The sequence below is a fragment of the Erwinia psidii genome (assembly GCF_003846135.1).
Lineage (GTDB): Bacteria > Pseudomonadota > Gammaproteobacteria > Enterobacterales > Enterobacteriaceae > Erwinia > Erwinia psidii.
The window spans coordinates 57672-114570 of the sequence record NZ_RHHM01000012.1 but is presented as its reverse complement, the minus strand read 5'-3'; the positions used below and the strand labels follow the sequence as shown (position 1 = coordinate 114570).

The 56899-nt window shown below is 50.4% G+C and carries 59 protein-coding genes and 2 tRNA genes (1 of these 61 running past the window's edge); 27 read left to right on the top strand and 34 right to left on the bottom strand.

The genetic code is table 11. From position 1 onward, the window contains the following. From pyrB to treC, 4 genes are all read left to right on the top strand, one after another. Window positions 1-501, top strand: partial view of an aspartate carbamoyltransferase gene (gene pyrB / locus EB241_RS15270; RefSeq protein ID WP_124233972.1) — the 3' portion only. 435 nt of this gene lie to the left of the window's left edge; 501 of the gene's 936 nt are visible here — the last part of the coding sequence; its start codon lies beyond the left edge, outside the window; its stop codon occupies window positions 499-501. 9 nt (window positions 502-510) lie between these two features. Beyond that, window positions 511-975, top strand: a complete 465-nt coding sequence (pyrI, locus tag EB241_RS15265) for an aspartate carbamoyltransferase regulatory subunit (protein WP_124233971.1) — start codon at window positions 511-513, stop codon at window positions 973-975. Window positions 976-1093: 118 nt separating this feature from the next. After that, a complete protein-coding gene (gene ridA, locus EB241_RS15260) occupies window positions 1094-1480 on the top strand; it encodes a 2-iminobutanoate/2-iminopropanoate deaminase (RefSeq protein ID WP_124233970.1) in 387 nt (128 codons plus the stop codon). Between the two features lie 212 nt (window positions 1481-1692). After that, window positions 1693-3351 (top strand): alpha,alpha-phosphotrehalase, encoded by a 1659-nt coding sequence (treC, locus tag EB241_RS15255; protein WP_124233969.1) that lies wholly within the window; start codon window positions 1693-1695, stop codon window positions 3349-3351. Window positions 3352-3358: 7 nt separating this feature from the next. Here the strand turns inward: treC and EB241_RS15250 are convergent, their stop codons facing one another. Beyond that, on the bottom strand, window positions 3359-5935 hold the full coding sequence (locus EB241_RS15250) for a DEAD/DEAH box helicase (RefSeq protein ID WP_124233968.1): 2577 nt from the start codon (window positions 5933-5935) through the stop codon (window positions 3359-3361). Window positions 5936-6200: 265 nt separating this feature from the next. Here EB241_RS15250 and nrdD point away from each other — a divergent pair, with 265 nt between their 5' ends. Both nrdD and nrdG read left to right on the top strand, forming a co-directional pair. Then, window positions 6201-8330, top strand: coding sequence for an anaerobic ribonucleoside-triphosphate reductase (gene nrdD / locus EB241_RS15245; protein ID WP_124233967.1), 2130 nt, complete (start codon window positions 6201-6203; stop codon window positions 8328-8330). Window positions 8331-8335: 5 nt separating this feature from the next. After that, the gene (gene nrdG, locus EB241_RS15240; RefSeq protein WP_124233966.1) at window positions 8336-8812 is read left to right on the top strand and encodes an anaerobic ribonucleoside-triphosphate reductase-activating protein; all 477 of its coding nucleotides are present in this window, start codon (window positions 8336-8338) and stop codon (window positions 8810-8812) included. 178 nt (window positions 8813-8990) lie between these two features. Here the strand turns inward: nrdG and EB241_RS15235 are convergent, their stop codons facing one another. After that, window positions 8991-9992, bottom strand: a complete 1002-nt coding sequence (locus tag EB241_RS15235) for a hypothetical protein (protein ID WP_124233965.1) — start codon at window positions 9990-9992, stop codon at window positions 8991-8993. A gap of 443 nt (window positions 9993-10435) precedes the next feature. After that, window positions 10436-10867, bottom strand: coding sequence for a YhbP family protein (locus tag EB241_RS15230; RefSeq protein ID WP_124233964.1), 432 nt, complete (start codon window positions 10865-10867; stop codon window positions 10436-10438). Window positions 10868-10985: 118 nt separating this feature from the next. Here EB241_RS15230 and EB241_RS15225 point away from each other — a divergent pair, with 118 nt between their 5' ends. After that, a complete protein-coding gene (locus EB241_RS15225) occupies window positions 10986-11291 on the top strand; it encodes a GIY-YIG nuclease family protein (protein ID WP_124233963.1) in 306 nt (101 codons plus the stop codon). On the opposite strand, the gene EB241_RS15220 is transcribed toward EB241_RS15225, so the two are convergent. Both EB241_RS15220 and ubiT read right to left on the bottom strand, forming a co-directional pair. Next, entirely contained in the window at window positions 11278-11781 is a 504-nt protein-coding gene (locus EB241_RS15220; RefSeq protein ID WP_124233962.1) for a GNAT family N-acetyltransferase, read from the bottom strand. The two genes, EB241_RS15225 and EB241_RS15220, sit on opposite strands and share 14 nt — an antisense overlap. After that, window positions 11775-12299, bottom strand: a complete 525-nt coding sequence (gene ubiT, locus EB241_RS15215; protein WP_124234006.1) for a ubiquinone anaerobic biosynthesis accessory factor UbiT — start codon at window positions 12297-12299, stop codon at window positions 11775-11777. The genes EB241_RS15220 and ubiT overlap by 7 nt, the downstream gene beginning before the upstream one ends. Before the next feature lie 207 nt (window positions 12300-12506). Here ubiT and ubiU point away from each other — a divergent pair, with 207 nt between their 5' ends. The 3 genes from ubiU (at window position 12507) to EB241_RS15200 (ending at window position 15537) form a co-directional block, all read left to right on the top strand. Next, complete coding sequence (gene ubiU, locus EB241_RS15210) at window positions 12507-13502, top strand: ubiquinone anaerobic biosynthesis protein UbiU (protein WP_124233961.1); 996 nt, start codon at window positions 12507-12509, stop codon at window positions 13500-13502. A 7-nt stretch (window positions 13503-13509) separates the two neighbouring features. Further along, window positions 13510-14388 carry a U32 family peptidase gene (locus EB241_RS15205; RefSeq protein ID WP_124233960.1) on the top strand — a complete coding sequence of 293 codons (879 nt, stop codon included), beginning with the start codon at window positions 13510-13512 and terminating at the stop codon, window positions 14386-14388. Window positions 14389-14529: 141 nt separating this feature from the next. Next, complete coding sequence (locus EB241_RS15200) at window positions 14530-15537, top strand: luciferase-like monooxygenase (RefSeq protein ID WP_124233959.1); 1008 nt, start codon at window positions 14530-14532, stop codon at window positions 15535-15537. 162 nt (window positions 15538-15699) lie between these two features. Here EB241_RS15200 and EB241_RS15195 read toward each other — a convergent pair whose 3' ends face one another. From EB241_RS15195 to rlmE, 17 genes are all read right to left on the bottom strand, one after another. Beyond that, entirely contained in the window at window positions 15700-17604 is a 1905-nt protein-coding gene (locus tag EB241_RS15195; RefSeq protein WP_124233958.1) for a DEAD/DEAH family ATP-dependent RNA helicase, read from the bottom strand. Between the two features lie 16 nt (window positions 17605-17620). Continuing rightward, window positions 17621-17677, bottom strand: a complete 57-nt coding sequence (gene yrbN / locus EB241_RS22010; RefSeq protein WP_124234005.1) for a protein YrbN — start codon at window positions 17675-17677, stop codon at window positions 17621-17623. Between the two features lie 104 nt (window positions 17678-17781). After that, window positions 17782-18666, bottom strand: a complete 885-nt coding sequence (gene nlpI, locus EB241_RS15185; protein ID WP_124233957.1) for a lipoprotein NlpI — start codon at window positions 18664-18666, stop codon at window positions 17782-17784. A gap of 139 nt (window positions 18667-18805) precedes the next feature. After that, entirely contained in the window at window positions 18806-20935 is a 2130-nt protein-coding gene (pnp, locus tag EB241_RS15180; protein WP_124233956.1) for a polyribonucleotide nucleotidyltransferase, read from the bottom strand. Between the two features lie 302 nt (window positions 20936-21237). Next, on the bottom strand, window positions 21238-21507 hold the full coding sequence (rpsO, locus tag EB241_RS15175) for a 30S ribosomal protein S15 (RefSeq protein ID WP_124233955.1): 270 nt from the start codon (window positions 21505-21507) through the stop codon (window positions 21238-21240). A gap of 108 nt (window positions 21508-21615) precedes the next feature. Beyond that, window positions 21616-22560, bottom strand: coding sequence for a tRNA pseudouridine(55) synthase TruB (truB, locus tag EB241_RS15170; RefSeq protein ID WP_124233954.1), 945 nt, complete (start codon window positions 22558-22560; stop codon window positions 21616-21618). After that, window positions 22560-22967, bottom strand: coding sequence for a 30S ribosome-binding factor RbfA (gene rbfA / locus EB241_RS15165; protein WP_124233953.1), 408 nt, complete (start codon window positions 22965-22967; stop codon window positions 22560-22562). The genes truB and rbfA overlap by 1 nt, the downstream gene beginning before the upstream one ends. A gap of 332 nt (window positions 22968-23299) precedes the next feature. Further along, window positions 23300-25990 carry a translation initiation factor IF-2 gene (gene infB / locus EB241_RS15160; protein WP_124233952.1) on the bottom strand — a complete coding sequence of 897 codons (2691 nt, stop codon included), beginning with the start codon at window positions 25988-25990 and terminating at the stop codon, window positions 23300-23302. 24 nt (window positions 25991-26014) lie between these two features. Then, window positions 26015-27520, bottom strand: a complete 1506-nt coding sequence (gene nusA, locus EB241_RS15155; RefSeq protein ID WP_124233951.1) for a transcription termination factor NusA — start codon at window positions 27518-27520, stop codon at window positions 26015-26017. Between the two features lie 24 nt (window positions 27521-27544). Next, window positions 27545-27997 (bottom strand): ribosome maturation factor RimP, encoded by a 453-nt coding sequence (gene rimP, locus EB241_RS15150; protein ID WP_148089650.1) that lies wholly within the window; start codon window positions 27995-27997, stop codon window positions 27545-27547. Window positions 27998-28208: 211 nt separating this feature from the next. After that, a tRNA-Met gene (locus EB241_RS15145) sits at window positions 28209-28285 on the bottom strand. A 59-nt stretch (window positions 28286-28344) separates the two neighbouring features. Further along, window positions 28345-28431 (bottom strand) — tRNA-Leu (locus EB241_RS15140). 56 nt (window positions 28432-28487) lie between these two features. Then, on the bottom strand, window positions 28488-28823 hold the full coding sequence (gene secG, locus EB241_RS15135; RefSeq protein WP_124233950.1) for a preprotein translocase subunit SecG: 336 nt from the start codon (window positions 28821-28823) through the stop codon (window positions 28488-28490). Between the two features lie 293 nt (window positions 28824-29116). Further along, complete coding sequence (gene glmM, locus EB241_RS15130) at window positions 29117-30451, bottom strand: phosphoglucosamine mutase (RefSeq protein ID WP_124233949.1); 1335 nt, start codon at window positions 30449-30451, stop codon at window positions 29117-29119. A gap of 4 nt (window positions 30452-30455) precedes the next feature. Further along, window positions 30456-31292, bottom strand: a complete 837-nt coding sequence (gene folP, locus EB241_RS15125) for a dihydropteroate synthase (RefSeq protein WP_124233948.1) — start codon at window positions 31290-31292, stop codon at window positions 30456-30458. 101 nt (window positions 31293-31393) lie between these two features. Beyond that, complete coding sequence (gene ftsH / locus EB241_RS15120; protein WP_124233947.1) at window positions 31394-33325, bottom strand: ATP-dependent zinc metalloprotease FtsH; 1932 nt, start codon at window positions 33323-33325, stop codon at window positions 31394-31396. A gap of 55 nt (window positions 33326-33380) precedes the next feature. Then, complete coding sequence (gene rlmE / locus EB241_RS15115; RefSeq protein ID WP_124233946.1) at window positions 33381-34010, bottom strand: 23S rRNA (uridine(2552)-2'-O)-methyltransferase RlmE; 630 nt, start codon at window positions 34008-34010, stop codon at window positions 33381-33383. Between the two features lie 127 nt (window positions 34011-34137). Between rlmE and yhbY the strand changes: the two genes are divergently transcribed. Further along, window positions 34138-34431: a ribosome assembly RNA-binding protein YhbY gene (gene yhbY / locus EB241_RS15110; protein WP_124233945.1), complete on the top strand. Its 294-nt coding sequence runs from the start codon at window positions 34138-34140 to the stop codon at window positions 34429-34431. Between the two features lie 120 nt (window positions 34432-34551). Here yhbY and greA read toward each other — a convergent pair whose 3' ends face one another. Beyond that, window positions 34552-35028, bottom strand: a complete 477-nt coding sequence (gene greA, locus EB241_RS15105) for a transcription elongation factor GreA (protein ID WP_124233944.1) — start codon at window positions 35026-35028, stop codon at window positions 34552-34554. A gap of 248 nt (window positions 35029-35276) precedes the next feature. On the opposite strand from greA, the gene dacB reads away from it, so the two are divergent. From dacB to pmrB, 3 genes are read left to right on the top strand one after another with little or no spacing between them, the layout of a single operon-like run. Next, the gene (gene dacB / locus EB241_RS15100) at window positions 35277-36710 is read left to right on the top strand and encodes a serine-type D-Ala-D-Ala carboxypeptidase (RefSeq protein ID WP_124234003.1); all 1434 of its coding nucleotides are present in this window, start codon (window positions 35277-35279) and stop codon (window positions 36708-36710) included. A 5-nt stretch (window positions 36711-36715) separates the two neighbouring features. Then, window positions 36716-37378: a two-component system response regulator PmrA gene (pmrA, locus tag EB241_RS15095; RefSeq protein WP_124233943.1), complete on the top strand. Its 663-nt coding sequence runs from the start codon at window positions 36716-36718 to the stop codon at window positions 37376-37378. Further along, window positions 37375-38430, top strand: coding sequence for a two-component system sensor histidine kinase PmrB (gene pmrB / locus EB241_RS15090; RefSeq protein ID WP_124233942.1), 1056 nt, complete (start codon window positions 37375-37377; stop codon window positions 38428-38430). Before pmrA ends, pmrB begins: the two co-directional genes overlap by 4 nt. Window positions 38431-38589: 159 nt before the next feature. Here the strand turns inward: pmrB and cgtA are convergent, their stop codons facing one another. The 3 genes from cgtA to rplU form a co-directional block, all read right to left on the bottom strand. Then, window positions 38590-39768 (bottom strand): Obg family GTPase CgtA, encoded by a 1179-nt coding sequence (gene cgtA / locus EB241_RS15085; protein ID WP_124233941.1) that lies wholly within the window; start codon window positions 39766-39768, stop codon window positions 38590-38592. A gap of 319 nt (window positions 39769-40087) precedes the next feature. Continuing rightward, window positions 40088-40345, bottom strand: coding sequence for a 50S ribosomal protein L27 (gene rpmA, locus EB241_RS15080; protein ID WP_016190554.1), 258 nt, complete (start codon window positions 40343-40345; stop codon window positions 40088-40090). Between the two features lie 15 nt (window positions 40346-40360). After that, on the bottom strand, window positions 40361-40672 hold the full coding sequence (gene rplU / locus EB241_RS15075; RefSeq protein WP_034936744.1) for a 50S ribosomal protein L21: 312 nt from the start codon (window positions 40670-40672) through the stop codon (window positions 40361-40363). Between the two features lie 257 nt (window positions 40673-40929). Between rplU and ispB the strand changes: the two genes are divergently transcribed. Further along, a complete protein-coding gene (ispB, locus tag EB241_RS15070) occupies window positions 40930-41901 on the top strand; it encodes an octaprenyl diphosphate synthase (RefSeq protein WP_124233940.1) in 972 nt (323 codons plus the stop codon). A 220-nt stretch (window positions 41902-42121) separates the two neighbouring features. Continuing rightward, window positions 42122-42382: a helix-turn-helix domain-containing protein gene (locus EB241_RS15065; RefSeq protein ID WP_124233939.1), complete on the top strand. Its 261-nt coding sequence runs from the start codon at window positions 42122-42124 to the stop codon at window positions 42380-42382. A gap of 50 nt (window positions 42383-42432) precedes the next feature. Here EB241_RS15065 and murA read toward each other — a convergent pair whose 3' ends face one another. The 7 genes from murA to mlaF all read right to left on the bottom strand — a co-directional run bounded on the left by murA (window position 42433) and on the right by mlaF (window position 47247). Continuing rightward, window positions 42433-43695: a UDP-N-acetylglucosamine 1-carboxyvinyltransferase gene (gene murA / locus EB241_RS15060; protein WP_124233938.1), complete on the bottom strand. Its 1263-nt coding sequence runs from the start codon at window positions 43693-43695 to the stop codon at window positions 42433-42435. A 74-nt stretch (window positions 43696-43769) separates the two neighbouring features. Then, window positions 43770-44024: a BolA family iron metabolism protein IbaG gene (ibaG, locus tag EB241_RS15055; protein WP_124234002.1), complete on the bottom strand. Its 255-nt coding sequence runs from the start codon at window positions 44022-44024 to the stop codon at window positions 43770-43772. A 124-nt stretch (window positions 44025-44148) separates the two neighbouring features. Then, a complete protein-coding gene (gene mlaB / locus EB241_RS15050; protein ID WP_124233937.1) occupies window positions 44149-44445 on the bottom strand; it encodes a lipid asymmetry maintenance protein MlaB in 297 nt (98 codons plus the stop codon). Next, on the bottom strand, window positions 44442-45080 hold the full coding sequence (gene mlaC, locus EB241_RS15045; RefSeq protein ID WP_124234001.1) for a phospholipid-binding protein MlaC: 639 nt from the start codon (window positions 45078-45080) through the stop codon (window positions 44442-44444). Before mlaC ends, mlaB begins: the two co-directional genes overlap by 4 nt. Further along, window positions 45080-45640: an outer membrane lipid asymmetry maintenance protein MlaD gene (gene mlaD / locus EB241_RS15040; protein ID WP_124233936.1), complete on the bottom strand. Its 561-nt coding sequence runs from the start codon at window positions 45638-45640 to the stop codon at window positions 45080-45082. Before mlaD ends, mlaC begins: the two co-directional genes overlap by 1 nt. Window positions 45641-45644: 4 nt before the next feature. Continuing rightward, on the bottom strand, window positions 45645-46427 hold the full coding sequence (gene mlaE / locus EB241_RS15035) for a lipid asymmetry maintenance ABC transporter permease subunit MlaE (protein WP_124233935.1): 783 nt from the start codon (window positions 46425-46427) through the stop codon (window positions 45645-45647). A gap of 7 nt (window positions 46428-46434) precedes the next feature. Next, window positions 46435-47247 (bottom strand): phospholipid ABC transporter ATP-binding protein MlaF, encoded by an 813-nt coding sequence (gene mlaF, locus EB241_RS15030; protein ID WP_124233934.1) that lies wholly within the window; start codon window positions 47245-47247, stop codon window positions 46435-46437. A gap of 225 nt (window positions 47248-47472) precedes the next feature. Between mlaF and EB241_RS15025 the strand changes: the two genes are divergently transcribed. The 11 genes from EB241_RS15025 to npr all read left to right on the top strand — a co-directional run bounded on the left by EB241_RS15025 (window position 47473) and on the right by npr (window position 55549). Next, complete coding sequence (locus EB241_RS15025) at window positions 47473-48462, top strand: calcium/sodium antiporter (RefSeq protein WP_124233933.1); 990 nt, start codon at window positions 47473-47475, stop codon at window positions 48460-48462. A 5-nt stretch (window positions 48463-48467) separates the two neighbouring features. Next, the gene (kdsD, locus tag EB241_RS15020; protein WP_124234000.1) at window positions 48468-49454 is read left to right on the top strand and encodes an arabinose-5-phosphate isomerase KdsD; all 987 of its coding nucleotides are present in this window, start codon (window positions 48468-48470) and stop codon (window positions 49452-49454) included. A 15-nt stretch (window positions 49455-49469) separates the two neighbouring features. Beyond that, on the top strand, window positions 49470-50036 hold the full coding sequence (kdsC, locus tag EB241_RS15015) for a 3-deoxy-manno-octulosonate-8-phosphatase KdsC (RefSeq protein WP_124233932.1): 567 nt from the start codon (window positions 49470-49472) through the stop codon (window positions 50034-50036). Next, a complete protein-coding gene (gene lptC / locus EB241_RS15010; protein ID WP_124233931.1) occupies window positions 50033-50608 on the top strand; it encodes an LPS export ABC transporter periplasmic protein LptC in 576 nt (191 codons plus the stop codon). The genes kdsC and lptC overlap by 4 nt, the downstream gene beginning before the upstream one ends. Beyond that, window positions 50580-51128, top strand: a complete 549-nt coding sequence (lptA, locus tag EB241_RS15005) for a lipopolysaccharide ABC transporter substrate-binding protein LptA (RefSeq protein ID WP_124233930.1) — start codon at window positions 50580-50582, stop codon at window positions 51126-51128. Before lptC ends, lptA begins: the two co-directional genes overlap by 29 nt. 6 nt (window positions 51129-51134) lie before the next feature. Continuing rightward, window positions 51135-51860 (top strand): LPS export ABC transporter ATP-binding protein, encoded by a 726-nt coding sequence (gene lptB / locus EB241_RS15000; RefSeq protein ID WP_124233929.1) that lies wholly within the window; start codon window positions 51135-51137, stop codon window positions 51858-51860. A gap of 47 nt (window positions 51861-51907) precedes the next feature. After that, complete coding sequence (gene rpoN / locus EB241_RS14995; RefSeq protein WP_124233928.1) at window positions 51908-53341, top strand: RNA polymerase factor sigma-54; 1434 nt, start codon at window positions 51908-51910, stop codon at window positions 53339-53341. Window positions 53342-53362: 21 nt separating this feature from the next. Further along, the gene (hpf, locus tag EB241_RS14990; RefSeq protein ID WP_124233927.1) at window positions 53363-53650 is read left to right on the top strand and encodes a ribosome hibernation promoting factor; all 288 of its coding nucleotides are present in this window, start codon (window positions 53363-53365) and stop codon (window positions 53648-53650) included. A 203-nt stretch (window positions 53651-53853) separates the two neighbouring features. After that, complete coding sequence (gene ptsN / locus EB241_RS14985) at window positions 53854-54354, top strand: PTS IIA-like nitrogen regulatory protein PtsN (protein WP_199737373.1); 501 nt, start codon at window positions 53854-53856, stop codon at window positions 54352-54354. 71 nt (window positions 54355-54425) lie between these two features. Then, entirely contained in the window at window positions 54426-55280 is an 855-nt protein-coding gene (gene rapZ / locus EB241_RS14980; RefSeq protein ID WP_124233925.1) for an RNase adapter RapZ, read from the top strand. Beyond that, window positions 55277-55549 (top strand): PTS phosphocarrier protein NPr, encoded by a 273-nt coding sequence (gene npr, locus EB241_RS14975; RefSeq protein WP_124233924.1) that lies wholly within the window; start codon window positions 55277-55279, stop codon window positions 55547-55549. Before rapZ ends, npr begins: the two co-directional genes overlap by 4 nt. Window positions 55550-55594: 45 nt before the next feature. On the opposite strand, the gene mtgA is transcribed toward npr, so the two are convergent. Beyond that, complete coding sequence (gene mtgA, locus EB241_RS14970; RefSeq protein ID WP_124233923.1) at window positions 55595-56314, bottom strand: monofunctional biosynthetic peptidoglycan transglycosylase; 720 nt, start codon at window positions 56312-56314, stop codon at window positions 55595-55597. Window positions 56315-56899: the final 585 nt, after the last annotated feature.

Below are 56899 nucleotides of genomic sequence, written 5' to 3'. Positions count from 1 at the left end.
ATCCTGGAAACTCAGGGACGTCTGAGCAATCTGAATATCGCCATGGTGGGCGATCTGAAATACGGGCGCACCGTTCATTCTCTGGCCCAGGCGCTGGCTAAATTTGATGGCAACCGCTTTATGTTTATCGCGCCGGATGCGCTGGCGATGCCGTCCTACATTACCGATATGCTGGACGAGAAAGGGATTAGCTGGAGCCGCCATGACAGTATTGAAGAGGTGATCCCTCAGGTGGATATTCTGTATATGACCCGCGTGCAGAAAGAGCGCCTTGACCCGTCGGAATATGCCAACGTTAAGGCACAGTTTATTCTGCGCGCGGCTGACCTTACCGGCGCACGCCAACAGATGAAGGTGCTGCACCCCCTGCCACGTATAGATGAGATAACCCCTGACGTTGATAAAACACCTTACGCCTGGTATTTCCAGCAGGCGGGTAACGGTATTTATGCACGCCAGGCACTGTTGGCCCTGGTATTGTCCCGCGAACTGACACTGTAAGGAGGAATCATGACACAGGATAATAAATTGCAGGTTGAAGCGATTAAGCGCGGCACGGTGATTGATCATATCCCGGCACAGATCGGCTTTAAGCTACTGTCGCTGTTCCGCCTGACCGAAACGGATCAACGTATTACGATCGGGCTGAATCTGCCTTCCGGCGAGATGGGACGCAAGGATCTGATCAAGATCGAAAACACGTTTCTGACCGACGATCAGATCAATCAACTGGCGGTGTATGCGCCCCATGCCACGGTGAACCGCATTGATAATTATGATGTGGTCGGCAAAATTGCGCCGACGCTGCCCGATCGCATTGACCGCGTACTGACCTGCCCTAACAGCAACTGTATCAGCCGCAGCGAACCGGTAAATTCCAGCTTCAGCGTAAAAAAGCGCAACGAAGATGTGCAGTTAACGTGCAAATACTGTGAGAAAGAGTTTGCCCACCATGTGGTACTGGCAAACTGGTAATCAGGCGTCAGCGGCTTATAATGAGCCGGTTTCGGGCAATGCTTTCTCTTATACCAGCATAAACCGGCTGTTATAACGAACATGCCTGCGCCACTTTCCCTGTTAATCTGGAGAAATTATGTCTCGCGAAATCAGCACTGAAAATGCCCCTGCTGCTATTGGTCCCTACGTACAGGGCGTTGATCTGGGCAGCATGATTATTACGTCCGGTCAAATTCCGGTCGATCCTGCAACCGGTGCGGTTGCCGACGACGTGACCGCTCAGGCCCGCCAGTCACTTGCCAATGTGAAAGCCATTGTCGAAGCTGCCGGACTGAAAGTCAGCGATATCGTCAAAACCACCGTTTTTGTGAAGGATTTAAACGATTTCGCTACCGTCAATGCCGCCTATGAAGCCTTTTTCACCGAACATAACGCCAGCTTCCCGGCCCGCTCCTGTGTGGAAGTGGCTCGTCTGCCAAAAGACGTAAAAATCGAAATCGAGGCGATCGCCGTTCGTCGCTAACATCGTCACCTCTCCCGTTCGGGAGAGGTGCGCAATGTGCCGGTTCACTGCCCGAACATCCGTTTTATCCCATCCCCCTGGAAAATTTTTTCACCTTTCCTGTCGCTCAGACCATTTCACCCTGCCCGTTAATGGCTAATCTTATACAAGAAGAAAAAAGCCAGCCTTAATTCAATACCTATATCTTTTCACCTGATAACCAGGACTGAGCAATGACCAAACTTCCCCCGTGGTGGCAAAACGGCGTTATCTATCAAATTTATCCCAAGAGCTTTCAGGACACGACCGGAAGCGGTAGCGGCGATCTGGCGGGGGTCATCCAACATCTGGACTACCTTAAAGAGCTGGGTGTGGACGCCCTCTGGCTGACACCATTTTATCTTTCGCCCCAGGTGGATAATGGCTACGACGTAGCGAACTATACCGCCATTGACCCGCAGTTCGGCACCCTTACCGACTTCGATAATCTGGTGGCAGAAACGCATAAACGCGGGATGCGGCTGATTCTGGATATGGTGTTCAATCACAGTTCAACGCAGCATCACTGGTTTCATGAGGCGCTGGATCCCGACAGCCCTTACCGTTCTTACTATATCTGGCGCGATGCAACGCCAGCCGGTCCGCCGAATAACTGGCTGTCGAAATTTGGTGGTAGCGCCTGGCGTTGGCATCCCGAGAGCAGTCAGTACTATATGCATCTGTGGGCACCGGAACAGGCCGATCTCAACTGGGAGAATGAGAACCTGCGTGCAGAGCTAAAGCAGATCGTTAACTTCTGGGCAGATCGGGGGATCGACGGGCTGCGACTGGATGTGGTTAATCTGGTCTCTAAACGGCAGGATTTTCCTGACGATCCCGGCGGCGACGGATTACGACTCTACACCGATGGGCCGCGGATCCATGAATATATGCAGGAGATGAGCCGCGATGTCTTTCGCCCGCGTGGACTGATGACGGTAGGTGAAATGTCCTCCGCAACGCTTGAACACTGCCAGCGTTACGGCAATCTGAATGGCGAAGAACTGTCGATGGTCTTTAGTTTCGACCATGTTGAAGTGGATTTTTATAACGGTCAGAAATGGACACTGACCCCGCTTGATCTGGTCGCCCAGAAAGCGATTTTCACCCACTGGCAGCGGGGAATGCACAATCAGGCATGGAATGCGCTGTTCTGGTGTAATCACGACCAACCAAGGGTGGTATCCCGCTGGGGCGATGAAGGGGAATATCGGGTGCCATCGGCCAAAATGCTGGCGATGGTGCTGCACGGAATGCAGGGGACGCCTTATATTTTTCAGGGCGAGGAGCTGGGAATGACCAATCCCCACTTTACCCGCATCATTGATTACCGGGATATTGAGAGCCACAACATGTTTGCAGAGCTACGCTCGCAGGGACACAACAGCGATAATTTGCTGGTGATCCTTGCCAGCAAGTCGCGAGACAATGGCCGAACACCCATGCCATGGCATGATGGAGAAAACGGTGGTTTTACCACCGGCACACCGTGGATCGGTATGTGCGACAACCTGGAAACCATCAATGCACAGGCGGCTCTGGCAGATAAGCACTCGGTGTTTTATGCCTACCAACGGCTAATACAGCTGCGTAAGCATTATCCGATACTGACGTGGGGCGATTATCTCGATCTGTTGCCAGAACACACTCATTTGTGGTGCTACTGTCGCCGCTATCAGCAGGAAACTTTAGTGGTTGCTGCCAATTTCAGCCCGGAAACCCAGGTGTGGCATCCGTCGGCATACCACGGCGAGTGGGAAGTGCTGATAAGTAACTATCAGGACGCCCACGTTACGCCAGGAGAAGTGATGCTTCGCCCCTGGGAAGCTGTCTGGTGGTATCAGAAGCAATAAAGGGGCGTTACAGCGGATCGAATAACATCGCAAGTTCATCACTGCTGAACAGGGTGGTATCACTCAGTTCATCCTGCAAAATACCCTCTGCCAGCTCGGCTTTCTGCTGTTGTAGCGCCACGATTTTTTCTTCAATCGTGCCTGCTGCAATCAGTTTGTAAACAAAGACCGGCTTATCCTGCCCCAGTCGCCAGGCGCGGTCGGTTGCCTGATTTTCTGCGGCCGGATTCCACCAGGGATCGTAGTGGATCACCGTATCCGCTGCCGTCAGATTCAGGCCGACGCCGCCTGCTTTCAGACTAATCAAAAATACCGGCACTTCCCCATTCTGAAAACGCTGCACCGGTGCCGTTCGATCGCGGGTGCTACCGGTTAAGGTGACAAAGGGGATGCCTGCTTTTCGCAACTCGTCGGCAATCAGCGTCAGCATGGTGGTGAACTGCGAGAAAATCAGAATATGGCGATCGTCGGCCAGCAGATCGTTGAGCATCTCACGCAGCAACGTCAGTTTGGCTGACGGTGTTGCACCCAGTACGTTATCGGTTTTAATCAACCGGGGATCGCAGCATATTTGCCGTAGCTTCAGCAGCGCATCCAGTACCAGCAGATGACTGCGGCCAGCGCCCTGCTGTTCCACCGCCAGTTTTACCCGGTCCTGCATGGCACTGCGAACCGATTCATACAGCGCAAGCTGAGTATCTTCCAGCCGTACAGAACGGATGATGGTGTTTTTTGGCGGCAGCTCTTTCGCCACATCCTGCTTACGCCGACGCAACATAAATGGCCGTATCCGGCGCGAGAGCAACTCACGCCGCACCAGGTCACCGTTGCGCTCAATCGGAATACGCCACTCCTGAGTAAACTGTTTTTCATTTCCCAGGAAGCCCGGCAGCAGGAAGTCGAACTGCGACCACAGCTCACCAAGATGATTTTCCAGCGGCGTTCCGGTCAGACAGAGCCGGTGACGTGACTTGAGCGCCCGGATCACTGAAGAGGCGCGGGAAGCGCTGTTTTTAACATATTGCGCTTCATCAAGGATCAGTAAATGGTAGCTGTGGCTGAGCAACTGGGGCTGGTCGCGCCACAATAAAGAATAGGTGGTCAGCACCACATCGTACTGCCCGATATGGTGATAAAAATCTTTACGCTGTGGGCCGGTCAGGGCCAGCACGCTCAGGGTCGGCGCAAAATGACCAGCTTCCTGCATCCAGTTATAGACCAGCGTGGTGGGCACCACGATCAGCACCGGACGATCAAGTCGCCCCGCTTCCTTTTCAAGCAAAAGGTGGGCCAGCGTCTGAACCGTTTTACCCAATCCCATATCATCAGCCAGCACACCGGACAGATTCTGCGCCCGTAAAAACTGCATCCAGTTCAGGCCCAGCCGCTGGTAGTCCCGCAGCTCGGCCTGCAAACCTTTCGGAGGTTTTACCGCAGCGATCCCTTCGCCTGAACGTAAGCAACTGACGAGCTGACAGGCACCGCCCTCTCCCTGAAACTGCCAGTCACCGGTATCGCTGAGGGCAATTAATCTGCCCACTTCATAAGGCGCAATCATTAGCGGTGCCCTGACATCCCCGGCAAAAATATCGGCCAGGTTCGCGACGACGGCCTTCAGACGATCGGCAGTGATGTGAAATCGCTCGTTACGCTCGCTGCGCAATTCGATGACCTCCCCATCAGGAATGACAGAAAGATTGCCGGACTGCCAGCGATGATCTTTCTGCAACAACCCGGCCAACAGCGGCTGGAGTGCAACCTGGCGACGGCCAACGCGAGCATCCATCTCAAGCGTAAACCAGCCGTCGCTGCCCTGCGTTACGCGTCCGTCGATACTGTCCAGCCCGACAACGTTCCAGGTGAAGTCATCATCGGTACTCACCTTCCAGCCGCGCCTGCCAAGTTCAGGCAACGTCAGTCGCATGAAATCACGCCATTGCGCGGGGGATTCCGGGGCAAAGATAACGGGCGGCAGCGGAGATGACGCTGGGGTATAGATGTGGCCTGACGAGACGCTTCGCAAACCGGCTTCGTTAAGCTCACGTAGCCAGTTCTGCTCCAACTCCAACCGCCGTTCAATATGAAACAGCGTGCCCTGCCGGTCGGCAAAACGCTCGCCGCTGCTACCGGCCGCCACGCTGACGCTGCCATAGTCAAAATGGACGGATGCAAAGTCTAACCGTTTCTGCCGATGGCCATAGCGCCCAAAGCCACTGACAAACTTTGCGCGGGATTCCAGCCGTAAGGTGGGAACCGGTTTAACACCGGGGAGTTTTGCAACGTGTTTTTCCGCCAGGCTTACCGAATGCCGTTGCAAATAAGCCAGCATAACGGCCGCAACGTGGCGACAATTATTTCTGACCGGGCAGGTACATTCGCCACTGGCGTGCAACTTCCCCTGTGGCAGGCTGAAATGCACCATAACCTGAAAAGGTTCAATTTGTCTTCCAGGAACCTCACCGGTCAACAGATTATTTTGCCACTGAATATTCTGCGCTTTTGCCACCAGCTCTTGTGCTCTGGCGACGGTACGCGTACCAATCCAGCGATTGATCTGTTTTTCATTGTACGTCACAGAAGGCATCAGACAGTATCCTGAGATAGCCAGAGCACAGGCGTAAGCGCTCTGCGTAACAGGCCATAATAGGGAACCCACAACAGGGAATGCAACCTCGCCGCGCCCAATAGCAGACAAAAAAATTACTGCCAGTATGGGTGACTAATTTTACACCATCGTTTTTCAATCTTTGCTTCAGGTCAATAAAGCTGCGGTTATACCAGGAATAAACACAACATATAGCGTTTAATATAAAAATAAATTCTACATATAGTAATCCGGGATGGCGATAATGGTGTCAATGGTAATAAAGCGAGACGGCTGTAAGGTCGCCTTTAATGAAACACGAATTCTGGACGCGATTAAAGGCGCATCCCGCGCGGCGGGTACTGAGGACGATGATTACTGCACTGAGGTGACCCGTCAGATTTGCCAGCGGTTGCAAATGCAGGAACGGCTTGATATCCACGATATTCAAAAAACCGTGGAGAATGCACTGATGGCAGGGCCCTACCCTGAGCTGGCACGAACTTACATAGAATACCGCCATGACCGGGACGTGGCTCGCGAACTGCGTGGCAAGCTGAATAAAGAGATCCAGGGGCTGGTCGAACAGACCAATCCGGCGCTGTTGAACGAGAATGCCAACAAAGACAGCAAAGTTATTCCCACTCAACGTGATCTGCTGGCTGGGATTGTCGCCAGACATTACGCCACCCGGCATATTTTACCGCGTGATGTCGTTAAAGCGCACGAACGCGGCGAAATTCACTATCACGATCTCGACTATTCTCCGTTTTTCCCGATGTTCAACTGCATGTTGATCGACCTGAAAGGCATGCTGACGCGTGGTTTCAAAATGGGTAATGCGGAAATCGAACCGCCAAAGTCAATTTTAACCGCCACGGCGGTAACGGCTCAGATTATTGCCCAGGTCGCCAGCCATATTTATGGCGGCACCACGATTAACCGCATTGATGAAGTGCTGTCGCCGTTTGTTGAGGCCAGTCTGGAAAAACACCGCCAGACCGCACTGAAATGGCACATTACCGAGGCTGAAGCCTATGCCCGTAGCTGTACTGAGAAAGAGTGTTTTGATGCATTCCAGTCGCTGGAATATGAGGTGAATACGCTGCACACCGCCAACGGGCAAACCCCCTTTGTTACCTTTGGCTTTGGTCTGGGCACCAGTTGGGCTGCACGTCTGGTACAGCAATCCATTCTGCGCAACCGTATTGTGGGCCTTGGAAAAAATCATAAAACGGCAGTGTTTCCAAAACTGGTGTTTGCCATTAAAGAAGGGCTGAATCGCTCACCAGCCGACGCCAATTACGACATTAAACAACTGGCGCTGGAGTGTGCCAGCAAAAGGATGTATCCCGATATCCTCAACTATGAACAGGTGGTGAAAGTCACCGGGTCATTCAAGACACCTATGGGTTGCCGTAGCTTTCTTGGCCCATGGGAAGAAAATGGCAGGCTGGTGCATGAGGGACGCAATAATATTGGCGTTATCAGTATCAATCTGCCGCGTATCGCACTGGAGGCAAAAGGCGATGAGGCCGCATTCTGGGATCGGCTCGATCAACGTCTGTTGCTGGCAAAGAAAGCACTGATGACCCGCATCGCCCGACTGGAAAATATTAAAGCCCGCGTCGCACCTATCCTGTATATGGAAGGTGCCTGCGGTGTACGTCTGCAGGCGGATGACAAGGTCGCGGATATTTTCCGCAACGGTCGTGCCTCTGTTTCACTGGGCTACATCGGTATTCACGAAACCATCAATGCCCTGAGCGGTGGAAAAACACACCTTTATGATGATGAAAAGCTGCGGGAGAAGGCACTGGCGATTGTTGCACGCCTGCGTGAGGCAGTGGATACATGGAAAGAAGAAACCGGTTATGGTTTCAGTCTTTACAGCACACCAAGCGAAAACCTGTGCGACCGCTTTTGCCGGCTGGATACCGCCGAGTTTGGTATCGTCAGTGGCGTGACGGACAAAAGCTACTACACCAACAGCTTCCACCTTGATGTGGAGAAGAAGGTTAACCCTTATGACAAAATCGACTTTGAGGCGGCCTATCCCACCATCGCCAATGGCGGCTTTATTTGCTACGGCGAATATCCAAATATCCAGCACAACCTGAAAGCACTGGAGGATGTCTGGGATTACAGCTACAGCCGCGTGCCTTATTACGGCACCAACACGCCGATTGATGAGTGCTACGATTGCGGCTTCACCGGCGAATTCTCCTGTACCAGCAAAGGGTTTACCTGCCCGAAATGCGGCAACCATGAGCCATCGCAGGTATCGGTAACACGCAGGGTGTGCGGCTATCTGGGTAGTCCTGATGCACGCCCCTTCAACGCGGGTAAACAGGAAGAAGTGAAGCGCCGCGTCAAACATATGGCAGCAGGGTAACCGGGGTGAACATTCACCAGTACTATCCGGTCGATATCGTTAATGGCCCCGGCACACGCTGTACTCTGTTTGTCGCAGGTTGTGAACATCAGTGTGTTGGGTGCTATAACAAAAGCACCTGGCGGCTGTCATCAGGCCACCCCTTCACTGTACAGCAGGAAGAGCAGCTGATTGCCGATCTCAACGACACACGTATCCCCCGTCAGGGCCTGTCGCTATCGGGAGGCGATCCATTGCATCCTGCCAACGTGGCAGACGTGCTGAGACTGGTGAAGCGTGTGCGGCATGACTGTCCGGGAAAGGATATCTGGCTATGGACAGGCTACCGGCTGGAAGAGCTTAGCGCGCCACAACAGTCGGTGGTGGCACAAATTAATGTCCTGGTGGATGGCCGGTTCGTTCAGGCGCTGAAGGATCCCTCGCTGCCCTGGCGAGGAAGTAGCAATCAGACTATTCACTACCTACGCCAGATATCCGGTTAAGCTACCAACCGGATATCCCACATGCCGGCCAACTGAGTCTGAATATCAGAGAACACTCATCAGTGCAGGAGACATTAACCACGCTGGTAAGACGGTGTACAGCAAAGGCGATGACCAAAGCACAGTTAAAACAACATCGCTAACACTTACTGTACACCAGGTTATTTAATTTATCCCATCAGCCAGGCAAAGGAGGGGGAAGCGGGATACCGTTATCATCGCGCTTCGTATTCGCTACAACCTGGCTAATTCTTTCAGCTTCTGCTTTTTCTGCCGCCGCTTTTTTTTCTTTTTCTGCTGCTTCAGCTGCAAACGCATTGGCGACTCTTGCTTCTTCCTTTTTCTCTGCCGCTTCCCGCTCTGGCCTGGTCTCTTCATGTCGCTTCACCGCCTTAACAAGGTCATGCTGCCATGGTTTCAGACCCTTTCCAGAGAAGACAGGTGGAGCGAAAGATCTTTTATTCAGTTTCAATTTCAGCTCTTCAATCACGGCATTTTGACGCTCTTTTGAGACCGATGCGTCTTTTGAGCGAGACGTTGCTTTCGGATCAGCTGAACGTTTTTCCTGCCATGAAGATGTTGTATTTGTTAAAGGCGGCGGTGGCGGCGGAATCGGAATACCTTTTTCGTCCCGTTTCGTGTTTGCAATGATCATGCTGATTTTTTCAGCTTCTGCCTGTTCTGCTAACGCTATCTTTTCCTTTTCTTTTTTTTCGGCGGCAAGTGCCATGTCAATTCTTATTTCTTCTTTTTTTTCTAAAGCTATTCGCTCTGTTTTCGCCTGTGCGTATGTTACTTTAGACTTGATAAGCTCCTGAAACCATGTTGGTTTGAAATGATCTTCAAGAATTAAGTTAATGTCTTCTGAAGAATTTCTTCTTGAAAATAACCTTTCTTTCAGTTCATTAAAATAACCATTAGGATTACAGCCTTTCGCAGAGATTGTTGCATATTTTTTTTGATTTGATAACTTTGAACTGCCAGGCTCATGCGTTTTATTTTTCTTATCCGATATATCCCCCCTGTTTTGTTGCAATGAATTCGGAGACTTCTTTATTAAAGAAGCCGATTCGCTTACATTTATTATATTTTGAACAACATGAGATAACTTTTTCTTTACCTGGTGAGATACTTTATCCTGAAGGATATAGCAGACAGCATTATTATTTATTTTTGGCACAAGAATTACCCTACTTATGAAAATAAAATTCAAATAAATATAAATGTTAATCGTATTTTTTTTGCAGGCATCTGCATTCCTAAAAATTGCCTACCCACCTCCTTAATTACTCCAAACGATAATTTAGACCCTCTGTAAAATGGTCTTATTTCACTACTCCGATCTAAAACAGTCCCGCCCCACATCGTAATAGACTTAATACCGCGTCAAATTTGTAACTACGCATATTTGTTAGAAAAATGATTTTCACTTTTTTCATTCAGCCCCAACAGACCTGGGATTTTTTACATCAGGGGATTAATCAGCTTTGATATCACCAATACGCTATTGCCTGGGTGATAATACAGGTGCAAGTAAATATCAATACGGTAACATTACAGGTTGATGACTATCCTGAGAATTGATCTTAATCACTGGCTAATATTCTCAGGGGAGAAATCATCTTAAGTTTGTCTTTTCCAGGTTATTTTCTTTCCGAATCCCAGCGTATTATCGGTCATTTTGAGTTCATCCAGCTGGATCTGCCATAACGGCGCGGCAGATTTTATCGCCACCGGAAAACGTTTTATATAGGCTCTACGGGCCTGCACCTGCGCCTGTCCTTCCAGAAGCGTGATCCTGCCAGAATACTGTACGCCCTTAATCAGCATAATGCTCTTAGGCTGACCATTGACCGTGCCAGCAACCTGAGGATGACGACTGAACTGTGCACCATGACGGGTGTTTTGTTCAGTCATGATCCAGAAAATCACCGTTTGCGGATCAAAAATGTAATAGCAGTTAGCGCACCAGACAGGCTCTCCACCACAGACAGAAAGCACGTGCTGTTTTTGCAAATAACGAGAAATCGCTTCCAACGGCTGAGGATCAAACATTCGGATCATCCTGTAAAATAATGGTCTGTGCCGGGACTCAGGACATGGCAACATGCACAGTAGCAATAGATACAGCACAGGTAAAAACATCAGGTAATCTTACAGGCGGGCAGCATCAATGAACAATGGCAAGGAGACGCAGTGGCGTCTTTATATTCTTCGCACAGCCAGCGGGCTGCTCTACACTGGCATCACCAACGATGTCGCACGCCGCTTTGCTCAGCATCAGAGCGGAAAAGGTGCCAAAGCGCTGCGTGGAAAAGGTCCGCTTGAGCTGCTGTTTTACTGTGAAGCAGGCGATCGCTCCAGCGCATCGAAGCTTGAATATCAGGTCAAACAGCTTAAGCGACAGGATAAGATTAGGCTGGTTGCTCACCAGCCAGTTTGTCTCAGACTGTGGCTAAACGCACTTAAAAACGGTTAAATGGCGAAGAGTACTCAATATTGCCTTGCGCACCAGCAAATGCATTATCAGACAGCCTGTAGACCTGTAATGGTTTCCCGGTCCCTGACCTGCTACAGCAAAGCTGGTAATCTGCCGCCAGAACAAATCCGTACCGACAGTAGAATGCCGCATCCCCCACAACCACCACCGCTGCGTATCCAAACTCATTCAGCGTATCCAGACCCTCGTAAATCAGTTGCTTACCCAGTTCCTGCCCCCGTACACGCTGATCTACCGCCAGAGGTGCCAGCGCTATCCATTGGTTATCTTCACCGTTCAGGGTCACCGGGCTGAATGCTGCATAGCCCAGGACCTGGCCTTCGTCATCGGTAGCAACAACGCCCAGCGTCAGCAACCCATCCTCACGCAGCTGCTGGACCAGTTCAGCTTCTGCCGTGGTTGAAAAGCAGCGACGTAACAAGCTGTCGATACTGGCAGCATCAACACCGATTTCCGTCCGAATTAACATGAAGCACCTGCGCGATCCACCTGGGAAGTCGCGTCCTCAGTTAGTCCTGCCTCAATGAGGTCAGCAAATTGCATAAGTCCGGTACGCATCAGCACCGGAATAAATTCAACATCAATAGCATCCATCAGATTTTTCACTTCGAGGCCGAGTTCAGTATCGCCTTCAATGACCAGACGGCGCTGAAAAAACAAGGTATCAGGATCGAGCCTGCGGGCAGCTACCAGCAAGAAATCATTAGCATCACCCCGAAACCACACATCTGCTTCTTTCCTCGCTTCAACCCGCAACCTTCCCTGTTCGACAGTCGTTGCCCAGCATAATCCAAGGTCACGAATTTCTATGCCTAACCACCGTCCCTCAAGGAAGTGTAATTCACCTTCAGCCAGAACATGATGAAAATGCCAGCTCAAAAGTTGTTGCAGGCCATATCGCTTTACGGCAAAAGGGGTACAGCTGAGAGGAAAGCGCAAAAAAAACGGGCCTTTACGGACTAGCTGAGCACGTAACTGGTTCAACACTGTTTTCACTCCTTCTGAAAAATTTTCAGCTATTTTGCCATAACGATCTGGCGCATCAGCGGGCTGGATCAACAAAGTGTCTAAACCCCGACATTTTCATAGCAAATTCTTTTCCATCAATATGTTAATAACTGCCTTAAATCAAAACTTGTCATCGTCATCCTGACTACACTGAATAGCACTTTTGTCTATGCGGATTATCGTTCTATGGAACTGCTCTGCCCTGCTGGCAGCCTGCCAGCGCTGAAAGTGGCGATTGAAAATGGTGCGGACGCCGTATACATCGGTCTGAAAGATGACACCAATGCCCGCCACTTTGCCGGACTGAATTTTACCCAGAAGCGTCTGGAAGAAGCCGCCCAGTATGTTCATCAGCATAGACGCAAACTGCATGTTGCGATCAATACTTTTGCTCATCCTGATGGTTACTCGCGCTGGGAAAGGGCGGTCGATATGGCTGCTGCTGCCAACGTGGACGCACTGATCCTTGCCGACATCGCTATGTTGGAATATGCCGCACATCACTATCCACATATTGAGCGGCATGTTTCGGTACAGGCGTCTGCAACCAATGCCGAAGCAGCAAAATTTTATCAGCGCAACTTTGATGTCTCACGGATTGTGCTACCGCGCGTGTTATCAATTCATCAGGTACGTCAGCTTTCGCGCGCAACTACCGTACCACTTGAAGTTTTCGCCTTCGGTAGCCTGTGTATCATGGCTGAAGGACGTTGCTATCTCTCTTCCTATCTGACAGGCCAGTCCCCTAACACCGTGGGAGCCTGTTCCCCCGCACGCTTTGTACGGTGGCAGCAAACCGCAAATGGCCTTGAATCCAGACTGAATGAGGTGCTGATCGACAGGTATGAGCATGCTGAAAACGCCGGTTACCCCACGCTTTGCAAAGGCCGCTATAAAGTGGATGAACAGCGCTATCACGCGCTTGAGGAACCGACCAGTCTGAATACGCTGGCACTCCTGCCGGAACTGATGGCGGCGAATATTGCATCGGTAAAAATTGAGGGCCGCCAACGCAGCCCGGCCTATGTCGGTCAGGTCGCCCGTATCTGGCGACAGGCAATTGACTGCTGCAAAGCCAGTCCTACCGAATTCCTGGCTCAGCAACACTGGATGAATACGCTGAGTGCGTTAAGTGAAGGAACGCAAACCACGTTGGGTGCATACCATCGCAAATGGCAGTAAGACATTGATGAAATATTCCATAGGCCCGGTACTGTGGTACTGGCAGAAAGAAACATTGCAGAGGTTTTACCAGCTTGCAGCAGAGAGTAGCGCTGAGATTATCTATCTTGGAGAAACCGTTTGCAGTAAGCGGCGCGCCACAAAATTTGCAGACTGGATGGCCATGGCAAAAGACCTCAGTGCAGCGGGTAAACAGGTGGTACTGAGTACGCTGGCACTGGTGCAATCACCCTCTGAACTGAGCGAACTTAAGCATTTTGTCGATAACGGTGAATTTCTGATCGAAGCCAATGATATGGGCACGGTTAATATGGCCTCTGAGGCTGGCTTGCCCTTTGTCGCCGGTCATGCGCTTAACTGCTACAACGCTGTGGCGCTGAAAATACTGTTAAGGATGGGCATGATGCGCTGGTGTATGCCAGTGGAGCTATCGCGAGACTGGCTGGCGGATCTGTTGGATCAATGCGAAGCGTTAAACATTCGTGGAATGTTTGAGGTCGAGGTGTTCAGCTACGGCTATTTACCGCTTGCCCTCTCGGCCCGCTGCTTCACGGCAAGAGCGGAAAATCGCAGCAAGGATGAGTGTCAAGGCTGTTGCATCAATTATCCTAACGGCAGAAATCTTCGCACACAGGAAGATCAACAGGTATTTGTATTGAACGGCATTCAGACCATGAGTGGCTATTGCTACAATCTGGGGAATGATCTGATTTCCATGCAGGGGATGGTCGATATTGTGCGTTTCTCGCCGCAGGACGGTGAAACCCTGGCTCTGATTGATGCATTCCGTAAGAATGAAATGGGGCAATCTCCCCTTACGCTGGTTGCTCAACAGCAGTGCAACGGCTACTGGCGCCATATTGCCGGAATGGAGCTGATTAGCTAAACCACAGTGAGCCAGCAGGTTGCCTGGCATCAGGCAAAATTAAATTCAAAAATTGCTGTGAATCGTCAATACCGGTCGCCCGCTATCACTTAGGCTTTGAAGCTACTCTGGCGCAAATGCCCTTCGGATAAGTGAGCAATTATGTCTGATACTTTACACGTCCCTTTGTCGGTGCTCGACCTGGCCCCTGTTCCGCAGGGTGCCAAAGCACGTGATGCATTTCACACGTCACTGGCGCTGGCACAGCAATCCGAAACACTCGGTTTTAACCGTTACTGGCTGGCTGAGCATCATAATATGACCGGCATTGCCAGTGCCGCCACAGCCGTGCTGATAGGCTATCTGGCAGCAAACACCACCACGTTGCGTCTCGGATCTGGTGGCGTGATGTTACCTAACCACTCTCCGCTGGTGATCGCAGAGCAGTTTGGGACGCTGGATTCTCTCTACCCGGGGCGGGTCGATCTGGGTATTGGCCGTGCCCCCGGCTCCGATCAACCAACCATGATGGCATTACGCCGCCATAGGGTGCCACAGAGTGATAACTTTCCCGCTGATATCCGGCAGATAACCGACTGGTTCGATGCTGAACAAAGCTCCGTTCATGTGGTGAAACCCGTACCCGGACTGGGGCTGAAAATACCCGTCTGGTTACTTGGCTCAAGCCTTTACAGTGCGAGGCTGGCCGCGCAACTGGGACTACCGTTTGTCTTTGCGTCGCATTTCGCACCGGATTTACTCTTCGACGCTTTGCACCTTTACCGGCAAGATTTCATTCCTTCGGCGCGACTGCAGAGCCCCTATGCCATGATATGTATCAACGTGGTGGCCGCCGACGATGAGCGTGAAGCGGAATACCTGTTCACCTCAATGCAACAGCAGTTTATTAATCTTCGGCGGGGAATGCCGGGTCCCCTTCCGTCCCCGGTGGAAAATATGGACAGCCTGTGGTCTTCTTCCGAGCGGTATGGCGTACAACAGGCGCTGAGTATGTCTCTGGTTGGCAGCAAGGATAAGATCCGTCATGGGCTGGACGCTTTGATTCGCAAAACAGGGGCAGATGAAATTATGGTCAATGGACAGATTTTTGATCGACAGGCCCGTCTTCACTCTTTTGCGCTGACAATGGCAGCACACCGGTCATTGTAATCAGAGGCCACGTTTCCGTATGGCCAGTTACTTTGTTGCCCACGATTAAATCGGGTGTACCTTTATATTAAAAAACCCCGTCATGCGTTCGCAGGACGGGGTTGTTAATATGATGTAAACGCTCGTTAACTTACTGGCGGACGTTTACCAGCAGCACGGCTATTAAATGTCACGGCGGCGGGGTGTTGCACTACCCTCATCACGACGACGACCACCGCCATCACGGCTGAAGCCAGCGCCACGACGTTCGCCACCGCGATCGCTACTGAAACGACGACCACCCTCACCACGACCTTCAGAACGGCCACCTTCACGACCGCCACCGAAACCACCGCGACCCGCGCCAGCACCGCCACGGCGTTCACCACCACGATCGTTACTGCGAGGTTGCGCATCGCCAATCAGCTGCATATTCATAGGTTTGTTCAGAATACGCGTGCGGGTGAAGTGTTGCAGAATGTCGCCCGGCATACCTTTTGGCAGCTCGATGGTGGAGTGTGTACCGAACAGCTTGATGTTGCCGATATAACGGCTGCTGATATCACCTTCGTTGGCAATGGCACCGACAATATGGCGAACCTCAACACCATCATCACGGCCCACCTCAATACGGTAAACTTCCATGTCACCCACATCACGACGCTCACGGCGTGGACGATCGCCATCACGGCTTTCACGAGAACCACGCTCAGGACGATCGCCACGACGATCATCACGCTCTTTGAATTCACGACGTGGGCGCGGAGCAGGATCAGCCGGAACGATCAGAGGACGTTCACCCTGAGCCATTTTCAGCAGTGCAGCAGCCAGTGTTTCAATATCCAGCTCTTCTTCAGGCTGCATTTTGCTTAACAGAGCACGGTATTGCTCCAGATCGCTGCTTTCCAGCTGCTGCTGAACTTTAGCCGCAAACTTAGCGAGACGGCGTTGCCCCAACAGTTCTGCATTTGGCAGTTCAACTTCCGGGATAGTCAACTTCATGGTGCGTTCAATGTTACGCAGCAAACGGCGTTCGCGGTTCTCGACGAACAGTAACGCGCGACCCGCACGACCTGCACGACCGGTACGGCCAATACGGTGGACATAAGACTCTGCATCCATGGGGATATCAAAGTTGACCACCAGGCTGATGCGCTCCACATCCAGACCACGGGCAGCAACGTCGGTCGCGATCAGAATATCCAGACGGCCATCTTTCAGACGCTCCAGCGTTTGCTCACGCAGCGCCTGGTTCATATCGCCGTTAAGTGCCGCACTGTTGTAACCGCTGCGCTCCAGCGCCTCAGCCACTTCCAGAGTCGCATTCTTGGTACGCACAAAAATAATTGCCGCATCAAAATCTTCCGCTTCAAGGAAACGGACCAGTGCGTCAGTCTTGCGACCATAGGCAGTCCAGTAGCTCTGGCTGATATCAGGGCGCGTCGTCAGGCTTGACTGGATACGCACTTCCTGAGGATCTTTCATAAAGCGTTTGGTAATACGACGAATCGCTTCAGGCATTGTGGCAGAGAACAGCGCGGTCTGATGACCTTCCGGGATCTGCGCCATAATGGTTTCAACATCTTCAATGAAACCCATACGCAGCATTTCATCGGCTTCATCCAGCACCAGGCCACGCAGGTTAGAAAGATCTAACGTACCGCGCTTAAGGTGATCAAGCAGGCGACCGGGCGTACCCACAACAACCTGTGGCCCCTGACGCAGTGCGCGTAGCTGTACGTCGTAACGCTGGCCACCGTAAAGGGCAACCACATTAAGACCACGCATGTGTTTGGAAAATTCGGTTACCGCTTCAGCAACCTGTACCGCCAACTCACGTGTTGGTGCCAGTACCAGGATCTGTGGAGCTTTAACATCTGGATCAATATTGTTTAAAAGGGGCAGAGAGAAAGCGGCTGTTTTGCCACTGCCAGTCTGTGCCATACCCAATACATCACGGCCGGCCAGAAGGTGAGGAATGCACTCAGCCTGGATAGGGGATGGCTTAACATAACCCATACCGTTCAATGATTCGAGGATGTCGGCATTCAGGCCAAGGTCAGCAAAAGTAGTTTGAATATCAGTCATGTAGTACGTGTGCCTCTTAGATTTCGGCGGCCAGTCTACATAACTCGTCGTGAAAATTTTCAGTCATTTTCATCAAAAAGTGTGAACCGGCTCATATTAGTGGTTTCGACGAACAAAAAGGCCTTCATCCGTTAAGATGATGACTTTTCGGAAATTCAGGCAATATAAGTTCGTCAGCTATTGCTGGTCAGATTCTGATAAATCGTCTTGTGTCTGGCCGAGTAGCGCCAGCTCCAACAATGCATACCGGTGCTCAACAAAGTTATGAACATTGTTGGCTACCGTCAGCTTGAACAACGCTTCTGCGTTATCCTTCTCCCCCAGACTCAGGTAGTGTTTACCTAAATAGAAGTTGGTTTCACTGAGATGTTCAGCGAGCGAGGTGTTATCCGTTGCGTCCGCCTTGAGACGTTCCATCAGCTTGTTTTCGCTGATGTTGCCCAAGTAGAACTCGACAATATTCCATCCCCATTGATCTCTTACCGCTTTGTTGTAACGCTGTTGTAGCGCAACGACAGCCTTGCTTGCATTCATCTCTCGTTCATCGAGATAAAGCCACAGACTACGGAAAGGATCGTTAGGATCGTCTTGATAAAACGCCAGCAGATCATCTTGCGCTAATTTGAACCTACCGCCGTAGTACAAAGCGATACCCCGATTCAAATGCGCGTAATTGTAAGTTGGATCAAGCTCAAGTACAGAATCAAACGCTTCATAGGCAGCATCAAAATTGCCTGCCTGCGTTAAATATATGCCTAAATAATTGAAAACTTCAGGCATATCAGGCCTGATGGATAACGCTTGTGAGAAATCATTTCGCGCCAGTGCCCTCAGACCCAAACTATCATACAACACTCCGCGCTCATATAATAGCTGTGCGCGTTCATCATCGGTAAGAGCACGACTGGCAAAAATTTGTTCCATGCGCGCCAGAATAACTTCCTGTTGCAGGGTTGGCTGTAGCGGAACAGCCAAAACCTCGTTCTTACGCCAATTCGAGTTGCTGCATCCTGCCAGCATGATAGCTGTCGCAACGAAACACCAGCGCAAAAAAGGCTTCATTTCCCACTCCCGAATACAAACAATGGGATGCATTCCATTCATCCGCCTGCCGTGCACAAGGTGTCGTCCTGCCCTCGCGATGAAGATAAAGCAGTTCTCCATGCCATGGTTGACCATGAAGAACTGAAGTGTGACAACCTTACTCTGCGTCCAGCTGCGACACTGCTTCCGCTTCTGGCTCAGTTGGCGCTGTTGCCTCTTTAATGCTCAGGCGCACCCGCCCCTGACGATCAACTTCCAACACTTTGACCGGTACTTCCTGGCCCATTTGCAGATAATCAGTCACTTTTTCCACACGCTTGTCGGCGATTTGCGAAATATGAACCAGACCTTCCTTGCCACCACCGATTGCCACAAAAGCACCGAAGTCAACGATACGAGTCACCTTGCCGTTGTAAATACGGCCGACTTCAATTTCAGCCGTGATCTCTTCGATACGGCGAATAGCAAATTTCGCCTTGTCTCCGTCAGTTGCAGCAATTTTCACCGTGCCATCATCTTCGATTTCGATGGTAGTACCCGTTTCCTCAGTCAGTGCACGAATAACCGAGCCACCTTTACCGATCACATCTTTGATTTTGTCCGGGCTGATCTTGATAGTGTGGATACGAGGAGCAAACTCAGAAATATCGCCACGTGGCGTGCTGATAGCCTGCTCCATCACGCCAAGAATGTGCAGACGCGCACCTTTAGCCTGATTGAGAGCTACCTGCATAATTTCGCGGGTGATCCCCTCGATTTTAATATCCATTTGCAGCGCCGAGATACCTTCACGGCTACCGGCTACTTTGAAGTCCATGTCGCCCAGATGATCTTCATCACCTAAGATGTCGGACAGCACCACAAAGTTGTCACCCTCTTTTACCAGGCCCATCGCGATACCGGCAACGGCTGCTTTGATTGGCACGCCGGCGTCCATCAGCGCCAAAGAGGCACCGCAAACAGAAGCCATGGAAGATGAACCATTTGACTCGGTGATTTCAGATACCACACGAACGGTATAAGGGAAAGCATCGCCTTTTGGCATTACCGCCAGGACGCCGCGCTTCGCAAGACGGCCATGACCAATCTCACGACGTTTAGGTGAGCCAACCATGCCGGTTTCACCAACGGAGTATGGCGGGAAATTGTAGTGGAACAGGAAGCTGTCGGTACGTTCACCCATCAGCTCATCCAGATTTTGCGCGTCGCGTGCAGTACCCAGCGTAGCCGTCACCAGTGCCTGAGTTTCACCACGTGTGAACAATGCTGAACCGTGAGTACGTGGCAATACGCCGGTACGCACATCCAGACCACGGATCATATCCTTTTCACGACCATCAATACGCGGCTCACCACGAAGAATACGGCTACGCACAACGCTCTTTTCCAAACCGTGCAGAATATCACCGATTTCAGCTTCGTCCAGAGATGCGTCTTCACCGAGCAGCGCTGCCGTCACTTCTGACTTAATCACATCGACCTGAGCATAACGCTGCTGTTTTTCAGTAATACGATAAGCGTCGCTCAGGCGAGATTCAGCCAGAGCAGAGATGCGCGAATGCAGTGATTCGTTAACCGCTTCTGGCTGCCAGTCCCAACGTGGCTTACCGGCTTCAGCAACCAGTGCTTTGATGTTTTCAATCACTACCTGCTGCTGATCGTGGCCAAAGACTACGGCACCGAGCATCTGGTCTTCACTGAGCAGTTCGGCTTCAGATTCCACCATAAGTACGGCACCCTGGGTACCCGCAACCACCAGATCCAGTTTACTTTCGGGCAGCTCATCAGAGGTCGGGTTCAACACGTACTGATCGTTGATATAGCCTACACGGGCAGCACCTATCGGTCCATTAAACGGAATGCCAGACAGGCTCAACGCCGCAGAAGCACCAATCATTGCCACAATATCAGGATTAACCTGAGGATTTACCGAAACCACGGTGGCAATAACCTGAACTTCGTTCACGAAGCCTTCAGGGAAAAGAGGACGTACGGGACGGTCAATCAGACGCGCAATAAGGGTTTCGCCTTCACTTGGCCGACCTTCACGGCGGAAGAAGCTTCCGGGTATACGACCCGCGGCATAGGTACGTTCCTGATAATTTACGGTCAGAGGAAAAAAGTCCTGTCCTGGCTTGGCTTTTTTCTGACCAACAACAGTAACAAACACGGCGGTATCATCCATGCTTACCATTACGGCTGCTGTTGCCTGGCGAGCCATCATACCGGTCTCAAGGGTGACGGTATGCTGACCATACTGGAATTTTTTAACGATCGGGTTCAGCAAAATTTTGTCCTTAACGTCATGGCAAGGCACTGACCCTGCCGTGGATTTCAAATCCTCATTTGCATCCTCGCGACTAATGACAACCTTCAATCCCACCCAGGACAAAGCCTCTCATTAGCCGCGCGAATCTCTGCAACTGAAGATCACACTGAGCAACAATACAATAGTTTGGCCTGAATTGCTGCCGTCTGCCTGAAAAAAGGGGCCATAAAGGCCCCTTTTAAGCGAAACTCGCACGAATCCGTCTTTTTGCCCATTTTTATTTCAGAAAACACTAAAAGGCTGGACGGACTCGTTAAGACTTAGCGACGCAGACCCAGACGCTCGATCAGACTGGTGTAACGCGCAACATCTTTACGCTTAAGGTAATCCAGCAGCTTACGACGCTGGGAAACCATACGCAGCAGACCGCGACGGCTGTGGTGATCTTTTTTATGCTCAGAGAAGTGACCTTGCAGATGGTTAATCTGAGCGGTCAGCAGGGCAACCTGAACTTCGGTAGAACCACTGTCGTTTGCGTCACGGCCATATTCAGTGACGATCTGCGCTTTAGTTTCAACACTTAGAGACATGATACAACTCCAAATTAAAAGATAAATGTACAGGTGCCGATCTCTAATTCAGCAACCCAATGGTAAAGCCGCGCTATTCTACTCTCAGCGCCACGCTTACGCAAATGACTAGTCGGAATATTCCACAACAAGGCGACGCGGCGCGACCCGGCCATCTTCAGCAATCTCTGCCATCCCGATAAACGTCCGCTCAGCGCCTTCGGTGACACGCACCAGGCCTTCAGCCGGCACATTCGCAGCCTGCACCGGCTGGCCCTGCTTAAAGTAAGCCGCTACCACGCTGAGCAGGTTTACTTCCGGGTAAGCCGCAGCCGGACTGTCCATCGGCATCAACAGCGGGTCGAGTAAATCCGCTGGCGAGCGCTGACTACGCAGCGCTTCTTCGTTCAGCGCGGCAAGCTGTTCAAGAGTCACCATGCTGGCAATGGGATAGGTAGCAACCTGCAGACGTCGAAGATAAATCACATGTGCACCACAGCCCAGCATCTCGCCCAGATCATCAGTAATGGTGCGGATGTAAGTTCCTTTTGAGCAGTGGATTTCAAGCTCCAATTCGTGACCTTCCCAACGGATAAACTTCAACTCATAAACCACAATACTACGGGCTTCACGTGGGACAACAATCCCCTCACGCGCATACTCGTATAGCTTACGGCCCTGGTACTTAAGTGCTGAGTACATTGACGGCACCTGTTGAGTTTCACCACGGAAACCGTCAAGCGCATCGTCGAGCTGTTGTTGAGTAAAATTAAGAGGCCGCTCACAGATAATCTGACCATCAGCATCTGAAGTATCAGTACGTTGTCCCAGCCGGGCAATCACCCGGTAACGTTTATCGGAGTCGAGCAGATAGCGGGAAAACTTTGTGGCTTCGCCAAGACAAACCGGCAACATACCGGTCGCAAGAGGATCCAGCGCACCGGTATGACCTGCACGATTAGCATTGAACAGACGTTTGACCTTCTGCAATGCATCGTTGGAAGAGAGCCCCTGGGGTTTATCCAGCAACAGCACCCCATGAACATCGCGGCCACGACGACGAGGACGACTCATTACGCTTCCTTATCTTCGTCTTCTTCCGTAGAACCCCGGCGTTCAGCGTCGTTTCTCACCACATTAGTGACAAGGTTAGACATGCGCATTCCTTCAACCAGAGAATTATCATAGAAAAAAGTCAGCTCTGGCACTATACGCAGACGCATTGCTTTCCCCAGCAAGGTGCGAATATAGCCAGACGCATCACCCAGCGCCCTCAGCCCCGCTTTAATCGCATCTTCATCTTTGTCATTGAGGAAGGTGACAAACACTTTGGCATAGGCAAGATCGCGGGAAACGTCCACACCGGAAACAGTAACCATCATGCCCAGGCGCGGATCTTTGATTTCACGTTGTAAAATAATCGCGATCTCTTTTTGCAGTTCCTGAGAAACACGCTGTGGGCGACCAAATTCTTTCGCCATAATTATTCTCTCCAAATTAAGGCTGTATCCCACTGTTGTTCGTGAGACCGTCGTAGTACCAATAGTTCGTTAGCAAGGCGGAAGGTGCAAAGCATAGCCGTCTATGTTCAAACCTGAAAACGCAGAGAACGGACTAATGGTGCGCGACCCGAAGGGCCGGGGACAAATCACGTTGCTCCTGCGTGATTCGCCATTTGTTTGGATAACCAAACAAATGGCGAACGCCTTACTGCAACGCTATTTGACCACTGGCGGTCTTCACGCACAATGGTGGGATACAGCCTATGGGAGGCGCGCCAGCCTCCCAAATAAGTCACTTTTTCAGGCGACCATTAAGCGATAGTACGCTGGATTTCGATCACTTCGAACACTTCGATCATATCGCCAACGCGTACATCGTTGTAGTTCTTCACGCCGATACCGCACTCCATGCCATTACGCACTTCGTTGACGTCATCTTTGAAGCGGCGCAGAGATTCCAGCTCACCTTCATAGATAACCACGTTGTCGCGCAGAACACGGATTGGATTGTGACGTTTAATGTTACCTTCCGTCACCATACAACCAGCGATGGCACCAAACTTAGGTGATTTGAATACGTCACGTACTTCAGCAAGACCGATTATCTGCTGCTTGTACTCAGGTGCCAGCATACCGCTCATCGCCTGTTTCACTTCGTCAATCAGGTTATAGATGACGGAGTAGTAACGCAGGTCCAGGCTTTCTGAATCAATGACGCGACGTGCAGAAGCATCAGCACGAACGTTGAAGCCAACCAGAATTGCGTTTGATGCAGCCGCAAGTGTGGCGTCAGTTTCAGTGATACCACCCACACCGGAACCAACGATTTTAACTTTCACTTCGTCAGTAGAGAGTTTAAGCAGCGAATCAGAGATGGCTTCGACAGAACCCTGAACGTCAGCTTTCAGCACGATATTCAGCTCAGAGACTTCGCCTTCCGTCATGTTAGCGAACATGTTCTCAAGCTTGGATTTCTGCTGACGTGCCAGCTTAACTTCACGGAATTTGCCCTGGCGATAGAGAGCCACTTCACGCGCTTTTTTCTCATCACGCACCACTGTTGCTTCATCACCAGCAGCAGGAACGCCTGATAAACCAAGGATTTCGACAGGAATAGAAGGACCTGCTTCTAAAACTTCACGTCCCAGCTCATCACGCATTGCACGCACACGGCCATATTCAAAGCCGCACAGCACGATATCGCCTTTATTCAGCGTACCTTCACGCACCAGTACGGTAGCAACCGGACCACGACCTTTGTCCAGGAAAGATTCGATTACCACACCGCTTGCCATACCCTGGCGAACTGCGGTTAGTTCCAGAACTTCCGCCTGCAAGAGGATAGCATTCAGCAGGTCATCAATACCGGTACCGGCTTTGGCAGACACATTAACAAACATGTTCTCGCCGCCCCACTCTTCGGGAATGATACCGTACTGAGTGAGTTCGTTTTTAACGCGATCCGGATCGGCTTCTGGCTTGTCGATCTTGTTCACCGCAACCACAACAGGCACTTTTGCCGCTTTGGCATGCTGAATGGCTTCGACAGTTTGAGGCATTACGCCATCGTCGGCTGCAACCACAAGAATAACGATATCCGTTGCCTGAGCACCGCGAGCACGCATTGCGGTAAAGGCAGCATGGCCCGGCGTATCCAGGAAGGTGATCATTCCGTTGTCAGTTTCAACGTGATAGGCACCAATATGCTGGGTAATACCACCCGCCTCGCCAGAGGCGACTTTAGTGGAGCGGATATAATCCAGCAGAGAGGTTTTACCGTGATCGACGTGGCCCATGATGGTCACAACAGGGGCTCGCGATTCCATCGCTGCATCCGTATCACGATCGCTCATTACCGCTTCTTCCAGCTCGTTTTCACGGCGAAGCGTCACTTTATGTCCCATCTCTTCCGCTACCAGCTGGGCAGTTTCCTGATCGATCACCTGATTGATAGTGGCCATGGCTCCCATTTTCATCATCACTTTGATGACCTGAGAACCTTTCACCGCCATTTTGTTGGCTAATTCCGCTACGGTGATGGTTTCACCGATGATGACGTCGCGGTTAACCGCCTGCACAGGCTTATTAAAGCCCTGTTGCAGCGTACTGGATTTACGCTTACCGCCTTTGCCGCCACGGAATTGCGCCCGCGCTTCTTCACGGTCAGTTTTCGCTTCAGAATGCTTATTGCTTTTTTTACGTTGCGTAGCTTTAGCAGGGCGAGCTGCACGGGAACGACGGTCGCCTTCGACCTGCGCATCGTTTTCGTCTTCAGCAGCACGGGCATGTGTAGACGTGGTGACATGGTAGTCAGCAGTGTCTTCCACTTCTTTCTCCGCTTCAGCCCACTCGGAGCCTTTTTCTTCCGCCATCTTACGGGCAGCTTCTGCAACACGCTTCGCTTCTTCTTCAATCTTGCGACGTGCTTCCTGTTCAGCTTTATGCTTCAGTTCAGCAGCTTCAGCTTCCCGTCGGGCTTTATCAGATTGGTTTGCCCGGGCCATTTCGTCAGTATGTTGATTGCTCACTTTATCTTTTTCCGCTGCTTCACGTTTGGCTTTATCAGCTGCCTCACGTTTAGCCTGCTCCTCGGCTTCACGCTTCGCTTTCTCTTGAGCTTCGCGCTGGGCTTTTTCTTCAGCCTCGCGACGCGCCCGTTCTTCCGCTTCACGCTGTGCCTGCTCTTCTGCTTCAGCCTGTTCAGCCTCTGCAGGATCGCCTTTTACATAGGTACGCTTTTTGCGGACTTCAATTTGCACCGATTTACTTTTACCCCCGGTGCCAGGAATATTCAAGGTGCTGCGCGTCTTGCGCTGCAAAGTAAGTTTACCAGAATCGCCATTCTGAGCACGATTCAGATAAGTCAGGAGCGTTTCTTTTTCCTGCTGCGTCACAGAATCAGCGGCAGACTTACGGATCCCTGCATCAGCGAATTGCTGTACCAGGCGTTCTACCGGAGTCTGAATCTCTGCGGCCAGCGATTTTACGGTTACATCTGTCATGCTGTTCCTTCCTGCTACAGTTTGTTATGCGTCGTCACCGAACCAACAGATATTTCTGGCAGCCATAATCAGCTCACCAGCCTGTTCATCGCTCAGGCCTTCAATATCTGACAGATCGTCAACACCCTGCTCGGCAAGATCTTCCAGCGTGCAAACGCCTGCTGCCGCCAGCTTGTATGCCAGCTCACGATCCAGACCTTCCAGACTCAGCAAGTCTTCTGCCGGCAGATTCGTACCGTGGTTCTCTGCTTTTTCGAGAGCAAGTGTGGTTAACGCATTTTTTGCACGATCGCGGAGCGCTTCAACGGTCTCTTCATCCAGACCGTCAATTTCCAGCAGCTCGTTAATCGGTACGTAAGCCAACTCTTCAAGCGAAGAGAAACCTTCTTCAACCAGAACGGTCGCAAACTCTTCATCAATATCGAGATGGCGGGTAAAGACGTCGATAGCAGCGTGGGCTTCAGCCTGATGCTTGGCCTGCAAGTCGTCTACCGTCATCACATTCAGTTCCCAGCCGCTCAGCTGAGAAGCCAGGCGAACGTTCTGACCATTACGGCCAATCGCCTGAGCCAGATTTCCAGATTCAACAGCGATATCCATGGTGTGATTATCTTCATCAACAACGATGGATGCGACATCTGCCGGAGCCATAGCATTGATCACGAATTGGGCAGGATTATCATCCCAAAGTACGATATCAATACGTTCGCCACCCAGCTCACTGGAAACCGCCTGAACGCGCGCGCCACGCATTCCGACACAGGCACCGACCGGATCAATACGCTTGTCGTTGGTTTTCACCGCAATTTTAGCGCGTGAGCCAGGATCGCGGGCAGCTGCTTTAATCTCAAGCACTTCTTCAGCGATTTCAGGCACTTCAATACGGAAAAGTTCAATCAGCATTTCTGGTTTTGAGCGGCTGACAAACAATTGCGCACCACGAGCTTCAGGACGCACGGCATAAAGCACACCGCGAATACGGTCGCCCGGGCGGAAGTTTTCACGTGGCAGCATATCCTCACGAATAATCACAGCTTCGGCGTTGGTACTGGAACCATCGTTTGGCCGCACTTCAAGCGAAATATTGTCACGGTTAACTTTTTTCACCACGCCGGTGATAATTTCCCCTTCCTGCTCACGGAACTGGTCGACCACCATCGCCCGCTCTGCTTCGCGGACTTTCTGGACAATAACTTGCTTAGCCGTCTGGGTGGTGATTCGGTCAAAGGTAACCGACTCAATCTGATCTTCTACAAAATCGCCTGCATTCAATGACTCATCATCGAAACGTGCCGCTTCCAGGGTGATTTCACGGGTTGGCATGGTAACTTCATCAACAATAAGCCAGCGGCGAAAAGTGTCAAAATCACCACTTTTGCGGTCAATACTGACGCGCACGTCGATTTCCTGCTCATATTTTTTCTTGGTAGCCGTGGCAAGTGCACTCTCCAGCGCTTCGAAAATCTTTTCACGCGGGAGGGATTTCTCGTTAGATACTGCCTCAACTACAGCTAAAATTTCTTTGTTCATCCTGGTATGCCTCAATCCGGACTTTTAAAAGTGGGGAACCAGGTTCGCCTTCTGGATGTTGCTCAGCGCGAACACTTCGTTGTTGCCTTCAACAGCAACAGTAATCATCTCACCCTCAACAGATTTGATGATCCCCTGCCATTTACGGCGGTTCTGTACGGCCATACGCAACACCAGACTCACTTCTTCACCCGTAAATCTTGCATAGTGTTCAGCGGTAAAGAGTGGGCGGTCAAGGCCTGGTGAGGAGACTTCAAGGTTATAAGCCACGGTGATGGGGTCCTCAACATCAAACACGGCACTAACCTGGTGACTGACATCGGCGCAATCATCAACAGTGATGCCATCTTCACTATCAATATAGATGCGCAATGTAGAAGTGCGGCCGCGTATAAACTCAATACCGACCAGCTCAAAGCCAAGCGCTTCTACCGGTGCTGCAATCAGCTCTGTTAATTTTTGCTCTAATGTGGACAATCCCACCCCCAAGACATAAAAAAAGGGCCTAATAGCCCAGTTTGCTGTTTCCTGATAACAAAAAACCCCGAAAATTCGGGGCGTTAAGCGACTGGACCCTGTACGCCATAAATGGCGGATTCGGCACAATCCAGAAGAATCTTTTTCAAAATCTGCTGTTGATGCCTACTTTCAGACACACAGTATATTTGAAAATAACTCTAAGGGAAAATGGTTGCGGGGGCCGGATTTGAACCGACGACCTTCGGGTTATGAGCCCGACGAGCTACCAGGCTGCTCCACCCCGCGTCCGAAAACGTGGCAAATACTACGCCGAACTTGCAAAAAATGCAAGCAAAACTGAGATTTGGTACCGAGGACGGGACTTGAACCCGTAAGCCCATGCGGGCACTACCACCTCAAGGTAGCGTGTCTACCAATTCCACCACCACGGCACAAAAGATTGCGACTTTTTTCATTCTGTCGCGTCGAACATAACAACATTTACTACTTACTGAGGGATATCACTACCCGGTGTGGCCGGCTTAGCTGGCTGGCCCTGCTGCTGAGATTGTGCAGGCTGAGTCAGATTTTCCCACTCGCTTCCTTTCTGAGTTTTGTTACTGTTGATGTTGCCCAGAATCAGACTGATGATGAAGAACAACGTCGCCAGTACTGCGGTCAGACGGGTCATAAAGTTGCCTGAACCGTTAGAGCCAAACAGCGTTGCCGAGGAGCCAGCACCAAATGACGCACCCATATCAGCGCCTTTACCCTGTTGCAGCATAATCAGACCAACAAGGCCTATTGCCACAATAAGGAAAACAACCAAAAGAGCTTCGTACATAATTCAACCTGTTCCTTGCGCACGTGTCGCACATCAAAAGCGTCAAACTCATCAGGGATTGAGTATCATCGCCACCCATCAGAAGCGGGTGTGAATACTAACCAAAGCGGTCTGCCCACGCAAGGGTAATTTACTGCCACCTTGTCGTTTGCAGAAAAAAACAGCAAAAAAACCGATCGCATAAAAAAAACGTCGATAAATCAGACGTTCGCCGCCGTTTATTTACGCAACGCGGACAACCAGGCAAATATTGTGCAATTTAATTATCTACTCCGCCCGGAAGCTGTCCGCGTTTAAACCGCCTTAACTGAGTCAGCAATACGGTGTGCCAGCAACTTCACCTGTTCCTCATTCTCACCCTCAACCATCACCCGAATCAATGGCTCCGTACCAGATTTACGCAGCAGTACACGTCCTCGCCCACTTAACTCCTTTTCAACCTCAGCGGTGACTGATCTAACCAGTTCATCTTCCAACGGATCGATTTCGCCACTAAAGCGGACGTTTACCAGAATTTGCGGCAACAGTTTCATTCCGCTACATAAGTCATGAAGACTCATATGGTTGCGTACCATAGCAGTAAGCACCTGCAAACCTGCAACGATACCATCTCCGGTGGTGGTTTTATCCAGCAGGATAACGTGGCCGGAGTTTTCCGCCCCCAAACGCCAGCCTTTTTCCTGCAATTTTTCCAAAACGTAACGGTCGCCCACTTTAGCACGGGCGAAAGGAATGCCCAGCTGCTTGAGAGCCAGCTCCAACCCCATGTTGCTCATCAGTGTGCCTACCACGCCACCTCGCAGTTGCCCCTGGCGCAGGCCCTCACGCGCAATAATGTACAGGATCTGGTCGCCATCCACTTTATGACCAAGATGGTCCACCATCATGATACGATCGCCATCGCCATCGTAAGCAAGACCAATATCTGCTTTTTCTGCCAGTACGCGTGCCTGTAGCTGACGAACATCGGTTGCACCACACTCTTTGTTGATGTTCATACCGTCTGGCTGTACGCCCAGCGTAATCACCGTTGCTCCCAGCTCGCGCAATACATTCGGCGCAATATGGTAGGTGGCGCCATTGGCACAATCCACGACGATTTTCAGCCCGTTCAGACTCAGTTCACTTGGAAAGGTTCCTTTGCAAAACTCAATGTAGCGACCAGCAGCATCAACAATTCGGCTGGCACGCCCCAGTTCGGCTGATTCCACGCAGGTAATGGGCTTTTCCATTTCAGCTTCAATGGCTTCCTCAACGTCGTCAGGCAGTTTGGTCCCTTCAATGGAGAAAAATTTAATACCGTTGTCATCAAAAGGATTGTGTGAAGCAGAAATAACAATCCCGGCTTCTGCCCGAAAGGTACGGGTCAGATAAGCAATGGCTGGCGTTGGCATCGGTCCGGTAAAAGCCGCCGACAGGCCTGCCGCAGCCAGTCCTGCTTCCAGCGCAGACTCCAACATATAACCGGAAATGCGCGTGTCCTTGCCAATAATGATTTTTTTTGAGCCGTTTCTCGCCAGCACTTTACCCGCAGCCCAGCCAAGTTTCAGCACGAAATCAGGGGTAATTGGAGATTCGCCAACTTTTCCGCGAATACCATCAGTGCCAAAATACTTACGATTGCTCATAGGGTTACTCTTCCTTCGCTGACAGTGTTGCTTCGACGATGCGCATTGCTTCGACGGTTTCTTTAACATCATGGACACGCAAAATGTGCGCACCCTGCATAGCGGCAATCACGGCACAAGCCAGGCTGCCGGTCAGACGCTGCGATGGTCCGACATTCAGCAACTGACCAATCATACTCTTACGTGACATTCCCACCAGCAACGGTATACCAAATCGATGAAAATCAGCCAGGTGCGCCAGCAACTGATAATTGTGACCGAGATTCTTACCAAAACCAAACCCGGGATCGAGCAGCAGCTGCTCTTTTTTTATTCCTGCGGCTTCACAACGGGAAATATGCTCAACAAAAAATGCCTCAACATCGCGTAGCAAGTGCCGGTAGTGGGGAGATTGTTGCATGGTGCGTGGCTCTCCCTGCATATGCATCAGACTGACCGGCAACCCTGTCGCTGCCGCAGCCTCCAACGCTCCCGGTTCCTGTAATGAACGGATGTCATTAATTAAATGTGCACCAGCCTGTGCTGATTCACGAATCACCTCAGGTTTAGAGGTATCCACTGAAATCCACACTTCAAAGCGCTGCGAAATTGCTTCCACAACCGGTATCACCCGCCCCAGTTCCTCCTCAAGGCTAATCTCACTGGCTCCCGGACGCGTGGACTCCCCACCAATATCAATGATGGTTGCACCTGCATTGATCATCTCATTAGCGTGTGTAACCGCCTGAATTAAATCGTTATGCTTGCCGCCATCTGAGAAAGAATCCGGCGTCACATTTAAAATACCCATAACATGGGGATGTGACAGATCGAGCACGGAATCTCTGGCGTAAAGCTTCATAACGGTATCTCTCCTGAGGGGGTTGCCGATCGTATTGCGTTTTTGGAATATAAAAAACCCCGGTCAGCGCCGGGGTTTGTGGTTGGCTCGCTAAGACAGGATTATTTATCGCCCATCTGCTCTGACATGGTGTTACCTGGATTTGGCACTCGCGGTTCATCAACCGGTCGCGGTGCCTTTGGCGTACCATTATTATCAGAATTATTAGTTCCGGGATCTTCCCAACCCGCAGGCGGTCGCACTTCACGACGTGCCATCAGATCGTCAATCTGCGGAGCATCAATGGTTTCATACTTCATTAGCGCATCTTTCATTGCATGAAGGATATCCATATTTTCATTCAGGATACGACGGGCACGCTCATAGTTGCCTTCCACCAGTGATTTGACTTCCTGGTCGATAATGCGGGCAGTTTCATCAGACATGTGCTTCGCTTTGGCGACAGAACGACCAAGGAAAACTTCACCTTCTTCTTCTGCATACAATAGCGGACCCAGTTTCTCTGAGAAGCCCCATTGCGTTACCATGTTACGCGCTATGGATGTTGCAACCTTGATGTCATTAGATGCACCGGTAGAAACGTGCTCAACACCATAAATAATCTCTTCCGCCAGGCGGCCGCCATACAGAGTGGAAATCTGGCTTTCCAGTTTCTGGCGACTGGCACTGATTGCATCACCTTCAGGTAGGAAGAAGGTGACGCCCAATGCGCGACCACGAGGAATGATGGTGACTTTATGAACCGGATCATGTTCAGGAACCAGTCGACCAATGATGGCATGGCCTGCTTCATGGTAGGCGGTGGATTCCTTCTGTGCCTCGGTCATCACCATGGAGCGACGTTCTGCTCCCATCATGATCTTGTCTTTCGCCTTCTCGAACTCAACCATCGACACGACACGGCGATTACCACGAGCAGCGAACAGGGCGGCTTCGTTCACCAGATTCGCGAGGTCCGCACCGGAAAAGCCTGGCGTACCACGTGCAATAATTGCTGCATCAATATCGGTGGCCAACGGAACACGGCGCATATGAACTTTCAGAATTTGCTCACGGCCACGTACATCAGGAAGACCTACGACAACCTGCCTGTCAAAACGACCAGGTCGTAGCAGCGCAGGATCAAGCACATCAGGCCGGTTAGTGGCGGCAATAACGATAATGCCTTCGTTGCCTTCGAAACCATCCATCTCAACCAGCATCTGGTTCAGCGTCTGCTCTCGTTCATCATGACCACCGCCCAAGCCAGCGCCACGCTGGCGACCGACAGCATCTATCTCATCAATAAAGATGATGCAAGGTGCGGCTTTCTTTGCCTGCTCAAACATGTCACGGACGCGTGAAGCACCCACACCAACGAACATTTCTACGAAATCAGAACCTGAAATGGTAAAAAATGGTACTTTTGCTTCACCTGCAATGGCTTTGGCCAGCAATGTTTTACCGGTACCCGGAGGACCGACCATCAGCACGCCTTTCGGGATTTTACCACCCAGTTTCTGGAAGCGACTTGGCTCACGCAGGTATTCAACCAGCTCTCCCACTTCCTCTTTCGCTTCATCGCAACCTGCGACATCAGCAAAAGTGGTTTTAATCTGATCTTCTGTCAGCATACGGGCTTTGCTTTTACCAAAGGACATCGCGCCCTTGCCGCCGCCGCCCTGCATCTGACGCATAAAGAATATCCAGACACCGATAAGCAAGAGCATCGGGAACCAGGAAATGAAGATCGATGCCAGCAGGCTCGGCTCTTCAGGCGGTTCACCAACTACTTTTACATTTTTAGTCAACAGGTTATCGAGTAACTTGGGATCGTTGACGGGAATGTAGGTCGTGTATCGATTACTGTCTTTTTTGGTAACGTTGATTTCACGCCCGTTTATACGCGCCTCGCGGACCTGATCCTGATTCACTTCGGACAGGAAAGTTGAGTAATCAACCCTACGGCCGTTTGACTCGCTGGGCCCGAAGCTCTGGAAGACCGACATCAGCACAACTGCGATGACTAACCAAAGAATCAGGTTTTTCGCCATGTCACTCAAGGGATTAACCTCATATTACAACTGTGTTAACAGACAGCGTAGGGTACTATAGTTTGCGCCCAGTCGCTACAATGTACACTTCGCGCGAACGAGAGCGCGAAGAATCCGGTTTACGAATTTTTACTTTCGTAAACAGGGAGCGAATTTCCCGGAGGTAATCTTCAAAGCCATCTCCCTGAAACACTTTCACTAAAAAACTACCGCCAGGTGCCAGTACATCCCGACACATTTCCAGCGCAAGCTCAACTAAATACATTGATCTTGGGATATCAACCTCTGGTGTTCCGGTCATGTTTGGTGCCATATCTGACATCACAACCTGTATCTCGTCATTTCCGACACGATCCATCAGCGCTTTCAGCACCAGTTCATCACGAAAATCACCCTGCAGGAAATCAACGCCAACGATGGGATCCATAGGCAGGATATCACAAGCGATAACGCGACCTTTATTGCCAATCTGCGTTACCACATATTGTGACCAGCCCCCCGGTGCGGCACCAAGGTCAACTACCGTCATACCATGCTTAAACAGCTTGTCACTTTGCTGTATTTCATCAAGTTTAAACCAGGCACGGGAGCGTAGCCCTTTTTTCTGTGCCTCAAGCACATATTTATCGCTAAAGTGTTCCTGTAACCAGCGGCTGGAACTGGCCGAACGCTTTTTACCAGTCATACAATTTCCAACTATGATTCAACGTATGCGATAAATAAACCACGCAAACAACCACGCCGATTTGGCGATATACCTGAGATGGCGGTAGAATGACCCGTTTTCAATCCCAATGTAAGTAAAAAATACGATGAATCTGAGTACCAAACAAAAACAACACCTGAAAGGACTGGCCCACCCTCTGAAACCCGTAGTAATGCTGGGTAACAATGGCCTGACCGAAGGAGTGCTGGCCGAAATCGAACAGGCACTGGAACACCACGAACTTATTAAGGTTAAAATCGCCACGGAAGACCGTGAGACGAAAAGCCTGGTTGTCGATGCTATCGTACGTGAGACCAATGCCGCTAACGTGCAGGTGATCGGTAAAACACTGGTGCTTTACCGCCCCTCAAAGGAAGGTAAAATTTCCCTTCCACGCTGATTTCAGGAAACTGCCTGAAATCAACCAAGAGAAATTGCCACGCCTCTGATGCTGATAAAAGGCCGCTTCGCGGCCTTTTCCTTTCTTTACAATCTGCGGAAGTGATTAACCGCCTGGCGTTCAGAGATATTGGACCTTAAGAATCTCATACTCAACGTCACCACCCGGGGTTTTAATAACGGTAATATCATCCACTTCTTTACCAATCAAACCTCGTGCCATTGGCGAGTTCACGGAAATCAAATTTTGTTTGAAATCAGCCTCGTCGTCGCCAACTATACGGTAAGTCGACTCTTCATCTGTCTCCAGATTTAATACAGTAACGGTGGAGCCAAAAATGATACGGCCATTTGCATTCATTTTAGTGACATCAATCACCTGTGCATTAGACAACTTGGCTTCAATTTCCTGAATTCGACCTTCGCAGAACCCCTGCTCTTCGCGCGCCGCATGATACTCTGCATTCTCTTTTAAATCGCCGTGCTCACGCGCTTCAGCAATCGAGGCAATAATTCTGGGGCGTTTAATGGTTTTCAGCTCTTCCAGCTCTTCGCGCAGTCTCTCGGCGCCCCTTAACGTCATTGGAATCTGATTCATCTCAATACCTCGTAAACTCTGTCCTGTGCAAAATTCAGTCATCCTGACAGGTTGATGCAGAAAACGCGTTCTGCGGCGCTTGCCTCTGAATTACAAAAAAATAACGCCGACCCGGAGGTATGTCTCAGGGCCTGAAGATTTTGCATTTTGATACGTATTTTACCGCAGAGTTCCGGGTGGGTCATCGTTTACTTTACACCTTGAAGCACCGTAGTATGGCAACATCACCTGCCAGTAAACGCGAGATTATGCGATTTTCATCATTTATAACCGCTCTGACCAGCGCATTTATACTAAATGTTCACGCTGCTCAGGTCGAAGACTACACCCAGTATCTTCCTGACGGCGCAAATCTGACACTGATTGTCCAAAAAATAGGCGCAAGCACCCCTTCAATCGACTATCACAGCAAGCAGATGGCGCTTCCGGCCAGCACCATGAAAGTGATTACTGCACTGGCGGCGTTACTGCAACTGGGACCTGATTACCGTTTTCATACCCAGCTGGAAAGTAAGGGAAAAATCAGTGATGGAACGCTACAAGGCGATCTCGTCGCACGCTTCGGCGGCGATCCCACGCTGACACGACAGGATTTACGCAACATGGTTTCCTCGCTCAAAAAGCAGGGCATCCAGCACATTCAGGGGAATCTGGTCATCGATACCTCCGTTTTTGCCAGTCATGATAAAGCGCCAGGCTGGCCATGGAACGACCTTACCCAGTGTTTCAGCGCACCTCCGGGAGCTGCTATCGTCGACCGCAATTGCTTCTCTGTATCGCTTTACAGTGCCCCTACCCCGGGAGATAAGGCTTTTATTCGCGTGGCATCTTACTATCCGGTCAATATGTTCAGCGAAGTGCGCACGCTGGCACGAGGATCATCCGATGGACAATATTGTGAACTGGACGTTATGCCGGGCGAACTGAACCGCTTTACCCTTACTGGCTGTATGACTCAACGTGCAGAGCCCCTGCCGTTAGCCTTTGCTATCCAGGATGGTGCCAGCTATGCCGGTGCTTTGATGAAAGCAGAATTGCAGAATGCCGGTATCGACTATTCAGGCCATCTGGTGCGTCAGACACAAGTCACTCCTCCGGCCAGTGTACTCGCAGAAACGCAGTCTGCACCGTTGCACGATCTGTTGAAAATTATGCTGAAGAAGTCCGACAACATGATTGCGGACACCGTATTTCGCACCATTGGCCACGAGCACTTCGGTGTGCCTGGAACCTGGCGCGCTGGTTCAGATGCTGTGCGGCAAATCCTGCGTCAAAAGGCTGATGTTGATCTGGGCAACAGTATTCAGGTTGATGGTTCCGGCCTGTCGCGACACGATCTGATATCTCCCGCCACGATGATGCAAGTGTTGCAGTACATTGCAAAAAATGATCGGCAATTAAACTTTATTTCCATGCTACCTCTCGCAGGTTATGACGGCACATTGCGTTATCGCGGCGGTCTGCATGAGGCGGGTGTCGATGGCAAGGTGTCAGCCAAGACGGGCTCACTGCAAGGCGTCTACAATCTTGCTGGTTTTATGACCACCGTCAGCGGTCAGCGCGTGGCTTTTGTTCAGTATCTTTCTGGCTATGCTGTTCCGCCACAGGATCAAAAACAGCGTCGCATTCCGCTGGTTCGCTTTGAAAGCCGACTTTATAAAGATGTTTACCAAAACAACTGACGACCATGAAACTATTGATTGTGGAAGATGATGCTCTGTTATTGAGCGGGTTGGTTCAGGCGCTTACCAGTGAGGGCTACGCAGTGGACTCAGCAACAAAGGGGGCAGAAGCTTGTGCCCTGTTGCTGAGTGGGCAATATAGCCTGATCATACTCGACCTTGGTTTGCCGGACAGAGATGGAAGCGATCTGCTTCGTCAATGGCGCAAAGAGCATGTCGATTTGCCCGTGCTGATACTTACGGCTCGCGATGCTCTGGAAGACCGGGTGAATGGACTGGATGCGGGTGCTGATGATTATCTGATCAAGCCTTTTGCCCTTGTCGAACTGAAAGCCCGCGTTCGGGCGTTGATCCGTCGTTATCAGGGACGAAGTGATAATTTGCTGCAACATGGCGATATCTCATTAAACCTCTCTTCCAGGCAGGTTTATCTGGACAACAAGCCAGTGGAGATTACCCCCAAAGAATTTGCGTTGCTTACCCGCCTGCTGATGAGAATTGGTCAGACAGTTCACCGGGAAACCTTACAACAGGACCTCTACAGTTGGCAGGATGATACCAGCTCCAATACGTTAGAAGTGCATATTCATAATTTGCGCCGCAAGCTGGGCAAGGATCGTATCAAAACGTTGCGCGGCGTTGGATATCGTCTGGAAGAAAGATCGTGAACAGCATGCGTCGGCGTTTATTGATTATGCTGGCCCTTATACTGACGGCCTGCCAGTTGATCAGCGCTGCCTGGTTGTGGCACGAAAGCCGCGAGCAGATAGGCTTTCTGGTCAATGAAACACTTTCAGCACACGCACGTAATGAGCGGGTTGAAAGAGAGATACACGAAGCAATCGCCTCTTTGTTGCTCCCATCCGTGGTGATGGTTTGCTTTACCTTATTACTGTCATTCTGGGCAATAAGCTGGGTTATCCGCCCCTTGCAATCACTGCAAAAAAGTCTGTCAGAACGTTCTGCGGATAAGCTAACTCCTCTGCCACATTTTTCTGACATGACTGAGATCGCGGCGGTAACCGGAGCAATGAATCAGCTTTTGGCCAGGCTGGATAATACCTTGCAACAGGAACGGCTGTTCACCGCAGACGCAGCACATGAGCTAAGAACCCCACTTGCCGGATTACGGCTGCATCTTGAGTTGCTTGAGCAACAGGGTATTGCACAGGGGCCTATGTTGGTTCAGCGCATTGATCAACTGGTACTCGTCATTGAGCAACTGTTGATGCTCTCAAGGGCAGGACAGGCGCTGGCAAGCGGCCATTATCAGGTTGTCAGTTGGCAACAGGTGTTTGAACCATTACGGGCTGAAATGATCGAAATGCTGACCCTGCGTAATCAGACGCTCAGCCTGCATGGCGATGTAACACACCATATTCAGGGTGACGCCGTATTGCTAAGGTTAATGCTACGTAATTTGCTTGAAAATGCCTGCAGATACAGCCCAAAAGGTAGCCATATCAGCCTGATTGTACAACAGGAAAAACACGGCAGTAGCTTTACGGTTCAGGATGAAGGTCCCGGTATCGATCCCTGCTGTGCATCAGACATGACCAAAGCATTTCGCCGTATGGATCAGCGTTATGGAGGAAGTGGACTGGGACTTAATATCGTCCAGCGAATTGCACAAATTCATTGCGGAGAACTACGTTTAAGTAACCGCCTGGAGCGTAGCGGCTTAAACGCTAGCTGTTGGCTACCCACTAAACTGAATTAAGCTGCAGCCGGTCGTTTTTATCGCCCGGAAATAAGTAGAAATGACCAATTGCCAGATACGATTTGCGCCCTTGCAAGCCTTTGTCCACAGGCAGGAGATGAAGGCGTTTCTGGCAAAAGATAATAAAAAAAAGGACACAAATTGTGTCCCTTTAATGCATTAACGCTGATAGACGATCTCAACACCTTCGTCGTCATCTTCGTCCCAGTCGTCATCCCAGTCATCGTCTTCTTCCACCGCCTGTTCAGCCTCTTCCAACTGCTGCCGGTGGTAGTCGTCCCACATAAATTCTACTTTCTCTGGCTGCTTCTCAGTGACTTCTGCCTCTTTCGGATTGGCCTTGAGGAAAGCCATCACATCCCAGCAAAGTGGAGTGACACCTGCACGATTGGCAGCAGAGATCAGATAATATTTATCGCTCCAGCCCAGAGCTTCGGCAATGGTACGGGCGCGGGATTCAGCATCTTTTGGATCCAGCAGGTCGGCTTTATTGAACACCAGCCAACGCGGCTTGTTATACAGTTTTTCACTGTATTTTTTTAACTCAGCCAGAATAATACGGGCATTTTCTACCGGATCAGATTCATCAATCGGTGCCAGATCGATGGTATGTAACAATATGCGGCAACGCTCAAGATGCTTAAGGAAGCGGATCCCCAGACCTGCTCCATCAGAAGCGCCTTCTATCAGCCCGGGAATGTCCGCGACGACAAAGCTTTGCTCACTGTCCATGCGCACCACACCCAGACTGGGTGCCAGGGTGGTAAAAGGATAGTCAGCGACTTTAGGCCTCGCGGCAGATACGGCACGGATAAAGGTTGATTTACCGGCATTGGGTAGCCCCAACATGCCTACATCCGCCAACAGCAACAACTCAAGCTGTAAATCACGTTTTTCACCCTGTGTACCCATGGTTTTCTGACGCGGGGTGCGATTCACCGATGATTTAAAACGACTGTTACCCAGACCATGCCAGCCACCTTTAGCAACCATTTGTAGCTGACCATGGCTCATCATATCACCGAGCGTTTCGCCAGTACCCTGATCTATAACACGGGTTCCAACCGGCACCTTAATGATAATGTCCTGTCCGCGCTTACCGGTGCAATCACGGCTTTGACCATTCTGACCGCGTTCCGCCCGAAAAGACTTCTCAAAGCGATAGTCGATCAGCGTGTTCAGGTTTTCGTCAGCCTGAAGGTAAACATCACCGCCGTCTCCGCCATCACCGCCATCCGGTCCACCCTTAGGAATATATTTCTCACGACGGAAGCTGACGCAGCCATTACCACCATCACCCGCAGCAACGAGGATCGTCGCTTCATCAACAAACTTCATGTTACTTCTCCGTAAATCACTGGCCCTGTCGCTCTGCAATGATGGTAAGGAACGATCCGTCAGAACAGGCCGGAACCTGATGACGGGAGCAGAGTGCCCGGAGCCAAAAAATCGGGCGTTGCATTACGCTCCTGAAAGGGAGTTCTCAAGACATCGTGCAACCTGACAGATAAAGTGTACAGCAAAAAAATTGCGGTGGACCTGCTGACTTTAGCGCCAACAGGCTGAAAGCAGAATGTAAAAAGCCCCGCAATTATTAGCGGGGCTTTTTATTCGCTGCTGAAAGTGCTGTTACATAGCGCTCTCGGGCACGAAAACCTTATTCAGCAACGATGCTGATATATTTACGGTTGTTCGGGCCTTTCACTTCAAACAGGACCTTACCATTTGCAGTTGCAAAGAGGGTGTGGTCACGGCCGCAGCCTACATTGTTGCCTGCGTGAAATTTGGTTCCACGTTGACGAACGATAATGCTACCAGCCAAAACTGATTCACCGCCAAAACGCTTAACACCAAGACGTTTTGCATTCGAGTCGCGACCATTTCGTGTGGAGCCGCCAGCCTTTTTGTGTGCCATTTGTCAGATCTCCTCTTAGGCGCTGATGCCAGTGATCTTCACATCAGTGAACCACTGACGGTGACCCTGCTGCTTACGGTAGTGCTTACGACGACGGAACTTAACAATTTTAACTTTCTCGCCACGACCATGAGCAACAATTTCTGCTTTGATCACGCCACCTGAAACTAAAGGCGCGCCAATAGTTACATCTTCACCGTTAGCAATCATCAGAACCTGGTCGAACTCAATTGTTTCGCCGGTTGCAATATCCAGCTTTTCCAGGCGAACGGTCTGACCTTCGCTTACTCGGTGTTGTTTACCACCACTTTGGAAAACCGCGTACATATAAACTCCGCTTTCGCGCTTGCCATCTTAGGTTTCAGGCCGCGCTATAAATATTCACAATAGGGCGCGAATTCTACGCAAGTTCACAGGCAATGACAAGGGGCTGTTGCAGGGTATTGCAGAAAAAAATGCAAAACGTATGCAAACGTTTCTCCACCGGGATTTTCAAGTACAATCTGTTATACATTACTCATTGCCGCAGGCACGGGTAAAGACGCTTATCATAGCAGTACACTGAGCAATAGCTGAACAAACTGATGAACTTAGAACAGATAAACGAACTCACCGCGCAAGACATGGCGGACATTAATACTACAATTCTTGAACAGCTGAATTCTGAGGTTCCCCTCATCAATCAGATGGGTTACTACATCATTAACAGCGGGGGGAAACGTATTCGCCCAATGATCGCCGCTTTGACAGCTCGTGCGCTTAATTACGATGGTAAACAACACATTACCGTAGCCGCGGTGATCGAATTCATTCATACCGCCACACTGTTGCATGATGATGTGGTTGATGAGTCAGACATGCGTCGCGGCAAAGCCACCGCTAACGCGACCTTTGGCAACGCTGCCAGCGTTCTGGTAGGGGATTTTATCTATACCCGCGCATGCCAGATGATGGCTGGGCTTGGCTCTTTGCCCGTACTGGCCCTGATGTCTGAAGCCCTGAACGTGATTACCGAAGGTGAAATGCTGCAGCTGATGAACTGCAACGATCCAGATATCAGCGAAGAGACCTACATGCGGGTGATTTACAGTAAGACGGCGCGTCTGTTTGAAGCTGCCGCGCAATCTTCTGCGATCCTTGCCTGTGCCACGCCCGAGCAGGAAAAAGGGGTGCAGAATTATGGTCGATTTATTGGAACTGCATTTCAGTTAATTGATGACTTGCTGGATTATGACGCTGACGGCAAAACCCTTGGTAAAAACGTTGGAGATGACCTTAGCGAAGGAAAACCTACACTTCCCCTGCTTCATGCCATGCGTAACGGTACACCAGAGCAATCGGCAATGATTCGGAGTGCCATTGAGCAGGGAAATGGTCGCCATTTATTGAAGCCTGTGCTGGAAACCATGCATCAATGCGGTTCACTGGTATGGACGCGTAAGATCGCAGAACAGGAAGCCGATAAAGCGATTGCCGCGCTCAGAGCATTACCAGAATCACCCTGGCGTAGCGCACTCGAAGCATTAGCGCACATGTCGGTTCAACGCGAGTTCTGATCATACACAAGCGCGGTAATCCGCGCTTTTCATCTCTGAACCACGATCTCCATAATGCACTTCGCTTACAAATCAGCGCCAATCTGTGCTGCAAAAACCTTACTTTGTTTCCTTACTTTTGCGTAATGCGGCACAAAATCGATTAAACATTAAGAAAGAATTGGAAATTACTGGAATGTTATTGCTATAAAATCATCCTGCGAACATGGAGGACGAGCAGATGCATCAAAAGAAAAAAGACTGGCACAATGCCGACATCATTGCAGGTTTGCGTAAACAGGGTACCACGCTGGCGGCCCTATCCCGTGAAGCAGGATTAAGTTCCTCAACGTTGGCCAACGCGTTGTTTCGCCCATGGCCAAAAGGAGAGTGGCTTATTGCTGATGCGTTAATGATTCATCCCGCTGAAATCTGGCCGAGTCGTTACTACGATCCAGTAAGCCACAATCTTATCGATCGCAAGCGATTAATCCGCCCCTGAAAAAAGGCCGGTAGTACATATGTACTACCGGCCTTCATAACACAGGATACTTATTCTTCGCCGCTTACACGCTCGATATTAGCGCCTAACGCCTTAAGCTTATCTTCAATGTGCTCATAACCACGGTCAATGTGATAAATACGATCAACAATCGTAGTACCTTCAGCAATACATCCTGCCAGAACCAGACTGGCTGACGCCCGCAGGTCTGTAGCCATAACCTGGGCACCAGAAAGTTTCTCAACGCCATGGCAGATAGCGGTATTGCTCTCCAGCTCCGCATGCGCACCCATACGAATTAATTCTGGCACATGCATAAACCGGTTCTCGAAGATTGTTTCAGTAATGACACCCGTTCCTTCGGCAATCAGGTTCATCAGACTGAATTGCGCCTGCATATCAGTAGGAAAACCAGGATGGGGGGCCGTGCGGAAATTAACGGCCTTTGGACGCTTGCCATGCATATCAAGCGTAATCCAGTCCTGCCCCAGCTCAATATCCGCGCCAGCCTCACGCAGCTTGGCAAGAACCGCATCCAGGGTGTCCGGCTGAGTAGACCGACAAGTTACCTTCCCACCGGAAATTGCCGCCGCAATCAGGAAAGTCCCCGTTTCAATACGATCTGGCAGGACGCGGTATACCCCCCCACCCAGACGTTCTACGCCTTCAATGGTGATACGATCGCTGCCGGCACCGCTGATTTTTGCGCCCAATGTATTAAGGAAATTTGCGGTGTCAACGATTTCAGGCTCACGCGCCGCATTTTCTATTATCGTCGTGCCGGTGGCCAGAGTTGCTGCACTCATAATAGTGACTGTCGCGCCCACACTCACCTTATCCATGACGATATGCGCCCCTTTCAGACGCCCATCAACAAACGCTTTTACGTAGCCCTCTTCAAGCCTGATTTCAGCGCCCAGCTGTTCCAGACCAGTAATATGCAAATCAACCGGACGGGCACCAATTGCACAGCCGCCGGGCAGGGAAACCTGTCCCTGGCCAAAGCGTGCCACCAGTGGACCAAGCGCCCAGATAGAAGCACGCATGGTTTTCACCAGTTCATATGGCGCACAGTAGATATTGACCTCACTGGCGTCCAGATGCACTGAACCATTGCGTTCCACCTTCACACCAAGCTGACTGAGCAGTTTCATGGTGGTATCAATGTCCTTCAGTTTCGGGACATTCTGGATCTCGACAGGATCGGACGCCAGCAGGGCAGCGAACAGGATCGGCAGCGCCGCATTTTTTGCGCCAGAAATTGTAACTTCCCCACTTAAGCGGGTTGGACCCTGTACACGGAATTTATCCATTACACCAGCTCTCTTTGATCAGACGTAAATTTCTGTCCCCGCACCATGACCAGTGCGGTGAACACAATCACTGCTTAAAAACCATTAAGCTTACGGTCACGGGCCCATTCTTCCGGGGTAAAGGTTTTAATTGATACCGCGTGGATACGGTTATCGGCGATGTAAGCCATCAGCGGAGCATAGACCGTTTGCTGCTTCTTCACGCGACTGAGTTCACTGAACAACTCACCAACGGCAATCACCTGAAAATGGCTGCCATCGCCAGTAACGTGGACTTCCTGCAACGGTAACGCGCCCATCAGCACGGATTGAATTTCACTGGTTTCCATCATGCTTCAAAATTCACTTAAGGATTAACGAGCCACACATCTTAGTGGAAAGTGGCGCTATCTTAAACAGGCAAAAAAAACCTCTGCCACAGCAGAGGTTTTTAACAGGGGTTATCCACATTTTTCAGGAATGGGATACGATGATTTGCTCAAGGTTATACAGCGAAATCAGTGTACGCAGTTTATCGGTAACCCCTGTAAAACGGGGATTTTTTCCCCATCGTACAGCAAGCTGTCGCAGGTGAACCAACAGTGCCAGACCCGCGGTGTCCACCCTTTCCAACGCAGAAACATCAATGATATTAACCTGCGCCATGACCGTTTCACGCTGCTCCCACAACGCTGCCAGCGTCTGCCGTTCCAGTTCACCGAATAAAAGCAGCTGATTATCAACCAGATGCCATTTAAGTTGGTCGCTCATTGCGGTTGTTTATCCAGCTTAATAGGCTGATTAGCGTAGGATTTAAGCAACTGAGTCAGGCCATCAATCCCTTTCTGACGAAGCACATCGCTCCATTCATTCTGTTTAGTGGTGATCATACTGACACCTTCAGCAATCATGTCGTACGCCTGCCAGTCACCGGTACGGGTGTTTTTACGCCACTGAAAATCGAGACGAACCGGTGGACGGCCATTTGGATCGTTAATGGTCACACGAATAGCAATGATGCTGGCATCAGCATAAGGCTGCTGAGGTGCAATTTGGTAAGTCTGACCGTTGTAAAGTGCTAACGCCTGGCCGTATGCCTGAGCAAGATAGTCACCAAAAGCGTTGAAATAGGCCTCACGTTGCGCGGGAGTCGCTTCCCGATAGTAACGGCCCAGCACCAGAGCGCCGGCATATTTAGTCTGAACATACGGCAGTAATTCTTCACGAACGACCTGCCGCAAATAATTTGGGTCCTGCTTGATTTTAGGCTGCTCATTTTTGAGGCGAGTAAAGGTTTTCTCTGCCGCCTCATTCATCAGCTGATAAGGATTAGTTTGATCCACTGCGGCGTTAGCCGCAACCGGGGCAACAACTAACATGGCTATCATCAGGAAACGTTTAAACATCATTTGCCCTCTTCTGGGTGAGTCGTTGCAGTCGGCGTCTGGTGTCCATTTACGTCTGGTGCCACCGACGAAGCGTTTTTGTTGTCATTGGCGTTACCGCTCTTGTAGAGGAACTGGCCAATCAAATCCTCCAGCACCATGGCTGATTTGGTGTCCTGTAGCGTACTACCATCTTTAAGCATAGATGTTCCCATTTCAGGATCATCAAAGCCAACGTTCAGTGCCAGAAATTGTTCGCCAAGCAACCCGGAGCTGCGGATCGCCAGTGAGCTGGTATCCGGTAGCTGGTTATATTTATCGTTGATATTCATCGTTACGCGAGGGGTGTACGTTTTGCTGTCCAGACCGATATCCGTCACCCGGCCAATCACCACTCCGCCAATTTTGACCGGAGAGCCGATTTTCAAACCACCGATATTGTCAAAGGTGGCGTATAACCGCCAGGTTGGCTCGCTACCCAACGATTTCAGGTCGGCCACCCGCAGACAGAGGAACAATGCGGCAGCCAGTGCCAACAATAAGAATGCTCCTACCAAAATTTCGCTTTTTTTCGTTTGCATTACATCAGTTCCCAAACATCAGTGCTGTCAGCACAAAATCTAAACCAAGTACCGCGAGAGAAGCATGAACCACAGTGCGCGTCGTGGCTCTGCTGATACCTTCTGAGGTTGGAATCGCATCATAGCCGTTAAAGAGTGCAATCCAGCTTACTGCGAAAGCAAATACCGCACTTTTGATAACGCAGTTAACAATATCGGTTCGCACATCAACGGCATTTTGCATTGCTGACCAGAAGAAACCGGTATCGATGCCCTTCCAGCCGACACCGACAATCGCCCCACCCAGTATTCCCACAGCGACAAAAATCAACGTCAACAGCGGCATACTAATGAACCCGGCCCAAAAGCGTGGAGAAATAATCCGCCTGAGTGGGTCAACAGCCATCATTTCCATACTGGAGAGTTGCTCCGTTGCCTTCATCAGACCAATTTCAGCGGTCAGTGCCGAACCGGCCCTGCCAGCAAACAACAGCGCGGTCACTACCGGCCCCAGTTCACGCAGTAATGACAACGCAACCAACATGCCCAGACTGCTTTCAGCGCCGTAAGTATTCAGTACCAGGTAACCCTGTAGCCCCAATACCATGCCGATAAACAAGCCGGAAACAACAATGATAAGGAGTGACAGAACGCCAATGCTATATAGCTGTTTCACTACCAGTGGCGCATGTTTACGAAAATGCGGCACGCCTATCAGCGCGTGAAAAAGCATCAATCCGGCGCGGCCAAAGGAGGCACAGGTATTAATTCCCTTGCGTCCCAGCGATGCCAGCGAACGTAGAAACATCAGTTAATTAACTCCCTGAGCTGGTTAAATCTTGCAGATAATCTCCTGCGGGAAAACGGAACGGCACAGGGCCGTCTGCAATACCATCAATAAACTGTCGCACTCTTGCATCGCTGTTATCGCGTAGTGCTTGTGCCGATCCATGTGCGATCACCTTCTCTCCGGCAATGATATACGCATAGTCCGCAATGCTAAGCACTTCCGGCACATCATGCGAAACCACAATACAGGTCACACCAAGGGAGTGATTCAGCTCATCAATCAGCTTCACCAACACGCCCATCGTGATAGGATCCTGCCCGACAAAAGGCTCATCGAACATAATCAAATCCGGCTCCAGTGCAATCGCTCTCGCCAGCGCGGCCCGACGCGCCATGCCACCGGACAATTCAGAGGGCTTTAGCCGTGCCGCACCACGCAGCCCGACAGCTTCCAACTTCATCATTACCGTACTGTGCAACAGCTCAGGTGGCAGCCGTGTATGTTCACGCAATGGCCAGGCGACATTATCAAAGACACTGAGATCGGTAAATAATGCCCCGGACTGAAAAAGCATGCTCATTTTCTTCCTGGCCTCGTACAACCGGGACCGCGAAAGGCTGGGAATATTATCGCCGTTAAACCAAATCTCTCCGCTGTCCGGTCGCAGTTGACCGCCTATCAAACGAAGTAAGGTGGTTTTACCAATGCCAGAAGGTCCCATAATAGCAGTGACCTTTCCTCTGGGCACCGTAAGCGAGATGTTGTCGAAAACCGGCCGATCGCCACGGGCAAAGCTCACTCCGCGGACATCAACTAAATTCATCTCCGTATGGCCCATCGTTATCTCCTGTCCTCTTTATTCAGGCATGACATGTTTGCGATCTTACCGCATATCGCTTCGTACCGGACACTTTTACAGAAACTTACCTCTGCGACGTGGCTAAAATTGGCATAAGTTTTACTTTTTGCTTTCAGATCGTCAAAATCAGCGCATTATTTTGTGCCCCTGCCTTACTTGTCACGCCAGGCCAACAAACGATCATATCCGACCAAAGGACATTACATGCTTGTAGCTACAGCACTATTGATTATCGGATTAGTCCTACTGGTATATGGTGCGGATCGTCTGGTGTTCAGTGCCGCCATCCTTTGCCGCAAACTGGGGATGCCGCCATTAATTATCGGCATGACCGTGGTGGGCATCGGCACTTCACTTCCTGAGCTGATAGTCTCTTTCTCTGCAGCAACCCACGGACAAATGGATATGGCTGTCGGCACGTCGATAGGATCGAACATTACCAACATCCTGTTGATCCTTGGTGGTGCAGCCCTGCTTCATCCCCTCACTATTCATTCAAATTTAATTCGCCGGGAGCTGCCGCTAATGCTGCTGGTGACGCTGCTGTGTGGTGTGGTGCTGTTTGATAATACCCTCAGCCGTCATGATGGGCTGGCGCTGATTGCTATCGCCGCGATTTACCTGTTTTTTATTATCAAAATCGCTCGCAAAGCCGAACGCGATAACAATGATATTCTTACCCGCGAGCAACTGGCCGAGCTGCCGGAGGAGGATGCGGGTAATACGGTCGCTTTTTTATGGCTGGCCGTTGCCCTGATTATTCTGCCGATGTCGACTCGTATGGTGATTGACAACGCGACGGTGATTGCCGACTTCTTTGGTATCAGCGAACTGGTTATCGGGCTGACCATTATTTCAGTTGGCACCAGCCTGCCGGAGCTGGCCACCGTCATCGCCGGAGCCTTGAAGGGTGAAGATGACATGGCCGTCGGAAATTTGATTGGTTCTAACATCTACAATATTGCGATTGTGCTGGGCATACCGGCACTGATCCATCCCGGCAGTGTTGATATACACGCTTTCGCCCGTGATTATTGGGTCATGCTCGGCGTCAGCGCACTGTTCACTGTTATCTGCCTGCGGCGTAGCCGCTGTATTGGGCGAGTGGCAGGAGCACTGCTTGTGAGCGGTTTTATTGCCTGGGTTGCCGTCTTGTACTGGCTGCCCTCAACCACCTTTTGGTTAAAGGATTAGAAATGATGCCAACGTTCATCCCTGAACCCGGTTTCGATTTTCAACAGGCGGGAAAAGAGGTACTGAATACAGAACGTCAGGGCCTGGAACAACTCGACCAGTACATCAATGCTGACTTTACTGAAACCTGTAAGCGTATTTACAGTTGCATGGGCAAAGTGGTGGTCATGGGGATGGGCAAGTCGGGCCATATTGGTAAAAAAATGGCAGCCACGTTTGCCAGTACCGGTACTCCCGCTTTTTTTGTTCATCCGGCAGAGGCCAGTCACGGCGATCTGGGTATGGTCAGCGCAGGCGATATTGTCATTGCCATCTCTAATTCTGGAGAGTCCTCGGAAATTTCAGCACTGATCCCGGTGTTGAAGCGTTTGCAGGTTTCACTGATCTGCATGACCAGTCGCCCGGAAAGTACCATGGGCAGAGCGGCTGATATTCATCTGTGTGTCAGAGTCCCTCAGGAAGCCTGCCCGCTTGGACTGGCTCCCACAACCAGTACAACCGCCATGCTGGTGATGGGTGATGCTCTGGCTGTGGCACTGTTGAAAGCCCGTGGCTTTACCGCAGAAGACTTTGCCTTGTCCCATCCCGGTGGAGCACTGGGCCGGAAGCTACTGTTAACGGTCAATGATATAATGCACCGTGGCGACGAAATTCCTCATATCAGCCGTGATGCATCTTTACGCGATGCATTGCTGGAAATTACCCGAAAAAATATGGGCATGACAGTAATCTGTAACGATTTGATGAAAATTGAAGGTATCTTTACTGATGGTGACTTGCGCCGCGTATTTGATATGGGTATCGATATTCAGCAAGCCAGCATCGCCAGCGTAATGACGACAGGCGGTATTCGCGTGCGGCCAAACATGCTGGCTGTTGACGCTCTGAACCTGATGCAAAGTCGTAATATCACCGCGCTGATGGTTGCAGATGGTGATGTACTGCTCGGTGTGGTGCATATGCATGACATGCTACGGGCAGGTGTGGTTTAACAAGGAACAAAATGAATGAGCACAGCCGTGGAGTGGACTGAAACCTGTTATGGCAACGTAAGCCAGGAGGTCATAAACCGCGCAAAACAGGTCAAACTGTTGATTTGCGATGTCGACGGGGTAATGTCCGATGGGGTGATTTACCAGGGCAATAATGGCGAAGAACTGAAAGCGTTTAATGTTCGGGATGGCTATGGCATACGTTGTCTGCTGACCTCAGACGTGGAAGTGGCTATTATTACTGGTCGCAAAGCAAAATTGCTGGAAGATCGTTGTACAACCTTGGGAATTACGCATCTTTACCAGGGCCAGTCTGATAAGATTATGGCCTTCCGTGAACTTCTGGATAAACTGTCGCTTCAGCCAGAACAAGTGGCATATATTGGTGATGACCTGATCGACTGGCCAGTGATGGCGCAAGTTGGACTGAGCGTAACGGTGGCAGATGCCCATCCAGTGCTTATCCCTCGCGCTGATTACGTCACGCGAATTGCTGGCGGTCGTGGTGCGGTACGCGAAATTTGCGATCTGATCCTGATCGCACAGGATAAGTTTGATAAGGCCAAAGGGCAGTCCATATGAGTAAAACCAGGCGTTGGATTACGCTGTTGCTGGCCCTGGTGGCTATCGTGCTTATCGGGTGGAACCTCGCCGATACTGACAACAGTACCGCCCCCGCAGCAGGCAACGGTCAGGAACCGAACTATACCAGCCAAACGTCAAACACCGTGGTATACAACCCACAGGGAGCACTGAACTATAAGCTCATTTCTGACAAAGTGACCTATTTTTCTCTTGACGGAGTAAGTTGGTTTGATAATCCGATTATGACCACCTATGACCAGAATAAAATTCCCACCTGGTCGGTACGGTCTGACAAAGCGAAGTTGACCAACGATCGCATGCTGTATCTGTATGGTCATGTCGAGGTCAACAGCCTGACTCAGGATGCTCAACTGCAAAGAATCAAAACCGATAATGCCATAGTAAACCTCGTCACTCAGGATGTGACCTCAGAAGATCAGGTGACGCTTTATGGCATCAGCTTTAACTCTACCGGCATGAAAATGCGCGGAAATTTACGGAACAAAACTGCCGAGTTGATTGAAAAGGTCAAAACCTCCTATGAAATTCAAAACGCTAAACAACCTTAAGTTTTTGACACTCGGCATGCTGTTGGCTGCCAGCCTGCCAGCTTTTGCACTGACGGGAGATTCAGACAAACCGGTCAACGTGGATTCCGAAAACCAGGCGCTGGATATGCAAGGCAATGTGGCCACCTTTACCGGCAATGTCATCGTCACTCAGGGATCGATCAGGATCACTGCGGATAAAGTGGTGGTGACCCGCCCAGGCGGAGACAGTAAAAAAACGATTGTTGATGCTTATGGCAATCCTGCCACGTTCTATCAGATGCAGGACAACGGGAAACCGGTTAAAGGCCATGCCCAGAAGATGCACTATGAGTTGGCCACAGATTTTGTTGAGCTTACCGACAATGCCTATCTTGAGCAATTGGACAGCAACATCAAAGGTGACCGGATAACCTATCTGGTCAAAGAGCAGAAAATGCAGGCTTATGGTAATACTGGTAAGCGCGTTACCACCGTTCTGGTTCCATCGCAATTACAGGACAAAGGCACCCAGTCAACCGGACAGAAAAAGAGTAACTAATCAGCTATGGCGACTTTAATTGCAGAAAACCTGGCGAAAGCCTACAAGGGCCGACGGGTGGTCGAAGACGTCAGCCTACAGGTTAAATCCGGCGAGATTGTCGGTCTGCTGGGACCAAACGGGGCCGGTAAGACCACTACTTTTTATATGGTTGTGGGGATTGTGCCCCGCGATGCCGGGCGCATCATTATTGACGATGAAGATATCAGTATTCTGCCGTTGCACGCTCGTGCGCGCCGGGGGATTGGTTATTTGCCGCAGGAGGCCTCTATCTTTCGACGTCTGAGCGTATTTGATAACCTCATGGCCGTGCTGCAAATTCGCGACGATCTGACGCCAGAGCAACGCGAAGATCGTGCTAATGAACTCATGGAAGAATTCCACATCAGCCACCTGCGTAACAGCATGGGCCAGGCGCTTTCCGGTGGTGAGCGCCGCCGCGTTGAAATTGCCAGAGCGTTGGCTGCCAATCCAAAGTTTATTCTGTTGGATGAGCCTTTCGCCGGTGTTGATCCGATTTCAGTTATTGATATCAAAAAAATTATCGAACATCTGCGTGACAGTGGGCTTGGCGTGTTGATCACCGACCACAATGTGCGCGAAACGCTGGCGGTTTGTGAGCGAGCCTACATCGTCAGTCAGGGACATCTGATTGCCCATGGCTCGCCAGAGCAAATTCTGGAAGATGCGCAGGTCAAACGGGTCTACCTGGGCGAAGAGTTCAGACTCTGATAATGTATTAAAATAATTAAGATTTTTGAGGAAATTGTATTCTGAATATGAAGCAGGGTTTGCAACTCAGGCTCAGCCAACAGCTTGCCATGACGCCACAACTGCAACAGGCTATACGCCTGCTGCAACTCTCTACGCTTGAACTACAGCAGGAAATTCAGCTGGCGCTGGAAAGCAATCCATTGCTTGAGCAAACCGATGTTCATGAGGAAGTCGATTCACGGGAGTATCAGGAAAAAGAAGCGCTTGATACACGTGAAGCACTGGAACAAAAGGATATGCCGGAAGAGCTTCCGTTGGATGCCACCTGGGACGAAATTTACACTGCCGGTACGCCTTCAGGCACAGGAACCGATTATCATGATGATGAACTCCCTGTCTATCAGGGGGAAACCACCCAGACATTACAGGATTATCTGACCTGGCAAATGGATCTGACGCCATTCACCGATACCGACAGGGCCATTGCCACTTCGATCGTCGATGCGGTTGATGATACCGGTTATCTGACGGTGCCTCTGGAAGACATTCTGGAAAGCATTGGCAATGAAGAGTTAACGATGGATGAAGTGGAAGCCGTCCTCAAGCGAATACAGCGTTTTGATCCAATTGGCGTCTGTGCCCGCGATCTTCGGGACTGCCTGCTGGTTCAGCTTTCACAATTTACCACAGAGCAGCCCTTCCTCAGGGAAGCGCGTCTGATCGTCAGCGAACATCTGGACTTGCTGGCAAATCATGATTTCCGTACCCTGATGCGCGTCACCCGACTGAAGGAAGATGTGCTGAAACATGCGATGCAACTCATTCAGTCACTGGATCCCCGTCCCGGACAGTCAATAAATACCAGCGAGCCTGAATATGTTATCCCTGACGTGCTGGTGCGCAAGGTCGGCACGCGCTGGACAGTCGAGCTTAACACTGACAGTGTTCCCAGATTAAAAATCAATCAGCACTATGCGTCGCTGGGTGGTTCGGGTCGCAATGATAATGACAGTCAGTTTATACGCAGTAATTTGCAGGAAGCGAAATGGCTGATTAAAAGCCTGGAAAGTCGTAATGACACGCTGTTAAAAGTGACCCGCTGTATTGTCGATCAGCAGCAGGCCTTCTTCGAACAAGGCGAAGAGTTTATGCGCCCCATGGTGCTTGCTGATATCGCAGAAGCCGTAGATATGCACGAATCCACCATCTCCCGCGTCACCACGCAGAAATATTTGCACAGCCCACGCGGGATTTTTGAACTGAAATATTTTTTCTCCAGCCATGTGAATACGGAAGGCGGAGGCGAAGCCTCCTCAACCGCCATTCGCGCACTGGTGAAAAAGTTAATCTCGGCGGAAAATCCCGCCAAGCCACTGAGCGACAGTAAGCTGACCACACTGCTCTCCGAACAGGGAATTATGGTGGCACGACGCACCGTCGCGAAGTATCGAGAGTCTTTATCCATCCCGCCATCAAACCAACGTAAACAGCTGGTCTGATTGAACAGATAAGGAAAGCGTATGCAACTCAATATTACCGGACAACATGTAGAAATTACTGAACCATTACGTGAGTTTGTAACGGCTAAATTTGCCAAGCTGGAGCAGTATTTTGACCGGATCAATCAGGTGTATATTGTTCTCAAGGTTGAAAAAGTGACGCAAATCGCCGATGCGACCCTGCATGTGAATGGCGGCGAGTTGCATGCCACTTCAGAAGAAAAAGACATGTACGCAGCGATTGATGGCTTAATAGATAAGCTGGCACGCCAGCTCAATAAACATAAAAACAAACTGAAACAGCATTAAATTTCACTCAGAAATTGGATATTTTTTCGCCACCTCTATTTAATAAGAACGTGACGTAAGATGTGTCGGCCCGTACTTTACTCACAAGGTACGGGCCGTTAATCAATAAGGCATGAGCTATTGATCAATGGCAAAAAAGGTATATTGCATACCTTCAATCAGCCAACTTGCCAGGCGAAGATAAATACGTAAGTGAAACTATGATGAACAATGAATTAACACTGGAACTGAGCTCGGTACTGAGTCTCTCATGCACCCGCAACGGCGTACATTGCCAAAGCAAAAAGCGGGCGCTGGAAATTATCAGTGAGTTAGCAGCTAAACAACTCAATCTGCCGCATCAAACGATTTTCGAAGCTGTCCTGACTCGTGAACGTATGGGCAGTACCGGCATTGGCAACGGCATCGCGATTCCACACGGTAAACTGGTTGAGGATACGTTGCGTGCGGTCGGCGTTTTTATTCGCCTCGATCAGCCAGTGGCTTTCGACGCGATAGATAATCAGCCAGTTGATTTGCTGTTTGCATTACTGGTACCCGCCGATCAGTGCAAAACGCATTTGCATACTTTGTCACTTGTCGCTAAACGTCTTGCCGATAAAACGGTTTGCCGCCGCCTGCGAGCGGCACAGAGTGATGAAGAACTTTTCGAGATCATGGCAGAAAGCCCTGAAGAAAGGGGCCTGGCCTCATCTGAAAGATGAAGACGACAGGCTAAGGCATCCCCCTTGAAAACAATGAATAGTCGCTAACCGACCAATCAGGAGAACAAGTCATGGTGCTGATGATCGTTAGTGGTCGATCTGGCTCAGGCAAGTCAGTGGCGTTGCGGGCGCTGGAAGATATGGGCTTCTACTGCGTGGATAACCTGCCCGTCGTGCTTCTGCCAGAACTGGCAAATTCTCTGGTGGACCGCAATATTTCTGCGGCAGTCAGCATTGATGTGCGTAACATGCCGGAATCGCCTGAAGTGTTCGAAAGAGCGCTGACTAATCTCCCTGAGAGTTTCTCTCCCCAGCTGCTTTTTCTGGATGCTGACCGAAATACGCTGATCCGCCGTTACAGCGACACCCGTCGGCTGCATCCCCTTTCAAATAAAAACCTGTCACTGGAAAGCGCCATTGATGAAGAAAACGACTTATTGGAGCCTTTACGATCAAAAGCAGATCTGATCGTTGATACTTCTGAAATGTCGGTTCACGAGCTGGCTGAGATGCTACGTACCCGTCTGCTGGGTAAACGCGAACGTGAACTGACAATGGTTTTCGAGTCATTTGGTTTCAAGCATGGTATCCCGATTGATGCGGATTACGTCTTTGACGTTAGATTTCTCCCTAACCCACACTGGGATCCTAAGTTACGCCCGATGACCGGTCTCGATCGCCCTGTGGCTGCGTTCCTGGATCGCCATACTGAAGTACACAATTTTATCTACCAGACCCGTAGTTATCTGGAATTGTGGTTGCCAATGCTGGAAACCAATAACCGTAGCTACCTTACCGTCGCCATTGGCTGTACCGGCGGTAAGCACCGTTCAGTTTACATTGCTGAACAGCTGGCCGAATACTTTCGTTCACGCGGTAAAAACGTGCAATCCCGTCACCGTACCCTGGAAAAACGCAAATCATGACAGTCAGACAAACCGTTGAGATTAAAAATAAGCTGGGAATGCACGCACGCCCGGCAATGAAGCTTTTCGAACTGGTGCAGAGCTTTGAGGCAGAAGTGCTGTTACGGAATGAGAGTGGGACAGAGGCAGAAGCCAGTAGTGTTATCGCCCTGTTGATGCTGGATTCAGCAAAAGGAGGGCATATCGAAATTGAGGCAACAGGCCCGGAAGAAGAAAAAGCACTGGCGGCGGTAATTGAACTGTTTAATGCGGGTTTCGACGAGGACTGATATACCTCAGCGCCAGGAAATTCTGTCTTCCTGGCACATCCGCAGTTAACGCAATTTATGCTCTCTCAAAAAACCTTCTCCGCCCAGTTGGCGCATTTGACGCAAAATCCACTGTTGTCGTTGACGAATATAGGCAGAAGGTGCCTCCACCCTGAAGCGAATCGGATTTGGCAGTACCGCAGCCAACAATGCTGCCTCTGACATGGTCATACGACTGGCTGGCTTGTGAAAATAGCGTTGCGAGGCCTCCTCGACGCCAAATACACCGTTACCAAACTCAGCCACATTCAAATAAACAGTCAGAATTCTTCTCTTGGTCCATACCGTTTCAATGCCCACTGTCAGACCTGCTTCAAGGCCTTTTCGCACCCAGCTGCGCCCATCCCATAAAAACATGTTTTTCGCCGTCTGTTGCGACAGCGTGGATGCACCCCTGATCCGTCTGTCATCGCTTTCCAGAACGGTCTGAATAGCCTTTACGTCAAATCCCCAATGTTCAGGGAATTTTTGATCCTCTGATGCTATTACTGCCAGTGGCATCCAGGGAGCAATATCGTCCATCTCAGTCCAGTCAGAATGAGCCATATAGCCGAAATCACCGCTAAACCATGCTGCCAGTTGACGCTCAACCATCACCGCAGAAAAAGGAACCGGAAGAAAGGAAAACAGCACAATTCCAGCCAACCACAACCCTGTTATGTAAATCAGGGGTTTTAAAATGCCTTTCTTAATAAGCTGAAAAGCTGTGTTCTCAGACTGCTTCATACAGGGGTACCCATAACATTCTTAATTAATTCCTGAACAATTTATCGCAGTGAACACCTGCGCCTCATTAGACAAGATGGTCTGATCAGTTGATAAAAAATTCTGTAATGCGCCCTTCTGTCCTCAGGAGTAATTAAATGCCTCAACGGCTTCAACCACTTCCACATCACCAGGCATTGTTTTATTCACTAAACAATATGACAGAGCATGATGCACATGTTGCGCGTAACTGGAGAATGCAAAAAAAAAGATTCACATATCTTATGGATTTCATCATTTGGCTTTTAAAAAATTAATCTTACAGCGCGTATATCACCATACTAAGACGATCCAAGGACTTTTTGCAGGAGATACTGGCAATGCATCTGGCAGCAAAGATTGGGCTATTGTTTTTGCAAAACTGATTTGAAAAACCTTTCAAAAAGCGTTTCGGAAATCCGTCAGGAAATCATTTTGCATCAGAGACAGCAATCTCACAAAAAATATGTTTTACAGTCAGTTAAATATTTTCCCGTTGTAGAGAGTTTTATCCAGCATTACTGCTAGCGATCGTTGGAAGCAGTTATGGGAACTTGTAGCTGTAAG

Bases quoted from the DNA above. Each gene is read 5' to 3' on its own strand.
- pyrI (WP_124233971.1), top strand. From the start codon at position 511: ATGACACAGGATAATAAATTGCAGGTTGAAGCGATTAAGCGCGGCACG.
- ridA (WP_124233970.1), top strand. From the start codon at position 1,094: ATGTCTCGCGAAATCAGCACTGAAAATGCCCCTGCTGCTATTGGTCCC.
- treC (WP_124233969.1), top strand. From the start codon at position 1,693: ATGACCAAACTTCCCCCGTGGTGGCAAAACGGCGTTATCTATCAAATT.
- EB241_RS15250 (WP_124233968.1), bottom strand. From the start codon at position 5,935: ATGCCTTCTGTGACGTACAATGAAAAACAGATCAATCGCTGGATTGGT.
- nrdD (WP_124233967.1), top strand. From the start codon at position 6,201: ATGGTGTCAATGGTAATAAAGCGAGACGGCTGTAAGGTCGCCTTTAAT.
- EB241_RS15230 (WP_124233964.1), bottom strand. From the start codon at position 10,867: ATGTTTGATCCTCAGCCGTTGGAAGCGATTTCTCGTTATTTGCAAAAA.
- EB241_RS15225 (WP_124233963.1), top strand. From the start codon at position 10,986: ATGAACAATGGCAAGGAGACGCAGTGGCGTCTTTATATTCTTCGCACA.
- EB241_RS15220 (WP_124233962.1), bottom strand. From the start codon at position 11,781: ATGTTAATTCGGACGGAAATCGGTGTTGATGCTGCCAGTATCGACAGC.
- ubiU (WP_124233961.1), top strand. From the start codon at position 12,507: ATGGAACTGCTCTGCCCTGCTGGCAGCCTGCCAGCGCTGAAAGTGGCG.
- EB241_RS15205 (WP_124233960.1), top strand. From the start codon at position 13,510: ATGAAATATTCCATAGGCCCGGTACTGTGGTACTGGCAGAAAGAAACA.
- EB241_RS15200 (WP_124233959.1), top strand. From the start codon at position 14,530: ATGTCTGATACTTTACACGTCCCTTTGTCGGTGCTCGACCTGGCCCCT.
- EB241_RS15195 (WP_124233958.1), bottom strand. From the start codon at position 17,604: ATGACTGATATTCAAACTACTTTTGCTGACCTTGGCCTGAATGCCGAC.
- nlpI (WP_124233957.1), bottom strand. From the start codon at position 18,666: ATGAAGCCTTTTTTGCGCTGGTGTTTCGTTGCGACAGCTATCATGCTG.
- rpsO (WP_124233955.1), bottom strand. From the start codon at position 21,507: ATGTCTCTAAGTGTTGAAACTAAAGCGCAGATCGTCACTGAATATGGC.
- truB (WP_124233954.1), bottom strand. From the start codon at position 22,560: ATGAGTCGTCCTCGTCGTCGTGGCCGCGATGTTCATGGGGTGCTGTTG.
- rbfA (WP_124233953.1), bottom strand. From the start codon at position 22,967: ATGGCGAAAGAATTTGGTCGCCCACAGCGTGTTTCTCAGGAACTGCAA.
- infB (WP_124233952.1), bottom strand. From the start codon at position 25,990: ATGACAGATGTAACCGTAAAATCGCTGGCCGCAGAGATTCAGACTCCG.
- nusA (WP_124233951.1), bottom strand. From the start codon at position 27,520: ATGAACAAAGAAATTTTAGCTGTAGTTGAGGCAGTATCTAACGAGAAA.
- secG (WP_124233950.1), bottom strand. From the start codon at position 28,823: ATGTACGAAGCTCTTTTGGTTGTTTTCCTTATTGTGGCAATAGGCCTT.
- glmM (WP_124233949.1), bottom strand. From the start codon at position 30,451: ATGAGCAATCGTAAGTATTTTGGCACTGATGGTATTCGCGGAAAAGTT.
- folP (WP_124233948.1), bottom strand. From the start codon at position 31,292: ATGAAGCTTTACGCCAGAGATTCCGTGCTCGATCTGTCACATCCCCAT.
- ftsH (WP_124233947.1), bottom strand. From the start codon at position 33,325: ATGGCGAAAAACCTGATTCTTTGGTTAGTCATCGCAGTTGTGCTGATG.
- rlmE (WP_124233946.1), bottom strand. From the start codon at position 34,010: ATGACTGGTAAAAAGCGTTCGGCCAGTTCCAGCCGCTGGTTACAGGAA.
- yhbY (WP_124233945.1), top strand. From the start codon at position 34,138: ATGAATCTGAGTACCAAACAAAAACAACACCTGAAAGGACTGGCCCAC.
- greA (WP_124233944.1), bottom strand. From the start codon at position 35,028: ATGAATCAGATTCCAATGACGTTAAGGGGCGCCGAGAGACTGCGCGAA.
- dacB (WP_124234003.1), top strand. From the start codon at position 35,277: ATGCGATTTTCATCATTTATAACCGCTCTGACCAGCGCATTTATACTA.
- pmrA (WP_124233943.1), top strand. From the start codon at position 36,716: ATGAAACTATTGATTGTGGAAGATGATGCTCTGTTATTGAGCGGGTTG.
- cgtA (WP_124233941.1), bottom strand. From the start codon at position 39,768: ATGAAGTTTGTTGATGAAGCGACGATCCTCGTTGCTGCGGGTGATGGT.
- rpmA (WP_016190554.1), bottom strand. From the start codon at position 40,345: ATGGCACACAAAAAGGCTGGCGGCTCCACACGAAATGGTCGCGACTCG.
- rplU (WP_034936744.1), bottom strand. From the start codon at position 40,672: ATGTACGCGGTTTTCCAAAGTGGTGGTAAACAACACCGAGTAAGCGAA.
- ispB (WP_124233940.1), top strand. From the start codon at position 40,930: ATGAACTTAGAACAGATAAACGAACTCACCGCGCAAGACATGGCGGAC.
- EB241_RS15065 (WP_124233939.1), top strand. From the start codon at position 42,122: ATGCATCAAAAGAAAAAAGACTGGCACAATGCCGACATCATTGCAGGT.
- murA (WP_124233938.1), bottom strand. From the start codon at position 43,695: ATGGATAAATTCCGTGTACAGGGTCCAACCCGCTTAAGTGGGGAAGTT.
- ibaG (WP_124234002.1), bottom strand. From the start codon at position 44,024: ATGGAAACCAGTGAAATTCAATCCGTGCTGATGGGCGCGTTACCGTTG.
- mlaB (WP_124233937.1), bottom strand. From the start codon at position 44,445: ATGAGCGACCAACTTAAATGGCATCTGGTTGATAATCAGCTGCTTTTA.
- mlaC (WP_124234001.1), bottom strand. From the start codon at position 45,080: ATGTTTAAACGTTTCCTGATGATAGCCATGTTAGTTGTTGCCCCGGTT.
- mlaD (WP_124233936.1), bottom strand. From the start codon at position 45,640: ATGCAAACGAAAAAAAGCGAAATTTTGGTAGGAGCATTCTTATTGTTG.
- mlaE (WP_124233935.1), bottom strand. From the start codon at position 46,427: ATGTTTCTACGTTCGCTGGCATCGCTGGGACGCAAGGGAATTAATACC.
- mlaF (WP_124233934.1), bottom strand. From the start codon at position 47,247: ATGGGCCATACGGAGATGAATTTAGTTGATGTCCGCGGAGTGAGCTTT.
- EB241_RS15025 (WP_124233933.1), top strand. From the start codon at position 47,473: ATGCTTGTAGCTACAGCACTATTGATTATCGGATTAGTCCTACTGGTA.
- kdsD (WP_124234000.1), top strand. From the start codon at position 48,468: ATGCCAACGTTCATCCCTGAACCCGGTTTCGATTTTCAACAGGCGGGA.
- kdsC (WP_124233932.1), top strand. From the start codon at position 49,470: ATGAGCACAGCCGTGGAGTGGACTGAAACCTGTTATGGCAACGTAAGC.
- lptC (WP_124233931.1), top strand. From the start codon at position 50,033: ATGAGTAAAACCAGGCGTTGGATTACGCTGTTGCTGGCCCTGGTGGCT.
- lptA (WP_124233930.1), top strand. From the start codon at position 50,580: ATGAAATTCAAAACGCTAAACAACCTTAAGTTTTTGACACTCGGCATG.
- lptB (WP_124233929.1), top strand. From the start codon at position 51,135: ATGGCGACTTTAATTGCAGAAAACCTGGCGAAAGCCTACAAGGGCCGA.
- rpoN (WP_124233928.1), top strand. From the start codon at position 51,908: ATGAAGCAGGGTTTGCAACTCAGGCTCAGCCAACAGCTTGCCATGACG.
- hpf (WP_124233927.1), top strand. From the start codon at position 53,363: ATGCAACTCAATATTACCGGACAACATGTAGAAATTACTGAACCATTA.
- ptsN (WP_199737373.1), top strand. From the start codon at position 53,854: ATGAACAATGAATTAACACTGGAACTGAGCTCGGTACTGAGTCTCTCA.
- rapZ (WP_124233925.1), top strand. From the start codon at position 54,426: ATGGTGCTGATGATCGTTAGTGGTCGATCTGGCTCAGGCAAGTCAGTG.
- npr (WP_124233924.1), top strand. From the start codon at position 55,277: ATGACAGTCAGACAAACCGTTGAGATTAAAAATAAGCTGGGAATGCAC.
- mtgA (WP_124233923.1), bottom strand. From the start codon at position 56,314: ATGAAGCAGTCTGAGAACACAGCTTTTCAGCTTATTAAGAAAGGCATT.